This is a genomic window from Epilithonimonas pallida (genome assembly GCF_900182975.1).
GTDB lineage: Bacteria > Bacteroidota > Bacteroidia > Flavobacteriales > Weeksellaceae > Epilithonimonas > Epilithonimonas pallida.
In genome coordinates this window covers 115,344-172,823 of sequence record NZ_FXUO01000008.1, presented here as the reverse complement: position 1 = coordinate 172,823, position 57,480 = coordinate 115,344, and the positions used below count along the sequence as shown (strand labels likewise).

The 57,480-nt window shown below is 35.5% G+C and carries 60 protein-coding genes (2 of these 60 running past the window's edge); 25 read left to right on the top strand and 35 right to left on the bottom strand.

Going from position 1 to position 57,480, the window contains the following annotated elements; translation table 11 throughout:
• From QOL71_RS15345 to greA, 4 genes are all read right to left on the bottom strand, one after another.
• Window positions 1-246, bottom strand: the 5' portion of a protein-coding gene (locus QOL71_RS15345; protein WP_283417774.1) for a T9SS type A sorting domain-containing protein. It extends 1,785 nt beyond the left edge of the window; 246 of the gene's 2,031 nt are visible here — the first part of the coding sequence; it begins with the start codon at window positions 244-246; its stop codon lies off the left edge, out of view.
• 85 nt (window positions 247-331) lie between these two features.
• Window positions 332-1,510 (bottom strand): ATP-dependent Clp protease ATP-binding subunit ClpX, encoded by a 1,179-nt coding sequence (clpX, locus tag QOL71_RS15340; protein WP_283417773.1) that lies wholly within the window; start codon window positions 1,508-1,510, stop codon window positions 332-334.
• Window positions 1,511-1,556: 46 nt separating this feature from the next.
• A complete protein-coding gene (locus QOL71_RS15335) occupies window positions 1,557-1,946 on the bottom strand; it encodes an HIT family protein (protein ID WP_283417772.1) in 390 nt (129 codons plus the stop codon).
• A 60-nt stretch (window positions 1,947-2,006) separates the two neighbouring features.
• The gene (gene greA / locus QOL71_RS15330) at window positions 2,007-2,474 is read right to left on the bottom strand and encodes a transcription elongation factor GreA (RefSeq protein WP_283417771.1); all 468 of its coding nucleotides are present in this window, start codon (window positions 2,472-2,474) and stop codon (window positions 2,007-2,009) included.
• Window positions 2,475-2,573: 99 nt separating this feature from the next.
• On the opposite strand from greA, the gene QOL71_RS15325 reads away from it, so the two are divergent.
• Window positions 2,574-3,032, top strand: a complete 459-nt coding sequence (locus QOL71_RS15325; protein WP_283417770.1) for a hypothetical protein — start codon at window positions 2,574-2,576, stop codon at window positions 3,030-3,032.
• 2 nt (window positions 3,033-3,034) lie between these two features.
• The gene (dtd, locus tag QOL71_RS15320; RefSeq protein WP_283417769.1) at window positions 3,035-3,484 is read left to right on the top strand and encodes a D-aminoacyl-tRNA deacylase; all 450 of its coding nucleotides are present in this window, start codon (window positions 3,035-3,037) and stop codon (window positions 3,482-3,484) included.
• Window positions 3,485-3,509: 25 nt separating this feature from the next.
• Here the strand turns inward: dtd and QOL71_RS15315 are convergent, their stop codons facing one another.
• The 5 genes from QOL71_RS15315 to QOL71_RS15295 all read right to left on the bottom strand — a co-directional run bounded on the left by QOL71_RS15315 (window position 3,510) and on the right by QOL71_RS15295 (window position 7,996).
• Window positions 3,510-4,241: an SIMPL domain-containing protein gene (locus tag QOL71_RS15315; protein ID WP_283417768.1), complete on the bottom strand. Its 732-nt coding sequence runs from the start codon at window positions 4,239-4,241 to the stop codon at window positions 3,510-3,512.
• Window positions 4,242-4,363: 122 nt separating this feature from the next.
• The gene (gene folB / locus QOL71_RS15310; protein WP_283417767.1) at window positions 4,364-4,729 is read right to left on the bottom strand and encodes a dihydroneopterin aldolase; all 366 of its coding nucleotides are present in this window, start codon (window positions 4,727-4,729) and stop codon (window positions 4,364-4,366) included.
• Between the two features lie 428 nt (window positions 4,730-5,157).
• Window positions 5,158-6,174: a quinolinate synthase NadA gene (gene nadA, locus QOL71_RS15305; RefSeq protein ID WP_283417766.1), complete on the bottom strand. Its 1,017-nt coding sequence runs from the start codon at window positions 6,172-6,174 to the stop codon at window positions 5,158-5,160.
• An 18-nt stretch (window positions 6,175-6,192) separates the two neighbouring features.
• Window positions 6,193-6,759 (bottom strand): guanylate kinase, encoded by a 567-nt coding sequence (gene gmk / locus QOL71_RS15300; protein WP_283417765.1) that lies wholly within the window; start codon window positions 6,757-6,759, stop codon window positions 6,193-6,195.
• Window positions 6,760-7,138: 379 nt separating this feature from the next.
• Window positions 7,139-7,996: a YicC/YloC family endoribonuclease gene (locus QOL71_RS15295; RefSeq protein ID WP_283417764.1), complete on the bottom strand. Its 858-nt coding sequence runs from the start codon at window positions 7,994-7,996 to the stop codon at window positions 7,139-7,141.
• Between the two features lie 112 nt (window positions 7,997-8,108).
• Between QOL71_RS15295 and lpxK the strand changes: the two genes are divergently transcribed.
• Both lpxK and QOL71_RS15285 read left to right on the top strand, forming a co-directional pair.
• Window positions 8,109-9,134 (top strand): tetraacyldisaccharide 4'-kinase, encoded by a 1,026-nt coding sequence (gene lpxK, locus QOL71_RS15290; RefSeq protein WP_283417763.1) that lies wholly within the window; start codon window positions 8,109-8,111, stop codon window positions 9,132-9,134.
• A complete protein-coding gene (locus QOL71_RS15285; protein WP_283417762.1) occupies window positions 9,118-9,933 on the top strand; it encodes a purine-nucleoside phosphorylase in 816 nt (271 codons plus the stop codon). The genes lpxK and QOL71_RS15285 overlap by 17 nt, the downstream gene beginning before the upstream one ends.
• Window positions 9,934-9,967: 34 nt before the next feature.
• On the opposite strand, the gene QOL71_RS15280 is transcribed toward QOL71_RS15285, so the two are convergent.
• The 6 genes from QOL71_RS15280 to QOL71_RS15255 are packed head-to-tail and all read right to left on the bottom strand — an operon-like array spanning window position 9,968 to window position 13,703.
• The gene (locus QOL71_RS15280; RefSeq protein ID WP_283417761.1) at window positions 9,968-10,720 is read right to left on the bottom strand and encodes a T9SS type A sorting domain-containing protein; all 753 of its coding nucleotides are present in this window, start codon (window positions 10,718-10,720) and stop codon (window positions 9,968-9,970) included.
• 3 nt (window positions 10,721-10,723) lie between these two features.
• Window positions 10,724-11,242, bottom strand: a complete 519-nt coding sequence (locus QOL71_RS15275; RefSeq protein WP_283417760.1) for an ankyrin repeat domain-containing protein — start codon at window positions 11,240-11,242, stop codon at window positions 10,724-10,726.
• Complete coding sequence (locus QOL71_RS15270; RefSeq protein ID WP_283417759.1) at window positions 11,242-11,784, bottom strand: YceI family protein; 543 nt, start codon at window positions 11,782-11,784, stop codon at window positions 11,242-11,244. The genes QOL71_RS15275 and QOL71_RS15270 overlap by 1 nt, the downstream gene beginning before the upstream one ends.
• Before the next feature lie 19 nt (window positions 11,785-11,803).
• Window positions 11,804-12,163: a c-type cytochrome gene (locus QOL71_RS15265; protein WP_283417758.1), complete on the bottom strand. Its 360-nt coding sequence runs from the start codon at window positions 12,161-12,163 to the stop codon at window positions 11,804-11,806.
• Window positions 12,164-12,172: 9 nt separating this feature from the next.
• Window positions 12,173-13,012: a DUF5777 family beta-barrel protein gene (locus QOL71_RS15260; protein WP_283417757.1), complete on the bottom strand. Its 840-nt coding sequence runs from the start codon at window positions 13,010-13,012 to the stop codon at window positions 12,173-12,175.
• A 55-nt stretch (window positions 13,013-13,067) separates the two neighbouring features.
• A complete protein-coding gene (locus QOL71_RS15255) occupies window positions 13,068-13,703 on the bottom strand; it encodes a Crp/Fnr family transcriptional regulator (protein ID WP_283417756.1) in 636 nt (211 codons plus the stop codon).
• 158 nt (window positions 13,704-13,861) lie between these two features.
• On the opposite strand from QOL71_RS15255, the gene QOL71_RS15250 reads away from it, so the two are divergent.
• The 6 genes from QOL71_RS15250 (at window position 13,862) to QOL71_RS15225 (ending at window position 20,166) form a co-directional block, all read left to right on the top strand.
• Window positions 13,862-14,377, top strand: a complete 516-nt coding sequence (locus tag QOL71_RS15250; RefSeq protein WP_283417755.1) for a TlpA family protein disulfide reductase — start codon at window positions 13,862-13,864, stop codon at window positions 14,375-14,377.
• Between the two features lie 144 nt (window positions 14,378-14,521).
• Window positions 14,522-15,607, top strand: a complete 1,086-nt coding sequence (gene dinB, locus QOL71_RS15245) for a DNA polymerase IV (protein WP_283417754.1) — start codon at window positions 14,522-14,524, stop codon at window positions 15,605-15,607.
• A 191-nt stretch (window positions 15,608-15,798) separates the two neighbouring features.
• A complete protein-coding gene (locus tag QOL71_RS15240) occupies window positions 15,799-17,310 on the top strand; it encodes an alpha-amylase (RefSeq protein ID WP_283417753.1) in 1,512 nt (503 codons plus the stop codon).
• Window positions 17,311-17,342: 32 nt separating this feature from the next.
• On the top strand, window positions 17,343-18,095 hold the full coding sequence (locus tag QOL71_RS15235) for a helix-turn-helix domain-containing protein (protein ID WP_283417752.1): 753 nt from the start codon (window positions 17,343-17,345) through the stop codon (window positions 18,093-18,095).
• Between the two features lie 24 nt (window positions 18,096-18,119).
• Window positions 18,120-19,280, top strand: a complete 1,161-nt coding sequence (locus tag QOL71_RS15230) for an FAD-dependent oxidoreductase (RefSeq protein WP_283417751.1) — start codon at window positions 18,120-18,122, stop codon at window positions 19,278-19,280.
• 55 nt (window positions 19,281-19,335) lie between these two features.
• The gene (locus QOL71_RS15225) at window positions 19,336-20,166 is read left to right on the top strand and encodes a GLPGLI family protein (RefSeq protein WP_283417750.1); all 831 of its coding nucleotides are present in this window, start codon (window positions 19,336-19,338) and stop codon (window positions 20,164-20,166) included.
• A gap of 64 nt (window positions 20,167-20,230) precedes the next feature.
• Here QOL71_RS15225 and QOL71_RS15220 read toward each other — a convergent pair whose 3' ends face one another.
• From QOL71_RS15220 to QOL71_RS15210, 3 genes are all read right to left on the bottom strand, one after another.
• On the bottom strand, window positions 20,231-22,624 hold the full coding sequence (locus QOL71_RS15220; RefSeq protein ID WP_283417749.1) for an aldehyde dehydrogenase family protein: 2,394 nt from the start codon (window positions 22,622-22,624) through the stop codon (window positions 20,231-20,233).
• Between the two features lie 77 nt (window positions 22,625-22,701).
• Window positions 22,702-23,700 (bottom strand): deoxyribose-phosphate aldolase, encoded by a 999-nt coding sequence (gene deoC / locus QOL71_RS15215; protein WP_283417748.1) that lies wholly within the window; start codon window positions 23,698-23,700, stop codon window positions 22,702-22,704.
• 162 nt (window positions 23,701-23,862) lie between these two features.
• Complete coding sequence (locus QOL71_RS15210) at window positions 23,863-24,333, bottom strand: Lrp/AsnC ligand binding domain-containing protein (protein ID WP_283417747.1); 471 nt, start codon at window positions 24,331-24,333, stop codon at window positions 23,863-23,865.
• 411 nt (window positions 24,334-24,744) lie between these two features.
• Between QOL71_RS15210 and QOL71_RS15205 the strand changes: the two genes are divergently transcribed.
• Entirely contained in the window at window positions 24,745-27,558 is a 2,814-nt protein-coding gene (locus QOL71_RS15205; RefSeq protein WP_283417746.1) for an alpha-amylase family glycosyl hydrolase, read from the top strand.
• A gap of 61 nt (window positions 27,559-27,619) precedes the next feature.
• Here QOL71_RS15205 and QOL71_RS15200 read toward each other — a convergent pair whose 3' ends face one another.
• Complete coding sequence (locus QOL71_RS15200) at window positions 27,620-28,150, bottom strand: SRPBCC family protein (protein ID WP_283417745.1); 531 nt, start codon at window positions 28,148-28,150, stop codon at window positions 27,620-27,622.
• Window positions 28,151-28,434: 284 nt separating this feature from the next.
• On the opposite strand from QOL71_RS15200, the gene QOL71_RS15195 reads away from it, so the two are divergent.
• On the top strand, window positions 28,435-30,453 hold the full coding sequence (locus QOL71_RS15195; protein WP_283417744.1) for a M3 family metallopeptidase: 2,019 nt from the start codon (window positions 28,435-28,437) through the stop codon (window positions 30,451-30,453).
• A gap of 117 nt (window positions 30,454-30,570) precedes the next feature.
• Window positions 30,571-30,948, top strand: a complete 378-nt coding sequence (locus QOL71_RS15190; RefSeq protein WP_283417743.1) for a YchJ family protein — start codon at window positions 30,571-30,573, stop codon at window positions 30,946-30,948.
• 75 nt (window positions 30,949-31,023) lie between these two features.
• Here the strand turns inward: QOL71_RS15190 and QOL71_RS15185 are convergent, their stop codons facing one another.
• On the bottom strand, window positions 31,024-31,266 hold the full coding sequence (locus tag QOL71_RS15185) for a VF530 family protein (RefSeq protein WP_283417742.1): 243 nt from the start codon (window positions 31,264-31,266) through the stop codon (window positions 31,024-31,026).
• A gap of 170 nt (window positions 31,267-31,436) precedes the next feature.
• Between QOL71_RS15185 and QOL71_RS15180 the strand changes: the two genes are divergently transcribed.
• The 5 genes from QOL71_RS15180 (at window position 31,437) to QOL71_RS15160 (ending at window position 35,265) form a co-directional block, all read left to right on the top strand.
• Window positions 31,437-32,090, top strand: a complete 654-nt coding sequence (locus QOL71_RS15180; RefSeq protein ID WP_283417741.1) for an SGNH/GDSL hydrolase family protein — start codon at window positions 31,437-31,439, stop codon at window positions 32,088-32,090.
• Entirely contained in the window at window positions 32,090-32,617 is a 528-nt protein-coding gene (locus tag QOL71_RS15175; protein WP_283417740.1) for a YfiT family bacillithiol transferase, read from the top strand. Before QOL71_RS15180 ends, QOL71_RS15175 begins: the two co-directional genes overlap by 1 nt.
• A gap of 113 nt (window positions 32,618-32,730) precedes the next feature.
• Window positions 32,731-33,165: a hypothetical protein gene (locus tag QOL71_RS15170; protein ID WP_283417739.1), complete on the top strand. Its 435-nt coding sequence runs from the start codon at window positions 32,731-32,733 to the stop codon at window positions 33,163-33,165.
• Window positions 33,166-33,209: 44 nt separating this feature from the next.
• Window positions 33,210-34,697: a histidine ammonia-lyase gene (gene hutH / locus QOL71_RS15165; RefSeq protein WP_283417738.1), complete on the top strand. Its 1,488-nt coding sequence runs from the start codon at window positions 33,210-33,212 to the stop codon at window positions 34,695-34,697.
• Between the two features lie 121 nt (window positions 34,698-34,818).
• A complete protein-coding gene (locus QOL71_RS15160; RefSeq protein ID WP_283417737.1) occupies window positions 34,819-35,265 on the top strand; it encodes a GNAT family N-acetyltransferase in 447 nt (148 codons plus the stop codon).
• 130 nt (window positions 35,266-35,395) lie between these two features.
• Here QOL71_RS15160 and QOL71_RS15155 read toward each other — a convergent pair whose 3' ends face one another.
• The 5 genes from QOL71_RS15155 to QOL71_RS15135 all read right to left on the bottom strand — a co-directional run bounded on the left by QOL71_RS15155 (window position 35,396) and on the right by QOL71_RS15135 (window position 39,862).
• Window positions 35,396-36,568 (bottom strand): peptidase associated/transthyretin-like domain-containing protein, encoded by a 1,173-nt coding sequence (locus tag QOL71_RS15155; RefSeq protein ID WP_283417736.1) that lies wholly within the window; start codon window positions 36,566-36,568, stop codon window positions 35,396-35,398.
• Window positions 36,569-36,654: 86 nt separating this feature from the next.
• Entirely contained in the window at window positions 36,655-37,482 is an 828-nt protein-coding gene (ygiD, locus tag QOL71_RS15150; RefSeq protein WP_283417735.1) for a 4,5-DOPA-extradiol-dioxygenase, read from the bottom strand.
• Window positions 37,483-37,836: 354 nt separating this feature from the next.
• Window positions 37,837-38,346 (bottom strand): YceI family protein, encoded by a 510-nt coding sequence (locus QOL71_RS15145; RefSeq protein WP_283417734.1) that lies wholly within the window; start codon window positions 38,344-38,346, stop codon window positions 37,837-37,839.
• 248 nt (window positions 38,347-38,594) lie between these two features.
• Window positions 38,595-39,353: a TIGR03915 family putative DNA repair protein gene (locus QOL71_RS15140; protein ID WP_283417733.1), complete on the bottom strand. Its 759-nt coding sequence runs from the start codon at window positions 39,351-39,353 to the stop codon at window positions 38,595-38,597.
• Between the two features lie 80 nt (window positions 39,354-39,433).
• Entirely contained in the window at window positions 39,434-39,862 is a 429-nt protein-coding gene (locus tag QOL71_RS15135) for a hypothetical protein (RefSeq protein WP_248874528.1), read from the bottom strand.
• 138 nt (window positions 39,863-40,000) lie between these two features.
• Between QOL71_RS15135 and QOL71_RS15130 the strand changes: the two genes are divergently transcribed.
• Window positions 40,001-40,822, top strand: coding sequence for a helix-turn-helix domain-containing protein (locus tag QOL71_RS15130; RefSeq protein WP_283417732.1), 822 nt, complete (start codon window positions 40,001-40,003; stop codon window positions 40,820-40,822).
• A 63-nt stretch (window positions 40,823-40,885) separates the two neighbouring features.
• A complete protein-coding gene (locus tag QOL71_RS15125) occupies window positions 40,886-42,316 on the top strand; it encodes a S41 family peptidase (protein ID WP_283417731.1) in 1,431 nt (476 codons plus the stop codon).
• Here QOL71_RS15125 and QOL71_RS15120 read toward each other — a convergent pair.
• Entirely contained in the window at window positions 42,313-43,569 is a 1,257-nt protein-coding gene (locus QOL71_RS15120) for a putative DNA modification/repair radical SAM protein (protein WP_283417730.1), read from the bottom strand. The genes QOL71_RS15125 and QOL71_RS15120 overlap by 4 nt on opposite strands.
• Before the next feature lie 137 nt (window positions 43,570-43,706).
• On the opposite strand from QOL71_RS15120, the gene QOL71_RS15115 reads away from it, so the two are divergent.
• From QOL71_RS15115 to sucC, 4 genes are all read left to right on the top strand, one after another.
• Window positions 43,707-45,035 carry a hydroxymethylglutaryl-CoA reductase, degradative gene (locus tag QOL71_RS15115; protein WP_283417729.1) on the top strand — a complete coding sequence of 443 codons (1,329 nt, stop codon included), beginning with the start codon at window positions 43,707-43,709 and terminating at the stop codon, window positions 45,033-45,035.
• A 151-nt stretch (window positions 45,036-45,186) separates the two neighbouring features.
• Window positions 45,187-45,573 carry a DUF423 domain-containing protein gene (locus QOL71_RS15110; protein WP_283417728.1) on the top strand — a complete coding sequence of 129 codons (387 nt, stop codon included), beginning with the start codon at window positions 45,187-45,189 and terminating at the stop codon, window positions 45,571-45,573.
• Between the two features lie 10 nt (window positions 45,574-45,583).
• Window positions 45,584-45,844, top strand: coding sequence for a zinc ribbon domain-containing protein (locus tag QOL71_RS15105; RefSeq protein WP_283417727.1), 261 nt, complete (start codon window positions 45,584-45,586; stop codon window positions 45,842-45,844).
• Window positions 45,845-46,062: 218 nt separating this feature from the next.
• Entirely contained in the window at window positions 46,063-47,253 is a 1,191-nt protein-coding gene (gene sucC / locus QOL71_RS15100; RefSeq protein ID WP_283417726.1) for an ADP-forming succinate--CoA ligase subunit beta, read from the top strand.
• 49 nt (window positions 47,254-47,302) lie between these two features.
• Here the strand turns inward: sucC and QOL71_RS15095 are convergent, their stop codons facing one another.
• Window positions 47,303-48,172, bottom strand: coding sequence for a mechanosensitive ion channel family protein (locus QOL71_RS15095; protein ID WP_283417725.1), 870 nt, complete (start codon window positions 48,170-48,172; stop codon window positions 47,303-47,305).
• Between the two features lie 64 nt (window positions 48,173-48,236).
• Entirely contained in the window at window positions 48,237-48,743 is a 507-nt protein-coding gene (locus QOL71_RS15090; RefSeq protein ID WP_283417724.1) for a hypothetical protein, read from the bottom strand.
• Window positions 48,744-48,792: 49 nt separating this feature from the next.
• On the opposite strand from QOL71_RS15090, the gene QOL71_RS15085 reads away from it, so the two are divergent.
• Window positions 48,793-48,984, top strand: a complete 192-nt coding sequence (locus tag QOL71_RS15085; RefSeq protein ID WP_283417723.1) for a hypothetical protein — start codon at window positions 48,793-48,795, stop codon at window positions 48,982-48,984.
• Between the two features lie 49 nt (window positions 48,985-49,033).
• On the opposite strand, the gene QOL71_RS15080 is transcribed toward QOL71_RS15085, so the two are convergent.
• The 7 genes in view from QOL71_RS15080 to QOL71_RS15050 are tightly spaced (at most 58 nt apart) and all read right to left on the bottom strand, a layout consistent with a single transcriptional unit that may run on beyond the window.
• On the bottom strand, window positions 49,034-51,739 hold the full coding sequence (locus QOL71_RS15080; RefSeq protein WP_283417722.1) for a T9SS type A sorting domain-containing protein: 2,706 nt from the start codon (window positions 51,737-51,739) through the stop codon (window positions 49,034-49,036).
• Window positions 51,740-51,759: 20 nt separating this feature from the next.
• The gene (locus QOL71_RS15075) at window positions 51,760-52,908 is read right to left on the bottom strand and encodes a glycosyltransferase family 4 protein (protein WP_283417721.1); all 1,149 of its coding nucleotides are present in this window, start codon (window positions 52,906-52,908) and stop codon (window positions 51,760-51,762) included.
• Window positions 52,909-52,966: 58 nt separating this feature from the next.
• Window positions 52,967-53,932 carry a glycosyltransferase gene (locus QOL71_RS15070; protein ID WP_283417720.1) on the bottom strand — a complete coding sequence of 322 codons (966 nt, stop codon included), beginning with the start codon at window positions 53,930-53,932 and terminating at the stop codon, window positions 52,967-52,969.
• A 4-nt stretch (window positions 53,933-53,936) separates the two neighbouring features.
• A complete protein-coding gene (locus QOL71_RS15065; protein WP_283417719.1) occupies window positions 53,937-54,965 on the bottom strand; it encodes a glycosyltransferase family 2 protein in 1,029 nt (342 codons plus the stop codon).
• Between the two features lie 7 nt (window positions 54,966-54,972).
• Window positions 54,973-56,064 (bottom strand): EpsG family protein, encoded by a 1,092-nt coding sequence (locus QOL71_RS15060; RefSeq protein WP_283417718.1) that lies wholly within the window; start codon window positions 56,062-56,064, stop codon window positions 54,973-54,975.
• A gap of 5 nt (window positions 56,065-56,069) precedes the next feature.
• The gene (locus QOL71_RS15055) at window positions 56,070-57,173 is read right to left on the bottom strand and encodes a glycosyltransferase (RefSeq protein ID WP_283417717.1); all 1,104 of its coding nucleotides are present in this window, start codon (window positions 57,171-57,173) and stop codon (window positions 56,070-56,072) included.
• Window positions 57,173-57,480, bottom strand: partial view of a glycosyltransferase family 2 protein gene (locus QOL71_RS15050; protein ID WP_283417716.1) — the end only. It continues 610 nt past the right edge of the window; 308 of the gene's 918 nt are visible here — the last part of the coding sequence; its start codon lies off the right edge, out of view; it ends in the stop codon at window positions 57,173-57,175. Before QOL71_RS15050 ends, QOL71_RS15055 begins: the two co-directional genes overlap by 1 nt.

Below are 57,480 nucleotides of genomic sequence, written 5' to 3'. Positions count from 1 at the left end.
GTTGAACTTCAAATTAACATTTGATGTAGATGCGATATTAAGCTGATCAGTAGAAGCAGCATTAATCATGATATTTCCGGAATTGTTTACTATAGCTGTACCGGCGGTTTGTAACCCACCACCGTTGTATACCAAAGTTTGACTCTGAACAGTAACTAATGCTGAATTTCCAACATAAGTAAGAACCTGGGAAAAAGCAATACTATTGAATAGTATTAATTTGATAATAAATAATTTTCGTATCATTGTGTGTATATGTGTTTGTGTGTTCTTCTTGCAAAGATATTAATTTTTTAGATATTCGTATAAAATATCTAATTAATTAAAGATTTTATAATATTGAGTCTATTTTTACGTATTGGTTATTTTCAATATCAAACATATAATCTTCCAATACTTTTTCAGTTGTCCCTCGCAGACCTCTTGCTCCAAGTCCTTTATTCATAGTGTCTTCCACGATTTCTTCAATAGCTTGATCTGTAAATTCGAGAGTGACATTATCCATCTTGAACAATTCGGTAAACTGATTAATGATAGAATTTTTAGGTTCTTTCATAATTCTTACAAGCGTCTCTTTTGTCAACTTATCGAGATAAGTAATGATAGGAAATCTCCCTAAAAGTTCAGGTATCAACCCAAAACTCTTCAAATCGATCGCATTGATCTGACTTAAAATGTAATCTTCTTCATTGGTTTTATTGATTTTGTCTGCGGAAAAACCAATGGCTTGCTTGTTAAGTCTTCTTTCAATAATTTCTTTCATCCCGTCAAAAGCACCTCCAGCAATGAACAAAATATTCTGGGTATTAACCTGAATATACTTCTGATCCGGATGTTTACGTCCGCCTTGAGGCGGAACGTTCACAATGCTTCCTTCCAGCAATTTCAACAAACCTTGCTGAACACCTTCTCCCGAAACATCTCTTGTGATACTCGGATTATCAGATTTTCTGGCAATCTTATCAATCTCATCAATAAAAACAATTCCTCTCTCGGCTTTTTCTACATCATAATCAGCAACCATCAACAATCTCGAAAGGATACTTTCCACATCTTCACCCACATAACCTGCTTCTGTAAGGATTGTCGCATCTACAATACAGAATGGAACATTCAGTTGTTTTGCAATCGTTTTTGCCAGCAATGTTTTTCCTGTTCCGGTCTCACCGATCATTATGATGTTGGATTTCTCAATCTCAACTTCACGGTTTTCATCCTGAGCATGTAATAATCTTTTGTAATGATTATAAACCGCTATCGACAATTGTTTTTTTGCCTGATCCTGACCAATCACATATTCATCAAGAAAAGCTTTTATTTCTCTCGGCTTTTTAAGTTCTTCCAGAGATTCCGCCATAGATGCAGAATCCGAAGTTTTATTAACACTATCTTTTACAATGGCATGTGCCTGTTCTATACAGTTTTCACATATAAATCCATTTTGCCCGGAAATCAGTATTTGTACTTCACTCTTTTTCCTTCCGCAAAATGAACATTGATTTGGATTCATAATTTTCTCTAAGTTCTAAATTAAAAAAAGAAGCTCAAGACTTCTTTTATGCTTTTATTATGGATTCCTGAATTTCCTTATACTCTTCGGGTGTAAAAATCAGCCTAGCATTTTTAAAATTAAGGTCGTCCATACTGTTAAGTGGTATCAAATGTATATGAGCATGTGGCACTTCCAAACCGACAACAGCCACTCCTACTCTTTTGCAAGGGATAGCTTTCTTGATTTGCTTTGCAATGTCCTGTGTAAAAGCCCAAAGTTCTTTGTAATCTTCAGAATCTAAATCGAAGATAAGGTCGGTTTCCTTTTTCGGAACAACCAGCGTGTGACCTTTTACCAAAGGCATCGCATCCAGAAAAGCGATGTGTTTTTCGTCCTCGGCAATTTTATAACTAGGAATTTCTCCGTTGATGATTTTAGAAAAAATAGTGCTCATAATTTTTTTAATATTGATTTTAATTTCAGCAATTTTTAAACCAACATCTCTATTTTTATTTTATAAAGAAATTTCTAAAACTTCAAAAGAAAGCTTATTTCCATTAGGCAATACGATATCGGCTGTTTCACCAACAGATTTGCCCAAAAGTCCTTTCGCAATAGGCGTGTTAACAGAGATCTTACCAGATTTCAGATCACTCTCATTATCAGGAACCAAAGTGAATTTTTGCTCCCCTTTTGTCACATTGTTCTTCAATCTTACAGTTGTAAGGATAGATACTTTGCTCAGATCAAGCTGGCTTCCGTCAATGATTTTGGATGTAGAAATAATATCTTTCAATTTAGAGATTCTCATCTCCAACATCCCCTGCGCTTCTTTAGCTGCATCGTATTCTGCATTTTCAGACAGATCCCCTTTATCTCTTGCTTCAGCAATCTGCTGCGTTATTTTTGGTCTTTCGATCGTTTCTAATTGTTCCAGTTCGGCTTTCATTTTGTCCAAACCTTCTTTGGTCACGTAGTTCATAACAATAAAATTTATCGTTTGTATAAAAAAATAATCCGACCTTTGCCGGATACTAATTTGTCTCGAATTGAGTTTACAAATATATAATTTATTTTTGAAATGAAAACCAAAAAAATCGCATCGCTATTCGCATTATTTTTGATTATCAGTGTTTTAAACATTAATAATTCTTGTAGCGAAAGAAATGAAACCGTAAGCTGTTTTCCTAATTCCACGATTGCTGTACAACTTAACCTGACTTTACCGCTTTATTACAAGTTACAAACCGTTGGATCCTGGGTTTACGTGAATGAAGTTGGAGCGGGAACCAGAGGACTGATCGTGGTAAGAACAACAAGTGGATTCAAAGTTTATGATAGAAATGCACCACATATCTGTCCGGATACAGATACAACTCTTGAGGTCAAAAATGACACTTCCATTTATTGTCCGAAAGATGGCTCACAATGGATTCTAATCACGGGACAACCTACGGATAACAGCGTTGCCAAAATAGCACCAAAAACCTACGGATATAATTTTGATTCTAATACTAATATTTTATCAATTTATAATTAAAGATGAGAGTGGTAATCCAACGCGTTTCTGAAGCAAGCGTAAAAGTTGACAACCAAATTGTTGGAGAAATTGGAAAAGGATTGATGCTTCTGATCGGTGTTGATGAAAATGATGAAAACGCAGATGCAGACTGGCTTGTCAAGAAAATTCTTGATGTACGGGTTTTTTCCGATGAAGAAGGAAAAATGAATCATTCTGTGAAAGACATTAATGGCGAAATCCTTTGCATCAGCCAATTCACTCTGATTTCTGATTATAAAAAAGGCAATCGCCCTTCCTATATCAAAGCTGCCAAACCTGATAAAGCCATTCCACTGTTTGAATATTTTAAAGATGAAATAAAAAAATCCGGACTGAAAACCGAAAGCGGCATTTTTGGTGCGGACATGAAAGTGTCATTGATTAATGATGGTCCGGTGACATTAGTTTTTGACAGCAAGACAAAATTATAAAGGAGCAATATTTGCTCCTTTACTTTTAATCGACCTCGTATTCAAGTTTTATGGTAATGCTTGCTTCTTTTTCCTTGGAAGTGGTATTGTAAGTTCCGCCGTAGGAATAATCTTCGTTGGAATTTGGTGCCGTAATCTGAATTACGCCCATTGTTGCTTTTTTCAGATTTCCGAGACTGCTTCCCGCATTTTCAGCAATTTTCTCCGCTCTTTCTTTCGCATCTTTTGTAGCGTTAGCAATCATTTCTTGCTTTACATCAGACAACTTGGTGTAGAAATATTGCGGTGAAGAAGATGTGAACTCTATTCCACGATTGATGATTTCGGTAATGTTTCTGGAAATATTTTCAATTTTTGAAACTTCTTTGGATTGGATAGAAACACTTTGGGTCAAATTATATCCTGAAAATTCTCCCTGCTGATAATTCCCGTTGGAATCCGTATAGCTTCGGAATTGTTTCTGAATATCAACCGCAGAAAAAACCATTTCATTTTGTTTCACACCTTTGGAAAGAAGATAATCAGAGATCACATTTCTGTCAATTGCCAAAGCATCATAAGCCGATTTCAGCTCAAAATTATTCTTGGAAAAGCTTCCTGACCAGGTAATAAGGTCTGATGTAAATTTTTTGGAACCAAGTCCGGTCACAGAAACGGTATTTTCAGATTTGTTTCTATTTTTGATGGCGCTGCCAAGCAATCCAGCAGCAATAATAAAACCTAATGCAGCAATTCCAACTGCAATATAATTCTTCATAAAATTTTGTATTTGAGTTTTTTGCATCAAACTTGATACCAAATTTTAAGATTTCATTAACATTTTTTATCTAATTGAACCCTCTTCAGAGTTTAAAATTCTGAAGGGTTGATTAGCTTTCTTTATTGAAATATCGATTTTTCAAATTCCAGACTCACGCCTTTCATTTCGCCCGGCATTGGCGGAACTGTTTTGGTTAATTTGATTTTGATAAAAGTGATTTGTGGAAACTGGTTTTCGATTTTGTTAATGATTCTTCCAATCACGTGTTCCAAAAGTTCGGAACGGATTGCCATTTCCTGATGGATGATTTCGCTGACCTCAGCATAATTGATGGTATCTTCAAGATTATCCGACTGTGATGCTTTTTCTAAATCTGCGTGTAATTCGGTATTGATGATATAATTATTTCCAATCAAAGCTTCTTCCGGCAAAACACCGTGATAGGCGTAGATTTTTATGTCTTCTAATAGGATTTTTGATTTCATTCTTTAAAAATAGAAAAATATTTTGAACGCAAAGTACACAAAGATTTTTTAGCATTAATTGAAAATATTTTAAGGTTCGCAAAGGCGCTTCGCTCAGCAAAAGAAAGTTATATTTTAAATATAACGTTTGTCATTCCGGAGGAATCTCTTCAGTTTAGATTCTTACAGAATGACAAAGATTCTGGTAAACTCTTATTTATTCTGAAGGTTTCTTTCGTGCAAAGATGCAATAGGGATAGTAGTGGAAATCCTTTTTTGCTTGGACTTCTAGTCTTTTGTATGACAAATGTTGATGCAAAAAAGATTGCAACGGATAGCCCGACCCGAGCGGATGCCTTTCGAGAGCCTCAGAATGACAAGCGTTGGCGAGGGGATTGCCCAAATCATTCTACAAAAAAACCTCATCTGAAAAGACAAGGTTTGTAATTTTATTTGATGCTTTTGGAAAGTTCTAGCATGGCTTCAATCGGTTTGAGTGCTTTGAGACGGATTTCCTCATTCATTATGATTTCCGGAAGTTCATATTTCATACACAGATATAGCTTTTCCAGCGTGTTTCTCTTCATAAAGAAACATTCTGAGCAGTTGCAGCTCTCGTCGAAAACCAAAGCGGGAATCAAAGATTTGTGTGGCGCGCGTTTTCTCATCTCGTGAAGGATGCCTTCTTCAGTCGCAATGATAAACTCTTGGCAATCATCTTGTTCTACATAATTCAAAAGCGCGGACGTTGAACCTATGAAATGTGCCAGTTCTAAAACCGGCGTTTCGCTTTCCGGATGAGCGATTAGTTTTGCATTCGGGTGATCTGCTAACTGCTTTGCGATACGCTCCATAGAAAATGCTTCGTGCACGATGCAGCTCCCGTCCCAAAGAATCATATCACGACCTGTTTTCTTGCTGAGATATCTTCCTAAGTTTTTATCCGGCGCAAAAATAATCGGTCGGTCTTTGGGTAAAGCATTAATGATCTGTTCTGCGTTGGAGCTCGTTACAATAATGTCCGAAGCCGCTTTGGTTTCCGCATTACAGTTGATATAAGTTGCTACCAGTGCATCTGGATATTGCTCACGCATTTTGTTGAGACCTTCCGCCGAACAGCCGTCTGCCAAAGAACAACCTGCCAATGTATCGGGAAGAACCACTTTTTTGGTTGGATTAAGGATTTTCGCCGCTTCCGCCATAAAGTGTACGCCACAAAAAGCGATCATATCCGCATCGGTTTCCTTTGCCTGTCTTGCCAATTGTAAAGAATCGCCAAGGAAATCAGCGATATCCTGAATCGGACCCGGCTGATAATAATGCGCCAGAATAACGGCATTTTTTTCTTTTTTAAGGTCAAGAATGGCTTTCACAAGGTCATCGCCTGTCGGAATCGCAAATTCTTTGAGGTCAAGAAACCCTTTTACGGGCATATTATTGATTGCAATGTCTAATGTATTTTCCATTACGTGTTTTTCAAATTTTTATTCGTTGATAAAGTTATTAATAATTTTCTCGACTTCCACTTTTGCCTCGTTCAAATCTGTATTAACAATAATTTTATCGAAATGTTTTTGATAAGTCATTTCCTCGCCTGCTTTTTCCACTCGGGTTTTGATGGTTTCTGCGCAGTCGGTATTTCTTTTTATCAATCTCTGTTCCAACTCGGCGATGCTTGGTGGCATTACGAAAATCGATAATGCTTTGTCACCGAAAATCTCTTTTAGTCGGATTCCGCCTTTAACATCAACATCAAAAATCACGATTTTTCCTTCTTTCCAGATTCTTTCTACTTCGGATTTCAGCGTGCCGTAATATTTGTCGGTATAAACTTCCTCGAATTCTACAAATTCATCTTTGGATATTTTGGTCCTGAATTCTTCCGGTGTCAAGAAGTAATAATCTACTGCGTGTTTTTCTTCACCGCGCGGTTGTCTTGTGGTGGCAGAAATTGAAAAGCTTAATTGAGGAACTACTGAAAGTCCGTGTTTGACCAACGTTGTTTTTCCACTTCCAGACGGCGCGGAGAATATGATGACTTTTTCTTTCAAAATTTGATTTTTAAAATTCTATGTTAAATTGTTTTCTGATAATAAGAAATCGAAAACAATAAAAAATATGTCGCTCCTACGGAGCTTTATCGTTTAAATTAAACTTTTTTCTACAAACATTTCGCTTCTACGAAGCTATTCTAATTCAACTTTTCCTGAAACAAATTCGTTCCAGTATTGCTGTTCTATTTGATCTTCCGGCGACAAATTTTCTATTAATTTACCTGATTGTCCAACAGGCGAATAAAAATACCAATGCCAAGTCGGGCTATATTTTATGAATAAATGATTCCCTCCAAATTCATCATTTTTATAAATTCCAAAAAAGAATCTGAAAATTACCAAAACTATGATAAAAGTAAAAGCTTCTCTTTCAATTCTACAAAATATTCAGCGTTTGCTCTTTTATTTTTTCGAGGTCATCTTTCATCTCGACCACCAATTTCTGAATCTCAGAATGATTGGCTTTTGAACCTAAAGTATTAATTTCTCTTCCCATTTCCTGCGCAATGAAACCCAATTTTTTCCCATTAAAATCTTCGTTCCTCATCACTTCGAGATAATATTTGATGTGCTGGGAAAGACGAACTTTTTCTTCAGAAATATCCAATTTTTCAACAAAATAAACCATCTCCTGGTAATATCTTGTCTCATCAATATTCTCAAAATTCTTAAGCGCAGCCTGATATCTGTCTTTGATCGGCTGGATCCTTTCTTCTTCGTATTGAGCAACCTGATTGAGATTATATTCTATGTTCTGAACGATTTTTTCTATTTCGACAGCCAGATTATTTCCTTCCGTTTGTCTGAACTCAATAAATTTAGAAATAGAATTCTCTACAGTTTCCAAAAGAGTTTTCCACTCGTTCTCTTCCAAATCGGAGTTTTTTGTAGACAAAGCATCCGGCATTCTGACCGCCATTTTCAGCAATTCGAACTCAGGCGCATCAGAACCAACCTCTCTCAACTGATTCATATAATTTTTGACAACATCCTGATTGATTTTGACATCATTATTATCCTCAAGACTTTCGCAGTTGATGTAACAATCTACTTTCCCTCTGAGGATTTTATCATTCAGTAATTTTCTGATATCAAATTCTTTTTCTTTGTATCTCAACGGAATTTTAACATTCAGGTCAAAGTTCTTGCTATTCAAAGATTTGATATCGATTGTAATTTTTTTTCCTTCATAAACAGTCTCAGCGCGGCCGAAACCTGTCATAGATAATATCATACGATTCTATATAAGAATGCAAAGATAATTAATTTTGATTCTCCGGATTCAATTTCCTTTTTGAATTAAAAACACAATCAGAATTCGAAGTATTTCCTTATTTTTGCCTCCTATGAAAAGATGGTATCTCTACCCTTTTTCCTTGGGTTATCATCTCGGCACTTCTGTTAGAAACCGGATGTATGATTGGGGAATTTTTTCTTCTTCGAAATTCAGAACACCAATAATTGGTGTCGGAAACCTGTCGGTTGGAGGCAGTGGAAAATCACCGATGGTAATGTATCTGGCAGATTATCTTTCACGTTCGTTCCGGACCGGAGTCCTGTCAAGAGGTTATGGCAGGATTACAAAAGGTTATAAAATCGTGAATTACGAAAGTAATTACAAATTGGTTGGTGATGAGCCAATGCAATTGTTCGAGCGATTCCGAAACCGTTTTGTAATCGGTGTATGTGAGGACCGTGTTTTTGGTGCAAAAAAAATAATTTCCGATATGGATCTGGACGTGTTGATTTTGGATGACAGCTACCAGCATCGCGCCATAAAACCCGGGATGAACCTTTTATTAACGGATTATAACGATCCTTTTTTCAAAGATTTTGTACTGCCGGCTGGTGACCTTCGCGAGAGCAGAAGAGGAAAAAGCCGTGCCGACATCATTATGGTAACGAAATGTCCCGATGATCTGACGGAAGAAAAGAAGCAATACTATATCTCAAGAATACGACCGCAACATTACCAGAAAGTATTTTTCTCATCCATTGCCTACGACGAGAATATCCTCGGAATCAATAAAATGATGCCTGTTAAAAATCTGGATTATTATGATGTTCTACTGATTACAGGAATTGCAAATCCTTCCCAGCTTTTGAAAGAGATGTCAAAATACAATCAAAAAGTTAAACATCTCCAGTTCAAGGATCATCACAACTTTACCGACGATGACATCAAAAAAATCACTGCAGAATACAAAAAACTGGGCGAATACAAGGTTATTCTAACCACTGAAAAAGATTATGTCCGCCTAAAAACTTTTGATTATCTTAGGGACAAAATCTATTACTGGCCTATCAACGTAGAGATTGACAAGCGAGAAGACTTTAACAAAATCATTCAGAATTATGTTAGAAAAGTTTAAAGAAACTGCGGAATTCATCAAGAATATCATCTCAGAAGTACCTGATTTTGCAATTGTTCTCGGTTCCGGACTTAGTAAACTCCAGTATGAGGTAGAAGCGATTCATACTTTAGACTACAAAGACATTCCCAATTTCCCTCAAACTACAGTTGTGGGTCACGGTGGAAAATTGATCTACGGAATTCTCGAGGGTAAAAAAGTTTTGATGATGAGCGGACGTTTTCATTATTATGAGGGTCATTCTATCGAAACTGTTACTTTTCCTTTCAGAGTTTTCCATTTGTTAGGAATCAAAAATTTGATTCTCTCCAATGCTGCCGGTGGTGTAAATCCCAATTTCAAAGTAGCTGATGTAATGATTCTGACAGACCATATCAATATGATGCCGGAACATCCGTTGAGAGGAAGAAATATTGACGAATTAGGGCCTCGTTTCGTGGATATGAGCGAACCTTACAATCGTAAGATGATTGCGATTGCTAAATCGATTGCTAAACAAGAAAACATTGACCTAAAAGAAGGTGTCTATGTCGCTTTGACAGGACCAACTTTTGAAACACCAGCAGAATACGGAATGGTAAGAGCCATTGGTGGTGATGCCGTTGGTATGAGTACCGTTCCGGAAGTTATTGTTGCAAAACATCAGGGAATGGATTGTTTCTGTCTTTCGATTATTACTGATTTAGGCGGTCCTGAAATTTCGTTTGCAGTGTCTCACGAAGAAGTTTTAGAAGCTGCCAACAAAGCTATGCCCAGCGTCATTAAGGTCGTAAAAGGACTCATAAAAAATTACAATTAAATATAAAAAACCTCAGAAATTCTGAGGTTTTTTGTTAATTCTTGATTATTTTCTCGTAACTCTTCGAACCGTCTGATTTTTCAAATTCGATGAAATAAACACCTTTTGTTAATTGTGAAACATCGATTGTTGCAGCAGATTTCTGAGACAGAACTTGCTTCCCTGTAGAATCGTAAATTTTCAGAGAATTCGCTTTGTCAGAGTTGCTGAGATTCAAAACATCTTTTACAGGATTTGGGTAAACACCAATTTTCTTTGCAGAAGAATTAGTCTCATCAACAGCGATCAAAGTTGGTGAAAACGTAAGTGTCGCATAATCTTTATTTCCTGCTCCGTGATAAGCTAAACTCGTAGAAGTTCCTTTACCGTAGAATATCGGAAGAGTACCTGATGAATTGGTGAAAGCAAAATCACCAGCGCCACCCGCAAGTGTCCTTCTGACAACCAGAGTTCTTGTGCCGGAAGCTACTGTATTGGAAAGTTCTGTCCAGTTTTGCGCAGCATCTGCAGACGGTGTTACTCCAACTCCATTGAAAGTGTAATCTCTATTTGCAGAACTGTTATAAATAAATCCGTCGGCTCCAGCTTTCATCCCTTCATCACTAAAACCAATTCCCAACCAGCTGGTACTGCTTCCTGTGAGTGTCATTGTAACATTTGTAGCATCAACATCAATTTTAACACTCATTGCAGTTGTCGGTAAACTTACAGTCCCCGTAGAATACTGTGAAAAAAGCATCCCGCTAACCAATAGCGGTATGCCTAAAAGTAGATTTTTTTTTGCCATAAATTATAGTTTTAGAAGATTGATCATTTCATTATTATTAGATTTCACAGCATATTCAAATGCTGAGATTCCCAACGAATCTTTTAAAGTCCTGTCCGCTTTATTTTGCAAAAGGATTTTTACAAGTTCGAGATTTCCTCTTTTCACAGCCCACAAAAGAGGCGTATTTCCAAAAGAGTCCTGAATATTAGGGTCAGCATTTTTGGACAGCATTTTTTCTACAAGCTCTTTATTATAATTGATACATAATGAAGACAGCGCTGTTCCTTCGGGACTTACATAATTCAAATCTTTGACATTGTCAATCAGATATTTTGCGACTTCTGTATTACCTCTGTAGCAAGCTAAAATCAAGGGCGTGAAGCCTCTTTCATTTTTAGAATTAATGATATCCGGATTTTGACTCACTAAGGTTTTCATTTCGTCAAGAGTCCCATTTCGGGCAATATCAAAAACGTTTTTGGTTTGAGAAAAACCTAATCCAAAAATCATTAATGCAATTATTGTAAAATATTGTTTCATTATTTCTGGAGTAAAAAGTTATAATTGACATTAACATTTTCCGCCACTTTTGCTGCCACCATTTTTGGAATTTTCACTTTATAATCTGCAGTTTTAACAACAAATTTTCCCTGAACAATTACTTTATCATCTTTCAGATAAACATTAGCGGTTGATTGAACAGAGTTGTCAACACCATGAAAATTCAATGTTCCGGAAATGGTATAAGCTTTTGGTTTTGAGGACAGATCGTTTTTATTAAAATTCAGGATTTTACCTTTGAAACTTGTCTTTGGATACTTCGCAGATTCAGCATAATTTTCATTAAAATGTTCTTGCATCAGACTGACTTTAAAATTAAATCCATTAACCATTGCAAGCGAGGCAATATCTCCGGTATCAGCATTCAGGATTGCTGTCGAATTGTTATTCTCAGCATAAACGTCCTCAAATAACGGAACCGAAGCTTCGAAAGTAATCTTACCTGTCTTGGTGGAATATTTTTGGGCAAAAGCAAAATTCGTTACTAGAATTAAGCTTGTTAAAAAAACTAAAGCTTTCATTTTTTCTTTTTTATATTAATTAGTTTTCAGGCAAACCGTCTGCTTTCCATTTGATAATCATATTGATATTATCCTGAGAAAGTGAACCGCCCTGGGGCATTTTCAAAGGATCTCCATTGGCTCTTTGGATCCTGTCCAGGATATTGTCAATAGAATTTTTTACTGCTGTATAATCCGTCAAAGGGAAATAGGGATTAGAACCTGTTGCGGAATGACAAATCACACAATTATTATCCATTATTGCCTTCACATTTTTGTTGTAAGTAACGGTTTCTGTAATTGGTTTTACATCAGAGATCTCTTCATAAGTTTTTGTATCGCAACTCATTAATACTAGAAATCCCAAAACCGGAACGAATAATTTTATTGTATTTTTCATAATCAGCATTTAAAAAACTCTGTAAAGATTAAATCCAAAGAAGAAATGTCCTTTTCCCCAATCACCTGTCGCATTGCTTATATAACCTGTTTCCGTGTTAGCCTGGGAATTACTGAAGACCAGCTGAAAAACGTGTCCGCCCGTATCAATGTCCATTCCCACAGATAAAGGATTTTTATAGAAATTCTTATTCTCGAAGTTGTAGAAATATTCCGCATTGACAGAAACCCGTTTCGATATCTTGTATCTTCCTCCCAGACCTGTCGAGAAGAGATTTTTGGCATCAATCGTTGGCTCGATCAGATTTCTGTGAATATAAGTTGGCGTTAACTGCAAAGTCAGATTTTCCGTGAATCTTCTGGAAATTAATAATTGAGATAAGTAGGCAAATCTGTCTGTGAATTCGAGTTTTGGGTAATCATCTTTTTTAAGTTCCGAATTGATATCCAGAACATTGTAGCCGACAATATCAAACAGTGACTCTTTTTCCTGTTTGAAGAGTCTGTATTTTGCACCAAACTCATAAGTTTTTTGGTAAGTATGTCTGGAAGCGCTCAAAGCAAGCCAATCTCTTAATCCATAGATTATGCCTAATTTCGTAGTCGCATTGTCAAGTCCGAAGAAATTTTTGAAACCATCACTTACATCTCCAAACCTGTGGGAGATATCAAGATAGAATTCTTTTCTTGCAGGTAATTTTGTAGATTGTGCCGTGACAACCTGCAATGCTTTGAAACTGGGAGAATAAGGCTCTTCCGTTTTGACAGTATCGATTTCTTTTAACAGATCGTCCTGTGCGTAAGAGAAAATCAGAATGAATAAAGAGATAAATGATAGAAGTTTTGACATATAACCTTTTTATTCAAAATTATGACCTCTTCACAAAAAAAAACGGTGACTAAAGTCACCGCTTTTCAATTATTTCTATTCCTGATGGGCTTTGTGTAATCAATCCTTCTTTTTCAAATTTTTTCAGAATACGGCTGACCACCTCTCTTGCAGTACCCAATTCGTCAGCAATCTTCTTGTGGGAAACCTTTACGGCATCAGTTCCACTTCTTCTGATCCTTTCGTGGAGATATTCCAACACCCTGTGATCCAGCTTTTGGAAAACAATTTTATTGATAGTTTCCATCATGAATTTATATCTTGAATCATACTCCAGGAAGAATATTTGATTCAGTTGAGGATAGATTTGAAGCCAAGTAAGGAATTGCGGAACAGGAAGCAGCAGAATATCAGATTTTTCTTCCGAGATAGCATATATTCGGCTCACCTTATCTGTAAAAATTGTGGAAAACGTCATGATGCAACTCTCTCCTGGAGATATGTAATAGTAAACGAGCTCTTTCCCGTCATTCAAATTATACACCTTGACCGAACCTTTTATAAGTATGGGAATAAATTTTACCTTATCACCTTCAGCAATCAATTCCTGTTTAGCACTAACAGAAGTAAAAATCCCATACTCCTTGAGTTCCTGATAAAAACCGTTATCAAAATTTTCAAACTTACTTTTAATGAAATCCGAATTGACCATTAATTATTTTTATTCAAAATTAAATATATTTTAACAATATCAGTTAAATTCAAAAATATTTTTACAATACCTTACGGATTAAATATTTCATCATCAAGTCTTATAAACATTATATTTCGGTATTATTCATTAACTTCGTTCATCTAAAAAATTAAAAAATGAAGAGGATATTAGTTTACATCTTACTATTTGTATTCCAATTTGGGTTTTCTCAGGAAGTTCCAAAAGTTCTGAAAACCAAATTTTCCAAAGAAGCTTTAGCACAAAAATTACAGGACAAAAATGGCAAAGAGATATCGATCAAGGATATTCTTCAACAGCACAAAGGAAAGGTTTTGGTTCTTGATTTCTGGGCAGGCTGGTGCAAAGATTGTCTGAAAGCATTTCCAAAAGCCAAAGAATTAGAAGCTCAAAATCCAGATATCGATTTTGTTTTCCTTTCGTTAGAACGTTCAAAAGAAGGTTTTGATAAAAGCCTTGATAAATTCGAGATGAATGACAAAGAAAACTATTGGTTTGCTTCCGGCTGGAAAAACAATTTCAATAATTATGTAGATCTCAACTGGATCCCGAGATATATTGTGGTGGATCAAAAATCGAATATCGCCAAATATTATGCGATTTCTCCGGAAGACCCGGAACTCCAATCCACCATAGATAGGCTTACAAAATAACAATTGACATTCCCGAATATTTTTCGGGATTTTTTTTGTCTAAATTTGTAATAACTACAAAAGGTGCAAAAACTTACTTTTAAATTTAAAATAATCAAAATATTCTTTTGTGTCTTTTGTGGTAAAATATTATTCTAAATTCCAATGCAATCGCAACGCAAAATCATTCACGTAGATATGGACGCATTTTATGCTTCTGTGGAGCAACTCGACAATCCTGGTTTGCGTGGAAAAGCTATTGCTGTTGGCGGGGGACATCGTGGTGTGGTCGCAGCCGCAAGTTATGAAGCCAGGAAATTTGGGGTGCGTTCTGCGATGCCGAGTAAAACTGCCAAAGAAAAATGTCCGCATCTCATTTTTGTGAAACCCAGATTCCAGCGTTATAAAGAAATCTCCAACAAAATCCGGAACATCTTCCACGAATATACGGATTTGGTTGAACCACTTTCTTTGGATGAAGCTTACCTTGATGTTACTGAAAATAAAAAAGGAATCGAATCTGCCAACGACATTGCCAGAGAAATCCGAAAACGCATTTTCGAAGAAACTGGACTGACCGCTTCTGCAGGGATTTCTATTAATAAATTTTTAGCCAAAGTCGCATCTGATATCAATAAACCGAATGGTCAGAAAACCATTCATCCCACAAAAATTAATGAATTTCTGGATAATCTTCCTATTGAAAAATTTTACGGTGTCGGAAAAGTGACGGCCAACAAAATGCACACGCTACACATCTTCAAAGGTGCTGATCTGAAAGCTAAAACCCTTGAACAACTTGAAGGTCTTTTCGGGAAATCCGGACGGTATTATTATAATGTAGTTAGAGGAATCCACAATGGAGAAGTCAAACCCAACCGAATTCAAAAAAGTGTTGCTGTTGAAAGAACGTTTTGGGATGACATCAATGAAGATGATGAAATTGATGAAAAACTGAAATCCCTGAGCCAGGAACTGGAAGAACGTCTCGGAAGAAAAGAAATCCAGGGAAAAACCCTGACACTTAAAATCAAATACAAGGATTTTTCACTTTATACAAGAAGTAAGACTCAGGATTTGTATTTTGAAAATGCAGATAAATTCTATAAAACCGCTAAACAACTTTGGGAGCTGAGACCTTTTGACAAAGCGATTCGTTTGCTTGGGCTATCACTTTCCAATCTTAATACAGAAGAAAAAAAGCAGGTTTCCGTTCAGCTAAAAATTCCATTTATGGAGTTTGATGATTAGGCAACTAATAAAAAGTTCATTTTATGTTAAGTTTGGATATATGACAAATCTTTAACATAGCGAAGCGCGCCCCGACTTGAGTGGAGCTCTTTTTCTTTTTTTGCTAAAAAAGAAAAAAGCGGGAACGGAGGCGGATAAAGGCGCCCAAATCTTAATCCAGAAAATTTCTCTTGGCTTGATATTTTCATAACATGAAACATCAAATCAAACAATCTGAAAAAATCTACAATCTTATGAACGGGACTATGATTCAGTTTTTCCATTGGTATACCGATGGTGATTCTTTCCTTTGGAAACATACCAAAGATTCTGCACAATATCTTTCAGACTTAGGAATTACAGCAATTTGGCTTCCGCCGGCTTATAAGGCGATCAATGGCGGATTCGGTGTCGGATATGGACCTTATGATCTTTTTGATTTGGGAGAATTTGATCAGAAAGGAACCGTTGCTACAAAATACGGAACGAAAGACGACTACCTGGAAGCCATCAAATCTTTGAAAGAAAAAAATATCCAGGTCATAGTTGATGTAGTTCTGAACCACAAAGCAGGCGGTGATGAACTGGAGAAATTCCAGGTCGTGAAAGTAGATTACAATGACCGCAACAAAGTAATCTCCGATGTAATGGAAATTGAATCCTATACCAAATTTACTTTTCCGGGCAGGCAGAAAAAATATTCGGATTTTGAATGGAATTTCACATGCTTTACAGGTGTTGATTATGCTGAAGGACAGGAAGACGGTATTTTCAGAATCATCAATGATTATGGTGATAACTGGGATGATATCCTGGATAATGAAATGGGCAACTATGATTTCCTCATGTATAATGATATCGAACACCGTAACCCTTTTGTACGAGAAGAACTGAATCACTGGGCAAAGTGGTATCATGAGCAAACTGATTTTGATGGCGTAAGATTAGATGCCGTTAAGCATATCTCTCCTGACTTTTACAAAGAATGGCTTACGCTTTTACGTTCCAATACCGGTAAAGACATCTTTGCAGTCGGAGAATATTGGGCGCCTGGAGAATTACCACTTTTGGAAGCCTACATAGATTCTACAGAAGGCTGTATGAGCTTATTCGATTCTTCTTTGCATCATAACCTGCATAATGCGTCTAAAAATCCGGATTATGATTTGAGAGAAATTTTCAATGAAACGTTGGTAGCTTCTCATCCGGACAAAGCAGTAACCGTTGTAGATAATCACGACACACAGCCGCTTCAGGCTTTGGAAGCACCCGTTGAAACCTGGTTCAAACCGATCGCCTATGCTTTGATTTTGTTGAGAAAAGATGGCTATCCTTGTGTTTTTTATCCGGATCTGTACGGCACAAGTTACAAAGACCACGGAAAAGATGGCAATGAATATGAAATCTTCCTGGACAAAGTGGATGCGATTGAAGAACTCATCAGAGCCCGAAAAGATTTTGCTTATGGTGAGCAAAGGGATTATTTTGACGACCCACATTGCATCGGCTGGACTCGTGAAGGTGATGATGAACATCCGAGTTGTGCGGTTGTTTTGAGTAACAAAGATGCGAATCAAAAATCGATGGAGATAGGAAAACGGTATGCAGGAAAAACGTTTTATGATTTTACCGGGCATTTGCAAGACAAAGTCACGATTGATGAAAATGGTTGGGCCAATTTTCTTTGTCCTGCCGGGAATGTGAGTGTTTGGGTTGCGGAGTGATTTTGAATCTGAAATATTTCTATATTTGAAAAATGTCTACCGAATTACAATACAAACTCATCAAGTCAGACCAGTTGCTGACTGATTTTGTTTATTGTTATTCATCATTAGAAAATTTGTCAGGATTTAATGAAGGTGTGATTATTCCGAATGGGAAAATTGATTTGCTATTTTGTAAAACAACCGGCAATCAATTCCAGATTATTTTAATGGGTTTGGAAACGAAGCCCAAACCAATGCCCAAAAGAAAAATTGACACTTTTTTCGCTATCAGTTTTAATCCGTTAGCTTTGGAATATATTCTTCATCAATCCATTTCGGAATTGGTAGATAGCGGAAAAGAATTACCTGACAATTTCTGGGACTTTAGTATTAGTGATTTAGATAATTTTGAATTGTTTTGTAAAAAAGCCAACCAGAAAATCCAATCACTTTTACCGAAAGAAATTGACGAGAGGAAAAGGAAATTATTCAATTTAATTTTTGAAACCGACGGAGAAATCAGCGTCAAAGAACTCGCTGAAAAAATAGTCTGGAACGAACGACAAATCAATCGCTACTTTAATAAGCAATTGGGAATCTCGTTAAAATATTATTGTAAAATATTACGTTTTCAGGCGTCGCTTCATCATATCAAAGACGGTAATCTTTTTCCTCAGCTCAATTTTGCCGACCAATCTCATTTCATCAAAGAAATCAAAAAACTTTCAGGCGTTTCACCAAAAGAATTGTTCAAAAATCAAAACGACCGATTTTTACAATTTTTGGTTTATCACACCCAATAACTTTGCAGCATAAAATTTAAAATTATGCTAATTAATAATCAATCAATTGCCATTGTTGGCGGCGGTCCCGGTGGATTGACTTTGGCCCGTCTTTTACAATTGAAAGGTGCTGATGTGAAAGTTTATGAAAGAGACTTCGATAAAAATGCACGTGTTCAAGGTTCGCCTTTGGATTTGCACGACGATTCAGGTTTAGCCGCAATCAGAAAAGCGGAATTGCTGGAAGAATTCAAACAAAATTTTCTTCCCGGCGCCGATAAAAAAATGATAATGAACGAGCAGGCAAAAATATTCTTCAGTGATCACGAAACTAAAGTTGAGGAAAACTTCGGTCACAAACATTTCCGTCCGGAGATTGACCGTGGAACTCTAAGACAAATATTATTGGAATCTTTACAGCCAGAAACCGTTGTTTGGAATAGCCATTTTGTTTCGATGGAAAAAGAAAATAAAGGTTGGAGATTGCATTTCAAAAACGGCTCATCAACTTATGCAGATATTGTTATCGCATCCGATGGCGCGAATTCCAAAATCCGTCCCTACATAACTGATATCAAAGCTTTCTATTCCGGCGTGACAATGCTGGAAGGGAATATCTACAATGCAAAAGAAACTGCACCGAATATCAACACTCTGTTGAAAGGCGGAAAAATAATGGCTTTCGGAAATAAGAAAAATCTGTTGATGGGACAGAAAGGGAGTGGTGATATCGGTTTCTATGCAAGTTTTAAATCCGATGAAAACTGGGCTTCAGCGAATGGATTGGACTATTCTGATAAAACACAAATTCTGGAATGGTTCAAAACCAATTACCCTGAATGGAATCATATCTGGTGTGAATTGTTTGAAAGTGCTGAAACACCTTTCGTTCCAAGACCAATCTATTGCGTTCCGTTTGACCAGACCTGGAAAACTCTTCCAAACCTCACGCTGATTGGAGATGCCGCTCACGTAATGCCTCCTTTTGCAGGTGAAGGCGCAAATATGGCAATGCTGGATGCATTGGATCTGAGCGAATGTCTGACTTCCGGAATGTACAATTCTTTAACGGAAGCCATTTCGGTTTACGAAAAGAATATGCAGAAAAGAGCCTCGATTGCAGCTAAAGAATCTCTTGAAAATGGTGAACTGATGCATTCTGAAAATGCTTTAGCAACAATGCTGGAGTTTTTTAATGGGCATTGAGAAAAACATTTTGTATAAATAATTATATTTGATTTGAAATGAATCAACAATAGTTATGAAAACAATAATGTTATTTTGTCTGCTTATCGGAAGTTTTTTCCAGGCTCAAACACACAGATATATTTATGAATTACAATTAAAAATGGATTCTACTGAAAATGAGTATCAAAAATTCTATATGATATTGGATATTAATAAAAACGAAACCAAATTTTATGGAAGAAATCTTTTGATTGCCGATTCCTTAAATAAAAAATTTGGAAACATGGATAATAAACACGTCGATATGACGGGACAGATCGTCAAGAGAAAAAACGGCTCTTCCGAAAACGAAAATTTCATTAATATCAAATTTGATTATTATTCTTATAAAACTACCGATATCATTAATTGGAAAATTGAAAATGAGACCAAGAAATATAATGATTATAATCTTCAGAAAGCAACAGCTGATTTTGGAGGGCGGCATTGGATTGCCTGGTTCAACAAGGATATTCCTTTTAATGAAGGACCTTATAAATTTCGAGGATTACCGGGTTTGATTTTTGAGATTCAGGATGATAAAAATAACTTTATCTATAAGCTTGTTAAAAATCAAAGCTTTCCCGACAATTTCGCAACAGATGATTTTCTGGAATCGAATTTTGGAAACAAAGCTGTTGTTATCAATGAAAAACAGAAGAAAAAGTTACTAATGGATTTTTACAATGATCCTTTTTCTTTTGAAAGAACCAATTTGAAAAGCAGTCCAAACCTGAATATTAATATCGGAGGAAAGCAAATCAGCAATATCGAAGAACTGAATGCACAGGTAAAAAATCTGCAGGCCATTATAAGAAAATACAACAATCCTGTTGAGGTTGATAAGGCTATAAAGTATAAGTAATTACTATACAAACCTCCCGAAATTTCTCGGGAGGTTGTTTTATATATTAAAATTTAAATTCTTCTTAGGCGCCGTAAGGAATCCAGATATTTTTAATTTCTGTAGCGTGACGCAAGAATTCTTCACCTTCGCCCTGAGCGTTATCCAACCAATTTCTATATTTTCCGAAATTTAGCCAGGTGCGTTTCATACTGTCTGCAGCCAAAAACTCGATGTCTTTGCAGCCTTCTTTCGTTCCGAAATACCAGATTCCGTCGATATTATAATGCTTCGCCATTTCTTTTGCCAACTCATCTTTGTGGCCGGTAACGATATTTACTGTTCCGCCAGGAACATCGGATGTTTCCAGAATCTGATAAAAATCCGTTGCCGAGAAAGGATGTTTTTCAGAAGGAATCACAACTACATTATTTCCCATTGCAATTGCAGGAATTACCGTTGAAATGAATCCAAGCAAAGGATTTTCGTCCGGGCAAACAATTCCCATCACACCTACGGCTTCCGGCATTGCCAGCGTCACCATTCTCTGAACGGTTGAATGCGCCTGCCCATCATATTTATCTGCAAAAGCCGCGTAAGTATAAATTCTTTCAATCGATTTTTCCACTTCTTCCTCAGCAGATTCCAGAGATTGATTGGTCATTTCCATAATTCTCTCCGCAAATTCTTCCGAACGGATGGCCAGATTTTCAGCAATATAATATAAAACCTGCGCTCTTGCATGGCCTGTCATTCCTGCCCATGATTTTTCTGCATGAGCCGCTTCTACCGCATTCCGGATATCTTTTCTGTTTCCTTCGGAAACTTCGCCGATATATTCGCCAAAAGCGTTTGTGACATTTAAACTGTAACCGCCGTCAGGACGGGCTTGTTTTCCGCCGATATATAATTTGGAAGTTCTGTCAATATCTTCCAGAATAGATTTTAATTTTTTCTCCGATTTTGTTTTTACTGCTTTTGGCACAATTGGTTTGGAAGAAAATTCATCTTCGATCTTCAGCTTAACATATTCGTATAAGCCTTCTTTTCCGCCTTCTCTTCCAAATCCCGACTCGCGATAACCGCCAAATCCGGCAGAAGCATCCATTTGATTGGTACAATTAATCCAGACCATACCAGCTTTGATCTTCGGAGCCACATCCAATGCCAGATTGATATTTTCCGTCCATACACTTGCTGCTAAACCATATCTCGAATTGTTCGCCAAAGCTACAGCTTCGTTATGAGAACGGAAAGTCATTGCTACAAGAACAGGCCCGAAAATCTCTTCCTGGGCAATTGTTGCTGAAGTGGAAACATCGGTAAATAAAGTTGGCGGATAGAAGAATCCGTTTTTAGGAACTGCATTTTTTGCCTGATAGATTTCACAGCCTTCACTGATACCGAGTTTCACCAGTTTATCAATGGTTTTGAATTGTGCTTCATCCACAATGGCACCCATATCAATTGCTTTGTCCATTGGATTTCCGACACGAAGGTTTGACATCCTGTCTTTTAGTTTTGCATAGAATTTTTCAGCAATGCTTTCTTGAACCAATAATCTTGAACCGGCGCAACAAACCTGACCTTGATTAAACCAAATCGCATCCACAATGCCTTCGATCGCAGAATCGATGTCCGCATCTTCAAAAACGATGAACGGTGATTTCCCTCCTAATTCCAGAGAGATTTTTTTACCGCTTCCGGCAATTTCTCTTCTGATGATTTTCCCAACATTCGTAGAACCTGTAAATGCCACCTTGTTGACATCTTTATGATTGACCAAAGCTGTTCCTGCAACTGTTCCTTTTCCTGTAACGATATTGAAAACACCCTTCGGAAGTCCGACTTTCTCACAGATTTCCGCAAATAGCAATGCCGTTAAAGAAGTATATTCAGCCGGTTTCAGAACAACTGTATTTCCCATTGCCAAAGCTGGAGCTACTTTCCAGGCGAGCATCATCAATGGAAAATTCCAAGGAATGATTTGCCCGATAACACCAACTTCTTTGTAATCCCTCAGTTCGGTATCCCTCAGTTTCGCCCAACCTGCGTGGTGATAAAAATGTCTTACGACGATTGGGATATCAATATCTCTTGTTTCGCGGATTGGTTTTCCATTATCTAAAGTTTCCAAAACTGCAAACAATCTGGAATGTTTCTGGATTTGTCTCGCGATTGCGTACAGATATTTTGCACGTTCGAAACCGCTAAGAGCAGCCCATTTTGGTAAAGCTTCTTTTGCCGCTTTTACCGCTTTGTCCACATCCTTTTCATCAGCTTCTGCAAATTTTGCAAGCAGCTCTTTGTTGGCAGGATTGTGAGACTCCATATATTGTTTGGAACTTGGCTTTGTCCATTCTCCGTTAATGAATAAATCGAAAGTTCTGTTGTGAGATTCCAGATAATCAACAGCCGGAGCTGCACTTTCCGGAGCGGGACCGTAAACCATGGTGTCGAATATTTCTTTTATTTCCATCTGTTATATGATTGATGAATGATAGTTGATGATTGATTTCAAAATCCTGAACCCAAAATTTTGAATATTGATTGTGATTAGGCCATCGGATGTCTAAATCCTGCAGAATAACTTCCGGTAACATAATGTTCTAACTGCCTTTCAATATCTCCAAGCAATGAACTTGCTCCGAAACGGAAGAGTTCCGGATTCAGCCATTCGTCGCCCAATTCTTCTTTTATTAGAATGAGATAATCTAAAGCCTGTTTTGCTTTCTGAATACCACCAGCCGGTTTATACCCCACTTTAACACCTGTCAATTGATAATAATCCCTGATACAACGGATCATGACCAGGCTCACAGCCAATGTTGCATTCACAGATTCTTTGCCTGTAGAAGTTTTGATGAAGTCGGAACCGGCCATCATCGCCACCCAGCTTGCTTTAGCCACTTTGGTATATGTCGGGATTTCTCCGGTTGCCAGTATGGTTTTCATATGTGCATCACCGCAAGCCTGCCTGCAAAGTTTCACTTCATCGTACAGTTCCTTCCATTTGCTTTCCAAAACCAGGTCTCTGGAAATCACAATATCGATTTCCGTAGCTCCGGCAGCAACGGATCTTTTGATTTCGGCAATTTTTTCTTCGATTGAATTCTTACCTGCAGGAAAACCTGTAGAAACCGCAGCAATAGGAATATCGCTGCCTTCCAGAGCTTCTTTTGCGTAAGAAATCAAATTGTGATAAACACAAACTGCTCCTGTCGTCAAATTAGTATTTGCCATTCCAAGCTTTTCCAGTATATCGTGACGAACGGGATTTCTTGCCTTTTCACAAAGACGAAGAACATTACCACGCGTGTCATCTCCGGCTAGTGTTGTCAAATCTATCATGGTGATCGCTTTTAAAAGCCAGGCCGCCTGATATTCTTTTTTAACGCTTCTTCTTCCCGGAAGTGAGTTTACACGTCGGTCAATTGCACTTCTATTGATGTTGATTTCATCAAAATACTTCTCATTATAAGGGATACCCTCGTTTCTTTCCAAAGTATGGGAAGATCTATTTTGGATTCCGTTTTTTTCCAGAACTTTTGTCATAGAAATTGATTTTAAATTAAATCTCAATACGAAACTGAGAGAGTGGTAAATTTAATAATTATCTACAAATGTTTTATATCTATTAAAATTATTTTTGAACTATTCCAAAAACAAAAAACACATCCCGTAGAATGTGTTATTGTATATTTTTAATTTCCTGAGTTACACTTTCAGCTGCCTGTTGATGCTTTGTTCCAGAGAGATAAAGGTTTCTGTTCTGGTAACACCTTTCAGCTTCTGGATCTTGTTAAGAATCTGCATCAGATGGTCATTGTCTTTACAAAGCACTTTTAAAAATATGGTGTAATTCCCCGTGGTGTAATGGGCTTCTACAACTTCATTTACCAAGTTCAGATTTTTGATTGCATCTTGATAATGGCTTGGCTGCTCCAAGAAAACGCCGATATAAGAAACGACTTTATAGCCTATTTTTCTTGGATTAAGGAACGAAATAGAGTTTTCTATAACACCTGCCTGTTCTAATTTTTTGATTCTTTGATGAACTGCCGTGGTAGAAATCCCAACATGTTTGGAGATATGTGCAAGAGAAGTTTTAGCATTATCCATTAACATATAAATAATCTCTTTATCAACTCCGTCTAGATGGTAACCTGATTCGGATGCACTCTTCATAATATTTAGTTATTGATTTTTGTTGCAATTTAAAACAAACATTTAATTAATCAAAATAACATATTGATTTAAAATCAAATATATCACATATCAGAATTATGATTAATGAAAAATAAAATGTTTATTATTTTTTACTTGGTCGTAAATTTATAGAAATTTATGTGAACTATAAAAATATATTACATATTATTTTACAAAATAACACAAATATCAGTTAAGAGAATCAATCTCAATTAGAACCATACCGTTAATTTTCAGTTAAAATAAAATTAACAAAACAATTATACCAGCTATTAAAATAAATAATTTAACCCCTGTAAATCAATTAATTAATTATAAAAATATCATAAAATCAAAAATACATGTTGTATTCTGAAAAAAGTCTATATTTATGAACTTATATATAGACTTATGAAAATTTTTTACAATCTGATTGCATTTTTCATTGCAATCTCAACATTTGCGCAGCAACAGACCGTGACCTATTCGATCAGTCCTGCTGCTTTTAATGAAGATGAATCGATTACCATTACTTTTAATGGAAGTAGCATCAACGAATCTACGTGGGGTGTTTCAAACAATGCTTTGTATCTCTGGTCCTGGTCATATGATATTAATGACGCCAATAGCCAGGATTGTCCTACCAATGGGACTTGGGCTTCATCCAATGAGGCAAACAGATTGACTTATAATTCCGGTAATGATACTTACACCATTACCTTTGTTCCAAAAACATTTTACAACAGAACTGGTCTTGGAAGAATCGGTTTTCTTTTGAAAACTAAAACAGGTAACGGGCAATCTCAGGACATCTACTCCGAAGTCGGGAAATTCCAATTTGCAACGACTACACCCAAGAATGGATCTGTGAATTTCATTGCTTCCGGAAACAATTACCCTATTTCTTACAGCACATCTTTACCTGCAAATTTTGTAGTGAAGGCTAATGGAAACACCATATATACGGCAAACAATGTTTCATCTATGTTTACTGCGTATAATATTACAACTGATAATCAAATTGAATTAACTGCAACAAGCGTTGCGGATGGTACTGTTTTGACATCCAAATTTTCTATATCACCAACTCCAACTGTGCAAACTGCAGCAATACCTTCATACATGAGACAAGGTATCAGCTATGATCCTAATGATCCTACAAAAGTTGGATTGGCTTTATACGCGCCTTTCAAAAGTTATGTGCATGTCATCGGAAGTTTTAATAATTGGCAGGTTTCTTCCAATTATCTGATGAAAAGAGATGCAACTAATTCCAATCTTTATTGGTTAGAAATTACAGGACTGACACCACAGCAGATTTATACTTTCCAGTACAGAGCAAGTGACGGCGTAAAAGTTGCCGATCCATATTCAACATTAGTTTTGTCTCCTGATGATGATCCTTGGATTTCTGCCAACACGTATCCGGGACTACCTGCTTATCCCGCAGGACAGCAATACGATGTATCTGTGATCCAAACAGCAAAACCAGCATATAACTGGACTGTAACTAATTTCCAAAAACCTGCAAAACAAAATCTTATTGTTTACGAAGCCCTGGTAAGAGATTTCACCGCTGAGCAAAACTGGCAGTCTATGATTAACAAAATCCCTTACATCAAAGGATTGAATGTTAATGCCATAGAGTTAATGCCGGTAATGGAATTTGACGGAAATAATTCCTGGGGATATAACCCGGGATTCCATTTAGCTTTGGACAAAGCTTACGGAACACCTGAGAAATTTAAGGAATTCATTGACAAATGCCACCAAAATGGTATAGCAGTAATTCTGGACGTTGCCCTAAATCATGCTACCGGGAGATCTCCATTAGAAAGACTTTGGTCCACAAGTACAACAGGAGGATATGGTGATGTCGCATCCAATAACCCTTATTTCAATCAGATTGCTAAGCATGCCTATAGCGTATTCTATGATTTCAACCATTCAAAAGCTGAAACAAGATATTATGTAAACAGAGTTCTTGAGCAATGGATATCAGAATATAAAATTGACGGATTCCGTTGGGACCTTACAAAAGGATTCACTCAAAACTGTACACCTTCGGATGAAGCTTGTACCGGCGCTTATCAACAAGACAGAGTTGATGTATTGAAATTATATTCAGATTATCAATGGTCTTATGATCCAACATCATATGTTATTTTTGAGCATTTGGGAACAGATGCAGAAGAGCAACAATGGGCAAACTACCGTGTTAATGAAGGAAAGGGTGTAATGATGTGGGACAACCTAACAGGACCTTTTGGTCAAAACACCATGGGTTACGATTCTAATAGCAACTTCAACAGAATCGATTTTGAAAATCATGGATTCTCAGAAAGAAGAAATGTCGCTTATGGAGAAAGTCATGATGAAGAGCGTTTGATGTATAAAAATCTTACTTACGGTAATGGCAGTGTAAAAACATTAGCAACTGCTCTTGAGAGACAAAAAGCATTTGGTGCCGTTTTTTTTACAGTTCCCGGTCCTAAGATGCTTTGGCAATTTGGAGAGTTGGGTTACGAATTCAGTATCAACAGATGTGAGAACGGAACCATTAGCAACGATTGCAGAACTTCTCCAAAACCTGTAGCCTTTACTTTAGGCTATGATACAGACGCCAGCAGAAAAGCAATCTACGACACTTGGTCAAAAATCTTAGCAATCCGATTATCAAGCCAGGTTTTTGACACAACAACCTTCACAGTAGAATCAGGAAATCTTTTACCTAGAATCTATGTTTGGAATGATGCCTTGCCTGCAAGTTCTTTGAAAAACGTAGTGGTAGTTGCTAACTTTACAACAACAGCTCAAACTGTAACACCTAATTTCCCTTATGCCGGAAACTGGTACAATCTAATGGACAATTCTTCTATGAATGCCAATGGCTCTACAACAGTAGTTCTTCAACCGGGAGAATTTAGGATCTATGGAAATCAAACCGCTTTGGCAACGGACGAAACGAAGATTGATGCGAATAAAACATCATTGCAAATCGTTCAGAATCCTGCAACAGACGGATTATTGAAAATCAGATACAACAAAGCTAAAAACGGGCAAATCAACATCTATGACCTTAATGGTAAAATGGTAAAATCTTTCGGACTAAAATCCGCTAAAGGAGACGAAACATTCTCTGTAAACGGCATCGGAACAGGAAATTACTTAGTACAACTAAAGTCTGATGAAGGTTTGGCAGTTTCTAAGTTAATCATCAAATAAGACAAAATAAATTTTCAAATCAAATGAAAACGCCTCAGCTAGCCGAGGCGTTTTTTGTTTTTTATTTTTCAGAAAGTGCTTTTAGTTTTCCAAGACCTTCCGAGAACGACTTGTTCATCTGCCAGGTCATTAGCGGTTTCATTGGTTTGAAAAGTGTTTCAATTTCATAATCAATTGTCCAGGTTACTTTAGTTCCGGAACCTTCAGAAGCCAAAAGCAAATCCGAAGTCGCATTATCATCCATTGGTTTGATAAAATGCATTTTTGTGGCGACTTTTTCGTTTGGGACAATTGCTGTGATCTCCTGTTCGCCTTCACCAACATCATCATTTCCTTTCCAATGGTAGCCATCGCCCACTTCACCAGGCTTTCCTTTGTAAGTTACTGTCAAATTCGGATCCATTTTCATCCAGGGATTCCAAGTGTTGAAAGCTTTCATAGAATTCACATTTTGCCACACTTTCTCTTTCGGCGCATTGATAACGAGAGATTGTTCGTTATGGCATTTACTGTCAAAAAACAACATTGCAATCACGCAATAAACAATGATTATTGCCACGATGACACTAATAATTTTTAGAAATTTCTTCATAATAAGTTAGTTTTAAGTTTAAAACAAATCTAAAAAGAATTTGAACACAAAAACTTTTTCTAGGATAATATTTATTGGGGCGCCTTTATCCGCCTTCCACTCCCGCTATTTTTTTATTGCAAAGAAAGTTAGTCCGACAATAGAAATTTCGGACATTGCAATAAAAAAATGAGCTCCGTTCAAGTCGGGGCGCAATTTTGTCATACTTTCAACTTTAGGTACTAAATTTGTCAATTACGACACACACAAAATCATTTATAATTTATCATTAATAATTCATCTTTATGAATCCACTTTTAGAAAAATTCAACACCAAGTACACCTCATCGCCTTTCGAGGAAATCAAAGAAGAACATTATCTGCCAGCTTTCCAGGAATTAGTCAAAACTTCTGAAAAAGAAATTGATGAAATAACAAATAATTCAGAAGAGCCGACTTTCGAAAATACAATTGAAGCAATGGCTTTTTCAGGAGAACAATTGGACAGAGTTTCCAATATTTTCTTTAATATCAATTCTGCTGAAACCAATGATGAGATTCAGAAAATCGCTCAGGAAGTTTCGCCACTTTTGACAGAATTCTCTTCCAAAATCTCTCAAAATGAAAAACTGTTTGAAAGAATCAAAAACGTTTACGACCAGAAAAACGCTTTAACTTTAAACGAAGAACAGGAAATGTTACTCAACGAAACTTACAAAGGTTTTGTAAGAAGCGGTGCATTGCTCAATAAAGAAGATAAAAAGAAACTGGAGAAAATCAATATGGATTTGTCTATCAAGTCGCTTCAATTTGGACAAAATGCTTTAGCTTCAACCAACGCTTACTTTAAACACATTACAGATAAAGACGAACTGAAAGGAATTCCGGAAGCGATTCTTCAGCAATACGAAGAAGATGCAAAGGAAAAAGATTTGGAAGGTTATGTGATTACTTTGCAATACCCAAGCTATCTTCCGGCAATGACTTACGCTGAAAATCGTGAATTGAGAAAAGAATTAGCTTTAGCAAACGGAAAAAAATCCTTTGACGGTGGCGAATTTGACAATCAGAATTTGATTAAAGAAATTGTAAAACTTCGTCAGGAAAAAGCAGAATTGCTTGGTTATAAAAATTATGCTGATTTTGTTCTTGAGGAAAGAATGGCACAATCGCCGGCAAAAGTTTTTGAATTTTTGAATGAACTTCTTGAAAAAGCAACACCTTACGCTCAAAAAGAAATCGAAGAATTAAAATCTTTGGCAAAAGCTGATGGAATCGATGACATCCAAAGCTACGACCACACTTTCTACGCAGAAAAATTAAGAAAACAAAAATTTGATATTGATGATGAAGAACTGAAACCTTATTTTCAATTGGAAAAAGTTCAGGAAGCCGTTTTTGTATTAGCCGGAAAATTATTCGGATTAGAGTTTAAAGAAATTACCGATGTTCAGAAATATCATCAGGATGTGAAAACTTACGAAATCACAGAAAACGGAAATTATAAAGCTCTACTCTACGCTGATTATCACCCGAGAAAAGGGAAACGTGCCGGCGCCTGGATGACGAGTTATAAAAATCAATACAAACAAAATGGAGAAAATTCCCGTCCGCATATTTCGGTCGTTTGCAACTTTACAAAACCGACCAAAGACACCCCAAGTTTGCTGACTTTTCAGGAAGTAACCACCTTGTTCCACGAGTTCGGACACGCACTTCATGGTGTTTTAGCAGACACGCAATACCCGAATCTTTCAGGAACTTCGGTTAAATGGGATTTTGTAGAATTGCCTTCCCAATTTCTGGAAAACTATTGCTATGAACCAGAATTCTTAAAAACCTTCGCAAAACATTATCAAACCGGAGAAATTCTTCCAACCGAAAAAATCGAGAAGTTATCTCAAAGCAAATCCTTTATGGAAGGTTATCAGACTTTGAGACAGCTTGGATTTGGGTTATTGGATATGGCTTACCATACAGAAGTTGGAGCGTTGGAGAATAAGACTGTGAAAGCGTTTGAAGTGGAGAAAACTGCGGCAACTAATCTTTATCCGAGCAGTCCGGAAACTGCAGCAAGTCCAAGTTTCTCGCATATTTTCCAAGGCGGTTATTCGGCGGGTTATTATTCTTACAAATGGGCTGAGGTTTTGGATGCGGATGCTTTCCAGTATTTCAAAGAAAATGGAATTTTTAATCCTGATATTTCGGCGAAATATAAAGTTCTTCTTTCTTCTGGTGGAACTAAAAATCCAATGGAATTGTACAAAAATTTCCGTGGAAGAGAACCTAAAGTTGAGAGCTTACTGAAAAGAGCTTTTGGATAAGTTTTAGTGTTCGAGAGTTTTAGAATATTAGCATTTAACCCTTTCAGAGTTTTAAATTGACTTGTGTAATCTTCGATTTCTGAAAGGGTTTTTAAATCAATCAATTAAATTTAGAAAATGAATTGTCCTTGCTGTTCCGGAAAGCCCTACGAAGATTGTTGTCAGCCTTATCATCTGAAAGAGAAATTTGCTCCAACAGCAGAAGCTTTGATGCGTTCAAGATTTTCTGCATTTGCTATCCCAAACGGCGACTATCTTTGGGAAACGACTTCTCCGAACAAAAGACAATTCCATAACAAAAAGGATTTGCAGGAATGGGGTGAAATCAATGAATGGACGAAGCTGGAAATTGTCGATAAACCTTCAATTAATAAAGTAGAGTTCAAAGCTTTTTATAATGATGAAGAAGGAAATCCTCAGGTTCATCACGAGTTGTCACAATTCAAAATGATTCAGAATCGCTGGTTTTATGTGACTGGGGAATTTTTGGATTAATTTTATGAAGAGGCTTCGAGAGCCTCAGCCTGACAAATGTAAAAACTCTGTCACACTGAGGTTCTCGAAGTGTTTTTATAAATTTTGTTTTTTCTTTTGTCTCAAAACGTAGAGGTACAAACTCTCCACTTTTGCCCTTGCCCAAGGTGTTTTGCGAAGAAATTTGAGAGAAGAACTGACACTTGGATTTTCGCCGGTGAAACATTTGATGTTGATTTGTTTTCCCAATTCGCCGTAACCTTTGTAATATTCTAGTAATTCTTCCAGAATTGCATCCAATCTTTTTCCGTGCAAAGGGTCTTTCGAAGTGTTTTCCATTTTGTAAAATTATTGATTTTATTATTTCAAAAACCACAAAAGACACATAAGTTTTAGTTTATAAAAAATACTGCTGACTTTCATTTGCTTATTTCATTTGTGACTTTTTGTGGTTAAAAAAGAAATTTCTCTATTGTCATTTCATATATTTGATAATCAAATTTAGAAATATGAAATCTATAGCATTTGCCTTATTATTATTTTCAACAATGTCATACGCTCAAGACTTTGCCAATTTTGGCAGATACCAGAAACAAAACCAAGAAGTTCTTTCTCAAAATATTGCTCCAAATTCTGTCTTGATGGGCGATTCTATCACAGAAGGTTGGTTTGCTACAGACCCGGGATTTTTCACAAAAAATAATTTTGTAGGACGAGGAATCAGCGGACAAGTGACTTCGCAAATGCTTTTGAGATTCCGGGAAGATGTGATCAAACTGAAACCTAAACGTGTGATTATTCTTGCCGGAACTAATGATATTGCAGAAAATCAAGGTCTGATTTCTTTGGATAAAGTGTTCGGAAATATTGTTTCTATGGCAGAATTGGCAAAAGCTAATAACATCAAAGTGATTCTTTGCTCCGTTCTGCCCGCTTACGATTTCCCTTGGAGAAAAGATATGCAGCCTGCTGATAAAGTCATTGCATTGAATAAAATGATAAAAGATTATGCGCAGAGAAATCATATCACTTACGTGGACTACCATTCTGTTTTAAAGGATGAGAAAAATGGTTTGCCTAAAGAAATTGCTGAGGACGGAATCCATCCCAACAAATTAGGTTATGAGAAAATGGAAGCAATCCTGATGAAGAATTTAAAATAATGAACTTAGACGAACTAAAATATCCTGTCGGAAAATTCATCAAACCGGAGTCGATTACTAAAGAAATCATCGATTCTGCTATTTCTGAAATCGAAAACTTTCCGAGTCTTGTTAAAACCGAAATCCAAAATCTCACCGAACAAAATTTACGATTGAGATACAGACCAGAAGGCTGGACCATTGCTCAAGTGGTTCATCATTGCGCCGACAGTCATATCAACAGTTATATGAGATTCAAATTAGCATTGACGGAAAATGTTCCGACCATCAAACCTTATGAGGAAGGTCTTTGGGCAGAGTTGCCGGACAATCAGCTTTCGCCTTTGGTTTCTTTACATCTTTTGGAAGCTTTGCACACAAGATGGGTTTATCTTTTGAAAACTTTGAGTGAAGAAGATTTGAATAAAGAATTCATTCATCCAGAACAATCACAAAAGATTTCGCTCAAAGAAAATATCTTGATTTACGGCTGGCATTGTCAGCATCATTTGGCGCATATAAAGCAAGCAAAGGAGTTGAGGTTTTGATTTAAATCCAATGGAACATTCTTGAGACTAAAAAAAGGAAATATCTATGGCTTATTTTGAGTCTTATTCCATTTATATTTTGGAGTATTCTACTAACTTTATGATTTAATTTTATGAAAAAAATAAAAACTATAAAATCTACACTGATTATTTTTAGTATTATTGTTTTTATTATTTCTTTATTTCAACCAGCATTTTTTATTGATAGAGAAGACTCTGATGCCTATTCGAATTCTCTTTTTCTATTAGCTCTTGGATGGATGAGCTTTTTGGGTGGCGGATTCGTTCCATTCATCATTTGGTTAGCCAATCCTATTTATATAATTTCTATCTTTTTAATAAGTAAATCTTTTAAGTTTGGAATTATCACTAGTTTATGGTCAATATTTCTTGCTATAATTTTCGCCAATTTAAATTCGATTTTAACCAGCGAATCTGGCTCAGATTCAAAAATTACCTATTTAGGCTTAGGCTATTATTTATGGATAAGTAGTTTTGTTATATTGTTTATTTCTTCAGTTATTAATTTAAAGTATTTTAATAAATAATATTCCTCTCGAAAAGTGTATTTTTAGCCAAAATTTTTTCAGTGATGATTTACGGAATAGACCAATTTAAATATCAGGATATTTTAGAGATTTTAAAAAATCCTTCCAAAGCCAAGCTCAATAAAAAATCAAAAGACCAGATCATAAAATCGCAACAGAATGTCAGAAAAATTGTGGAGTCTGACAGAACGGTTTATGGCATCAATACAGGATTTGGACCGCTTTGCGATGTTAAAATTTCAGAAGAAGAAACAGCTCAACTTCAACATAACCTGATTATTTCGCATGCTGTTGGCGTCGGAAAACCGATTCATAAAGACATTTCCAAAATAATGATGATTTCCAAAGTCCACGCTTTGTCGAAAGGTTATTCGGGCGTTTCTTTGGACGTTATCGAGCGATTGATTCTGATGTTGGAACTGGACATTATTCCGGTTGTTCCTGAACAAGGTTCTGTTGGTGCATCCGGAGATTTGGCACCGTTGGCCCATTTAGTTTTACCGCTTTTGGGATTAGGGCAGGTTTGGGAAAATGATAAAACTGTTGAAACGGCTAAAGTTTTGAAAAAACATAAACTTCAACCGTTAAAATTAGGACCTAAAGAAGGTTTGGGATTGATTAATGGAACTCAGTTTATTTTGGCTCATGCAATTACAGGTCTTGCAAAATTCGAATATCTTTTGGATTTAGCTGATTTGACCGCCGCAATGAGTCTTGAAGCTTATCGTGGCTCATCAAGTCCGTTCAAGAAAGAATTGCACGAGATTCGTCCGTTTGATGGAAGCCAAAAAGTGGCAGAAAGAATGCGAAATTTCCTTAAAGATTCAGACAATCTAAAGTCTCACGAATTCTGTGACAGAGTCCAGGATCCTTATTCTATGCGTTGTGTTCCGCAGGTTCACGGCGCCAGCAGAAATGCCTTTGAACATCTGAAGCAAATGGCCGAAACGGAACTGAATTCTGTAACCGACAATCCTATTGTTTTAAGCGCAGAAGAATCAATTTCCGGCGGTAATTTCCACGGACAATTGATGGCTTTGCCTTTGGATTATGCTTCGTTGGCAGCCGCAGAATTAGGAAATATTTCTGACAGAAGAAGCTATCTTTTACTAGAAGGGAAATATGGCTTACCGAAATTGTTAGTAGAAAGCTCTGGTCTTAATTCTGGTTTCATGATTCCGCAATATACCAGCGCAGCATTGGTTACAGAGAACAAAACGCTTTGTTTCCCGGCTTCTGCAGATTCTATACCGACAAGTTTAGGTCAGGAAGACCACGTTTCTATGGGAAGTATTTCCGGTCGAAAATTCAATCAGATTTTAGGAAATCTTGAGAATATTTTAGCGATTGAGCTGATGTTTGCTGCTCAAGGTCTGGAATTCAGACGACCTGCAAAATGTTCTAAAATTGTTGAGAAAAATTATGAGTTAATTCGTTCCGTTGTCCCAAAACTGGAAAACGACCGATTGATTGGCGAAGATATTTTGAAAATTGCAGAGTTGATTAGAAAAAGGGAATTTGTGGTGAATTAAATCTCAGCAGACAAAGTCTTCGACTCTGCTCAGACTGACAATTTTAAAAATAAATGTTAGTAATAAAGATGTCGTGCTGAGCAGAGTCGAAGCATTTTTACTTAATATAATAACATTGCTAATGCAAACCCTCAGAACAACTTCCGAAAACCCAGATTTCCAAAAATTAGTAAAACAATTGGATGCTTATCTTGCCGTTATGGATGGTGATGAACACGACTTCTATCATCAATACAACAAAATCGATTTACTGAAACATTGCATTGTGATTTATGATAATGATGAAGCCGTTGCTTGTGGCGCTATCAAAGAATTGGATTCAAAATCTATGGAAATCAAAAGAATGTTCACGCTTCCCGAAAAACGTGGAAAAGGTTTAGCTTCAGCTATTTTAAAGGAATTAGAAATTTGGTCTAAAGAATTAGGTTATAAAAAAACAGTTCTTGAAACAGGAAAAAGACAAATCGAAGCCGTTGCACTTTACAACAAATGTGGTTACAAAATCATTCCGAATTACGGTCAGTATATTGGTGTTGACAATAGTGTTTGTTTTGAGAAAGAACTATAAATTTTATCGCAAAGGCGCAAAATGGATCTTTTCTCATTCTGCTTTAAGTCGCCAAGAATTAATTTTCGTATTATGTTTTGCGACTTAAAAAGATTACATTGATTCAGTTTTTGTTCCTTTGCGTTATCAATCAATTCCCGAACTGATAATCCAAAGGTAATATTTTAGACACATTCTGCTGGGAAAAACTCTCTTCCAAAATCAGCAAATCCGGTTCCGAACAAATACCTTCCGGAAAAATCTCAAATTCTGCAGCTTCGGGATGAATTAATGACGATTGCGAAACAGCATTGGCCGATTTGATGAAGTCACCTTTCTTGATTTCGTAATAATACTTCTGATAATTGACCATCAGTAAGTCATCAAAATCAAGGAAAAGTTTGCCATCTTTACGTTTCGTGAAATCAGATTCTTTGATTTTCGTCTTTAGAATTGCTAAGACGAATGGAGAATTTTTATTTTTTCGCTGTGAGATTCCTTCCAACTCCGGCGATAGATTTACATTCATCACTTTTTGAGTTCTTACAAAACTGAAATAATCTTCCAGTTTTTGTAATTCAGCTTCAGTTGGATATTTTGGATTTGGGATTCGTTTGGCGTGGTTGACGATAAAACCTTCCTTTTCTAATTCATTATTATAAAGACTTCTGAAAAAATGCATCAAACTACCTTGGTAAGCATTCATCCGGTTGAGAATAACATTTTTCTTATTGCTGGTTTCTTTGAAAAAAGAAGTTCCTAAATAACTATTGGTTTTGTTTTTAAAGTCCGCTTCAAAATTGATGAGATTATATTGAATGTTATAACCCAGATTTTTATTTTCAATAATTAAAGTTTGCGGTGCTTTGACTCTTAGAAACTGATTCTTCTTATCGTAAGAAAACTTAAGCGTTCTTTGATTTTTGATGGTAACTCCTTCTCTATCAAATCCAATAAATTTATCCAGAAAGTAATTGATAAAATCTTTGTAAGCCTTTTCTGTGTAAGGAATAATTACGACTTCTTCTATCTCTTTAACAGGATTGATAATCACTTTGACCGATTTTCCAATAGCTTGATTCAACGGAAAAATGCTCGTTTCATAATTATCTTTCTGAAAAATCAGATTTCCGCTTTTCTGTCCTTGGGCATCTAATTGAAAACTTCCGTCATTGGTAGAAACAGTCGAGAGTTTGGTTCCGTCGAGATAAACATTAACGTTAGAAATTACACTTCCATTTTCAGTTTGAATTTTACCGAAAATAGTTTGAGAATAAACGATTGAAAATCCGAAAAATAAAAAGAGAAAGAAAAGCTTTTTCACAGTTATTGAATTTGACTTCTAATTTAGGAATAAAAAAAGATTTTGCCTCTCGGCAAAACCTTTCTAAAAACACAAATGAGTTGGAATTAACCAATTCTTATAGATGTCATACTCAATGAGCCACCAATTAGCGAGTCATTGAATAATGATAGTTCTTCTGATTTTTCTTTCAGTCCGAGATTATAAATCATTGGCAGAAAATGGTCTGGTGTCGGAACAGCATATTGCAAAAACGAACCTTGTTTTTGATAATCAATGAGTTTCTGAAAATCCCCGTCCAAGAGCCAATTGTTGGTCTTTTCCCTGGCTTCTATCGCCCAATCCCAGCCTGCTCCAATAGTATCGATATTTTTCCAATCAATCAAACGAAGATTATGGACAATGTTTCCGCTTCCGATAATCAGGATTCCTTTCTCACGAAGTCTGGATAATTTTTTTGCCAAATCAAAATGATATTGAGGCGGTTTTGTGTAATCTATACTCAACTGGATAACAGGAATATCCGCATCAGGATAAAGATGTCTGAGAACCGACCAGGCACCGTGGTCTAATCCCCAATTATGGTCTTCTTCCACCAAAACCGGAGCGAGTAGTTCCGTAGTTTCTTTAGCCAATTCGGGACTTCCTTTTGCCGGGTACTGTACGTCGAACAGTTCTTTTGGGAAACCGTAAAAATCGTGAATCGTTTTCGGCATATCCATCGCCGTGACGAAAGTTCCGTTCGTAAACCAATGCGCAGAAATACAAATGATTGCATTGGGTTTCGGGATTTCTTTACTGATATTCCTGAATCCCTGAACAAAAATATTCTCTTCGATAGCGTTCATCGGAGAACCGTGTCCTAAAAACAGAACCGGCATTTTTTCTGTGGTTCGGAAGTTGTCAGATATTTTTGAAAGGTCGTTGAGGTTCATATTTTTTTGTAAAAAGTAAAATGTATTAATGTAAAAAGTATTTTATTTTCTCGCAGATTTGGCTGATTGAGCTGTTCTTTTCACACTTAGGTTGATTGTTTTAAACCACAAAAGTCACATAAGGACAATTAAGTTTTTAAATCTCCGATTTTTTTGGCAAATGTTGTTTTTATATTGAATCTGCAGCCCGGCCTGAGTGGAGCTCTTTTTCTTTTTTATCAAAAAAGAAAAAAGCGGGAACGGAGGACGGATAAAGCTGCCCTAATAATTATTCTCAAAATCAAAAAAAGTATAAACAAAGCGAACTCTGTTTATACTTTAAAAAACTCAAACTATAAATACTATTGTATTCTTTTATTGTTTTACAAACTGCAATTCGCCTGCAATTTTAACTTCTTCGCTCACCATTACTCCGCCTGTTTCCAAAGCCGCGTTCCAAGTTAAACCGAAGTCACTTCTTTTGATTTTTCCTTCGAAAGAGAATCCTGCTTTCGTGTTTCCCCAAGGGTCAGAGTTGATTCCTCCGAAATCTACGTCCAAAGTCACTGGTTTCGTAACGCCGTTAATAGTGAGGTTTCCTGTAACATCACCGTTAAGAGTTGAAGCTTCAAAAGTGATTTTCGGGTTAGCTTCTGCATTGAAGAAATCAGCAGATTTCAAATGCGTATCTCTGTCCGCGTTATTAGTGAAGATAGAATCTGTATCAATGAAAGCTGAAACTTTTGCGTTCGCAAATGTATCGTCTTCTGCATCGATTTCTGCGTTGAAAGTCGTGAATTCACCTTTTACGTTAGAAATCATCAAGTGTTTTACTTTGAAAGTGATCTCGCTATGTGTTGGGTCTAATAACCATTTAGTTGCCATAATTTTTAATATTTTGTTGTTAATTATGATGCAAATTTAGGCCGACCAGGTTTCCCTCACATTGATGTAAGTTAAGAATTTGAATTGTGATAAAAATTTTGGGCAGCCCGTCAGATTTCCCAATGCTTATGCCGACGCAAAATCTGCCGGCCGGGCTATCCACTCCTATCTTTTTCGGACACTCCGCTTCGCTCCGTGTCCAAAAAAGGATATCCGCTACTATCCCTGCTGCGGGCGACGTCTCCGATTCACCATTTCTCGGTCAGATATTTCCAGTAGCGCTTCGGAACATGCTGAATGTGAAGCTTTGTATTTTTCCTTTCTTTAATATTGGTTTTCGTAAAATAGCTTTGCCAGAGCTTCTGGTATTTTTTTTCTTCGTCGTGGAATTTTTCCTGATACTGGTTTAAATCTAATTTTTCATCGGGATAAAAAAAGTCGCAGTTTTCCAAATCGTAGAACAATCCGTAATGTCTTCGCAGGTCATAAATCATCCATTTTTGGTCGGCATATCGGTCTTTGAAATGTTTCCGAATCAATGGCAATACATTAAAATCCGGGTCAATCTTCGCAAAATAAATATCATCCTGCATTTTTTCGAACCTTATAAAAGCGGTCATCCTGTGTCTTTCCCGACTGACGGATTTGCAGATTTTAGCAATTTTCAGAATATCATCGTTGGCAAAATTTTGAAGAATGTTTTCGTTTGGATGTTTGATGGATTGTTTTACGGCAGAAAAAATCAATTGTTCTAATTCTAAATCTTCGGAAAGATAAACTCTAAGCAAATCATTAATTCCAGACTTTCCAATGTTTTTTTCTAATTTATTGAGAACTCTTTCCGATTTTTCCTGTTGGGTAACAACTTCGTGAATCTCCGCAAACATATTTTCCTGCTGGAAATTTTCTCTGTTTCTGATTTCCGCATCCTGATAACGATATTCAAACACTTCGAATATCGCAGTGAAAAGTCCGTCGAAAGTTCCGTCGTAGAGAAGTGTTGTCATTTTTGAGTTGGAGAGTTTGAGAATTTGAGAGTTACAAATTCAAGGTAATATTTGTCATTCCGGAGGAATCTAGATTTATTTTAAATTTTATAACAAACAAGTTTCAATTCATTCTCATCAAGTTCTAAATAAAACTCGCCGACTTCTTTTATTAATGTAAAAATTCTGTCTAAATCTTGATTTGTCTGCGAATCAATAACTTTAGGAAAAATGAGATATTCTATTTCTCGATATTCGAGCCAATCATTAAATGAATTGTTTCCTTCAAAGCCTGTTTGCCAATAATCAAATTCAAAAATACTTCCATTATCTAGATACAATTCTCCAATCTTATCATTCTGAACTTTTTTGAAGAGAATCTTTTTGATTTCATCGGCATTATCAACAATCTGCTCAATCAACTTAATCCATTTTGAGTTAGACATCAATGGTTGTGAGAATTTTGAGATTGCACTATCAATTTCCTTTGTTTTTTGTTCGTCGTAACGTAAAGCTTTTTTTGTTCTCATTTAGTTATTGATTTTGGTAGTTATAATCTGTCAAAAGTCTTTCCAAAGCTTTATCAGAAGCTAAAGTTTATTAAATTTACATTCTGGAACAGTTTTCCAAATTTACGACAGAATATATTTAAAACAGAAAATCATATAATGAATTCAGTAATCATAAAGCCAAAAAATGAGATTCTGAAAAACTATGTTCAGTATTTTCTGTTCTTCGAAAAGACCAATCACGATTTTTTAACGTACACCACTTTTCCCAACAGCAATCTTTGTCTCGCCATTTATAAGGAAAATAAAATTTCTTATGACAATCAAAATAATTTGTGCGAAGTGAACGTTGGAAGAGCTTTTACAAGTCGATTTTATGGTTTTCATAAAAAGCCTTTTCAGGTCAATATTGATTCTTTGCTTAGTCAGATTTGTATTATTTTTCAGCCTTCTGCGTTAAGAGCGTTTACCAAAGAATCTTACGACGAACTGATGTTTTCCGATTCTGTTTTTGATGAAATATTCTCTTCGGATAAAAATATTCTAGAAAAAATATTCGAGATAGATGATTTTTCTAAACGAGCCAATGAACTGGAAATTCTGCTTCTTAAAAAATTAAATGATTCTGTTTCAGATACAATGAAAGAAGCCTTGATGCTCATTAATCAAAATAATTCGATTAGTATCAATGAACTATCCAAAAGTCTTAAAATCAGTGAAGCAACATTGTTCCGACTTTTCAAAAATAATCTGGGACAAAATCCAAAATCTTACCTTAAAACATTACGATTTCGAAATGTGTTGAATGACCTTTCTCAATCCAAAAATTCTTTGACGACGGTTGCTTATCAGAATCTGTTTTATGACCAAGCGCACTTCATCAAAGATTTCAAAATGTTTTCAGGCTTTTCACCAAAAAAATTAGTGGAGAAAATCTCAGTTAATCAAAAAGATTTGACCTGGATTTACAATAAAGATTAAAATTGAATGATTTTTACAATTTTTGAAACTCAGAAATGATTTCTTTTGCTGAAAATTTTATCAATGAAAACCAAAGTCTTTTTATTTTTCACACTTTCTTTATTTTTCGGTTTCGCTAATGCACAAAATAAATGCAACTGTACTGAGACTTTGCAAAAAATAATTTCAAAAATTGAGACTGAATATCCCGGCTTTGATGTCAAAACCAAAGACAATTTATTATACAATAATGTAAAAGAAAATGCACTAAAAGCTTCCGCTGAATCTAAATCTGACGATAATTGTCTGGAAGTACTGAAAAACTATACAGGATTCTTCAAGGACAGGCATATTTGGGTTCTTCCAAATGGAAATTCAGCACCACAAATTGCTAATCATATTTCCTCAAAAAACATATCGAAAGCTCTTAATATTAATCTTGAAAAATTCAGAAACAAGGTTCAAAATCAGAAAAACAGCTTCGAAGGAATTTGGAAAGATGACAGTTATGAGATTGGAATCAAAAGACTAAATGAAAAAGAATTTGTTGGCTTCATCATAAAAGCAGACCCAAAATTTTGGAAACCAAATGAAGTAAAATTCAGATTATTCGTAGATGGAACTTATGAATATTATATGCAAGACCATTCCTCGCAAAAAGGGACTTACAAAATGATAGACAATAGTCTTTTGTATTTCGACGATATCAGGTCTGCATTTACAAAAAGCTTTCCTCAATCTATTCTAAATGAAGAAGAGATTGAAGATAGGATTAACGAAATCAATGGTTTTTACATCAAAAAACTGACTCCCAAAACCACAATCATCAAAATGCAGTATTTCAGTTATATGTTTGTAAATACGATTGAAAAAATGATTGAAAAGAATAAAACTTTATTGGAAAATTCGGAATTTTTAATCATCGATGTGAGAGATAATGGTGGCGGAACAGATAATGCTTATCAGAAAATCCTGCCTTATCTTGTAACCAATCCTATCCGAAATGTAGGTGTAGAATATCTGGCTTCTCCGACATTGATTAGCACTACAGAAAATTATATGCAAGGTCTGAAAAAGGATTCCATAAAAAACAAAAGTGAAATCATTGACTTGGAAAAGAGAATCGAAATCCTAAAAGCGAATCTTGGAAAATATGTAAATCATAATCAAAGCAAAGTCAATATAAGTTCGATTTCTCCTGCTGTTAAAAGTCCTGCTCAGATTGTCGTTTTAGCTAATAATCATACAGGAAGTGCGGCCGAAAATTTTCTTTTAAATGCGAAACAAAGTAAAAAAGTTAAACTTTTGGGCATTCCCTCTTCAGGAGTCTTGGATTATGCGAACGCAATGTTTTTTGATTATGGTTGCAATAATTACAAACTTCTGATGCCGACTTATCGTTCGTTCAGGTTACCCAATTATCCTATTGACAATATTGGAGTTCAGCCTGATGTTTATCTTGATGAAAGCGTTGAAGATTGGGTAAAGTTTGCAGTTGATTATTTGGAAAATTAAAACAGAGTCAACTGCTGAGAAAACTGATTCTGAAATTTTGACTGACTGCCACTGAGAATTAATTTTCTCAAATTCAAATCAGTTAAGTGTTTCAGAAACGGATTTCCATATGTAAAATCAATAAAATATTTAGCACGGTTGACCGCTGCTCCGAGTTTTTTAAGGTGGTCAATTGTCAAAACCTGAAATTGTCTTGCGCTTAAAATTTTCTGTGCTGTTTTTACTCCAATTCCCGGAATCCTTAGAATCATTTTATAATCAGCGGTTTGAAGATTAACAGGAAATTGGTCGAGATGCCGCAACGCCCAACTTAATTTTGGGTCAACTTCTAAATCTAAAAAAGGCATATTGAAATCTAAAATTTCATCCGCTTTGAAGCCATAAAATCGCATCAGCCAATCTGATTGATACAAACGGTTTTCTCTCAAAACAGGAACTTCGGCCGTAATAGCAGGTAAGCGATTGTCGACAGTTACAGGAATATAACCTGAGTAATAAACCCGTTTCATTCCGTAGTTTTTATAAAAATGATCAGCCACTTTGATGATTTGTAAGTCATTTTCGTTGGTTGCGCCCACAATCATTTGAGTTGATTGCCCGGCTGGAGCAAATTTCGGGGTGCTTCTGATGATCTTCTTCTCATCTTTATATTGTTGAATTCCTTTCTGAACAATCCGCATCGGCTGAAGCATATCTTCGCGATTTTTATCAGGAGCCAATAATTTCAATCCTGATTCAGTTGGAATTTCTAAGTTTACGGAAAGTCTATCAGCGTAAAGTGCGGCTTCATTCATCAAATCGTCACTCGCTCCGGGAATTGATTTCAAATGAATATAGCCGTTGAAATTATGTTCGGTTCTCAGCTTTTTTGCCACCCGAATCAGGCGTTCCATTGTCGTGTCCGCATCTTTGAAAATTCCGGAACTCAGAAATAAGCCTTCAATATAATTCCTACGATAAAAACTGATGGTCAAATCAACCACTTCCTCAACTGTAAAAGCAGCACGTTTGATGTCATTCGACTTTCTGGAAACGCAATAGATGCAATCGTAAATGCAATAATTGGTCAGAAGAATTTTGAGAAGTGAGACACATCGTCCGTCTTCCGTATAAGTATGACAAATTCCGCTTGCTGAGCTGTCACCCAAACCACCATTATTTTTTCTTTTTCCACCACTGGAAGAACACGAGACATCATACTTGGCAGCATCTGCAAGTATTTCGAGCTTTTCTTTGATGCGGTCGAAATTCATATTATTTTATGTTTGATACATTGTTTGTTATTAGCAAAATTAAGTCAGAAATTGAGAAAAATCAGAACTTTTAAAGCAAACTTATCCACATATTTCCAAAGCAAAATTAGTATATTTACGGACAATAAATGTATGCTATGAATCATAAACCGATAGAAGGTTTTTCTAAATTAACCAAGCAGGGAAAAATAGACTGGCTCGTAAATGAGTATCTTGAAGGAAACGAAGAATATCAAAATATATTAAATCAATATTGGAACGAAAATGCTGATTTGCAGAAACTTCACGATGAATTTTCTGAAAATACCATTTCCAATTTCTACATGCCTTACGGAATTGCTCCGAACTTTTTAATTGACGGAAAGTTATTCGCTCTTCCAATGGCTGTTGAAGAAAGTTCGGTTGTTGCAGCGGCTTCCAAAGCAGCAAAATTCTGGATCGATAAAGGTGGTTTTAAAACAACGATCATTAACAACGAAAAATTAGGTCATACCCACTTTATTTTTAATGTTGAGCCTCATAAACTGCTTCATTTTTTCAACTTTAATTTAAAGAAGAAACTAATTGAGGCTACCAACGACATTACTGCGAATATGAGAAATCGGGGTGGCGGAATCTTAGATATAAAATTAGTCGACAAAACTTCCGAAATGCCGAATTATTATCAGTTGAAAGCAAGTTTTGATACGGTAGATTCGATGGGCGCTAATTTCATTAATTCCTGTCTGGAACAGTTCGGGAAAACATTGAAACAGGAAGTTGCGATTAGTGAAGATTTTTCACAGGAAGAGAAGAATTCTTTACAGATTGTGATGAATATCCTTTCGAACTTTACACCGGATTGTATCGTAAGAGCTGAGGTTTCTTGCAAGATAGAAGATTTAAAAGATGACAGCGGAATTCCCAATGAAGAGTTTGCCTGGAAATTCAAGCAGGCAGTAACCATTGCTGAGATTGAGCCTTTCCGTGCTACCACTCACAATAAAGGAATTATGAACGGAGTAGATGCTGTTGTAATTGCTACAGGGAACGATTTTAGAGCAACAGAAGCTTGTGCGCACGCTTATGCGGCAAGAAACGGAAAATATTCTTCTTTAACACATTGTACAATCGACAATGGAATTTTCAGATTCTGGATTGATCTTCCGATTTCTGTTGGTGTTGTAGGTGGTTTAACGAATCTTCATCCGTTGGTTAAATTCTCTTTAGCATTGCTTGGAAAACCTTCTGCGCAGGAATTGATGAGTATTTTAGCGGTTTCAGGGTTGGCTCAGAATTTTGGAGCACTGCGTTCTTTAATCACCACCGGAATTCAGAAAGGTCATATGAAAATGCACTTATTGAATATCTTAAACCAGTTAGGCGCGACAGAAGAAGAAAAGCAGCATTTTGTGACGTATTTCAAAGATAAAACGGTGAGTCATCATGAAGTGATCAATGAGTTTAACAGAATGAGAGGTCAGTAATGTTCGGAATTATTGTGGCGGCTTTTATGCTGGTTTTCGGAATTTTTCTGAAACTGACGAAAAATCCGGGCTTTGCTCAAAATAAAAAATTCGCGTGGATTTTCATTGCTATTGGAGCAATATCATTAATATTCAAGATTTTAAATTATAAATGAAAACAATTACGTTGATCTTTGGTGCTGCTTACGGAACGCTTTCTGTAATTTTGGGCGCTTTCGGAGCGCACGCTTTAAAGAAAATATTGTCTGTGGAAAGACTGGAAAGTTTTGAAACAGGGGTAAGATATCAAATGTATGCTGCATTTTTCCTATTAATTGTAGGCTACATTTTAAAGTTTGAGACCAAAACAGAAAACTGGATTTCCTGGCTGATGATTTTCGGGACGATGCTGTTTTCTTTCAGTATCTATGGATTAAGCATGCAGGATTATTTGGGAGCCAACCTCAAGTTTTTAGGACCGATCACTCCGCTTGGAGGATTATTAATGATTCTAAGCTGGGGAATGTTGATTTTTTATTTTGCGAAGACAAAGTTTTAATCTGAAATACATGTTTTTCATTTTTGGAATCAAAACCAAATTGGTAGGGCAACAACAGCGTAAAGTCCTGAAAAGTGGTTTTATGATGAACGCAATCGTATCGGTTTATAAAAATTATTTTGAGTTGTTTTTCATCCCGATATTTCCATTCAGTAAAAAGTACAGTATCTATATTCCACATTCCGACGAGTATTTTGAAACCAATTATTTCTCATCAGAAATGCCGAAAGAATATCTGGATATTTGTAAGGAAGTTGGCAAAACATACTGACGAGGCAGCAACCATATGAATAATGATTGTAAGATCCGGAATAAACTCTCCAAATCATAATAATGATAGCGACTTTACCGGCTATAAAAACTACTGACAAGTGTCACACTCAGATTATTTTGAAAACTGATTTCAATCAGACAATTATATAATGTAATTCGTCACTTTTTCTTAAATTTGTCAATCTTATAAAATTTAAAAATTAATCAAAACATATTATGAATCTTCACGAGTATCAATCAAAAGAGATTTTAGCAAAATACGGGGTTAATATCCAACGTGGTTTTGTTGCAAACAACGTAGATGAGGCAGTTGCTGCTGCTGAAAAACTAACTGCTGAAACCGGTGCACAAGGTTGGGTTGTAAAAGCTCAGATCCACGCTGGCGGACGTGGTAAAGGTGGCGGTGTTAAGTTCTCTCCGAATATGGACAAACTTAAAGAAAATGCCGGCAACATTATCGGAATGCAGTTGGTAACTCCACAAACTTCTGCTGAAGGTAAAAAAGTAAACTCTGTTTTGATAGCTGAAGATGTATATTATCCTGGAGAATCTGAAACTAAAGAATTTTATGTTTCTATTCTTCTGGACAGAGCTCTTGGAAAAAATACAGTAGTATATTCGACCGAAGGTGGTATGGATATCGAGCATGTTGCTGAAGTAACTCCGCACCTGATCCACAAAGAAGTGATTGATGCAGCTTATGGTCTTCAGCCTTTCCAGGCTAGAAAAATCGCTTTCAATCTAGGTCTTTCGGGTAATGCTTTTAAGGAATTTACAAAATTCATCACGTCATTATATAATGCGTATATAGGAATTGATGCTTCTCTTTTTGAGATCAATCCTGTTTTGAAAACTTCTGATGACAAAATCATTGCTGTAGATGCAAAAGTAACTCTGGATGACAACTCGTTGTTCCGTCATAAAGATCTTGCTGCCCTAAGAGATACAAGAGAAGAGGATCCATTGGATGTTGAAGCTGGTGAAGCCGGTCTTAACTTCGTGAAGTTAGACGGGAATGTTGCTTGTATGGTAAATGGGGCTGGTCTTGCAATGGCAACGATGGATATCATCAAATTATCCGGTGGAAATCCTGCTAACTTCCTGGATGTTGGTGGAACTGCTGATGCACAAAGAGTTCAGACTGCTTTCGGAATCATCCTTAGAGATCCGAACGTAAAAGCTATCCTAATCAACATCTTCGGCGGAATCGTAAGATGTGACAGAGTTGCTCAGGGTGTTGTTGACGCTTACAATGCTATGGGAAGTCTTCCTGTTCCGTTGATCGTTAGATTACAGGGAACTAATGCTGTTGAAGCTAAACAATTAATTGATGAAGCCGGATTACCGATCCATTCCGCAATCACTCTTGAAGAAGCGGCAAATAAAGTAAAAGAAGTTTTAGCTTAAGACTAAGATTTTAAAATAAAAAAGCCGATCCAATGGATCGGCTTTTTTATTATTGTTGCGTTGTTTTATTTTCAGAAAGATTCTCAGTATTAGTAATATTTATGCTTGTTGGGGTTACAAGACTAATACCTTCTTCTGCAAGTCTTTCATTGATTTTCATAATTGCCTGGCTCTTCAGCTGTCCAAAGTCGGCACCTATTTCCAGCCAAAAATTAACCTGCATTGTAAACATTCCCTGCTTTGCAGATGTGAAAATAACATTAACTGAATCGGTTTTGTCTACATGCTCCAAAGATTTTATCTCATCAAGAACAGCCTGCTTGGCCTTGGTAATATCTTCACCAATAGGGATCTCAAAATCCATGATGATTCTTCGCTGAGGAGAAGCCGTAATGTTAAAGAATGGCGCATTAAAAATAACCTGATTGGGTATATAAACTTTTTTACCATCGTCAGTAATCAGTTTTGTGGTCAATAATCCAATATCCTGAACTGTTCCAGAATTCCCTCCAATTGTCACATAGTCACCAATTTTAAACGATTTATCAATACCAACCAGCATTCCGGAAAACATACTTGATACCAAATCCTTCAATGCAACCCCGGCAATTACCCCAGCAACACCCAAACTTCCTAAGAACTTGAGAAAAAACCCACTGAATCCCATAATCTCCAAAGCTATAAAGGTCCCCATGAGAATGATTAAGAATTTGAACACCGTAATCAGTGTAACTACAGAATCATTTTTGGTTTTTGGAAAAAGGTTGTGAAATAATTTTACAGACCAGCGACTGAGATATGTACTTGTAGTAAGGAAAAATAAAAATACTAAAATCCCAACAACCAATCTTGGCGTTAATTCAGCAAAACTAATATACCATCTTTGCAATACTGCATAAACTGTATGTAAATATTCCATAATCGTTTCTTTTAATAAAAAAACCGACCTAAAGCCGGTTATATTTATCTATCAAATATAGTTATTATTTCATTTCATTAGCAATTCTCTTAGCATGAGAAGTAGGCAAATAAATACTAAATCCTACATTGAAAGTAATTGCTGAATTAAGTCCTTCGTTTCCAAAGCCTGCTTGTCCTACATACTTCACAAGACCTTCTACACCTATATTTGGAGTAATAAAATAAGAATAACCAGGACCAACCCCAAAATCCAATCCGGTAGTAGAATTGCCATTTTCTACAGATGCGCCACCGACACCTACATTACCCTCAAAAAACCAACGTCCATGGTTAAGAAGATTATCAACACCTGCCTCACCCGGAGATATAAAATAACGTCCCAAAGCACCTACCCCATAATCAAATCTTGATGGTGAACCACTTGTTGTCTTACTAAATCCTAAATTAACATAACCACCTAATGCAACATTATCTTTTATAAAATATGCCGCTTTTGGTTGTAAAGCAATGTTATAACCACCTCCTGTATTAAGACCGAAGTTACTTGAAATTAAGCTACTTCCAACCATCCAATTACCTTCTTGTATCTGAGCATTTGCAGTCGAGAATAATCCTCCTATGGCTACAATTGCTCCAAAAAATATTTTTTTCATATGTTTAAATTTTTCGTTTAAAATTATATTTTTAACATTTTACAAACGCTATGCCATTCAGGAAAAAGCCTTTGTAAAACAGTCAGAAATATGTGGTTTTGAAAATTTAATAAGAAATAAAATATTTAAAAATAAAATCATTTCATCATTAAAATAAAAAAGCCAATCTTTTCAGATCGGCTTCAGTTTATAATTTGAAATTGTTATTATAGAATAACCTTCTTGGTTGTAGTACCTTTTTCAGAGGTTATCTTTAAGATATAAACACCTTTTACAAAGCCTACGGTACTTAATTTAACTTCTTTCGATTTGTTTCCTGACAGTGAAGCAATCAGCTTACCTGAAGCATCGAACACATCTACCGCAGTAATATTCTCTTTGGTATCAATAACGATCAATTCTGATTCATCCTTGATTACACTAACAGTTCCAACATTTTTGCCGGCAGTTTCGAAGGAGGATAAATCCTGATAAATGATTTCAAATCTGGTTTCATCAATTCCTTTGCTCGCTGCAAACCTGTATGAGCCTTGTTCTGTTAGATTAACAATCTGGTTCAGTTTCTTATCTTTTAAATAAACAGCCTGTCCACTATTGAATAATCCTTCTTTCTCTCCTAATGTAATGGTGTAATCTCCTGTTTCATAATATTTGGTTCCAAGAGTTACAATGTCATTAGTATTCAACGGATATCTTCTGCCTTGTATCGCTAACTTGGCGGAACCATTAATAGAATAAAAAGCATCTGAACCCAGAACTATAAGATCCGCATCATACAATCTTTCGTATCCGTCTGTTGCTCCAGGAACATAAGAAACTAATATTGTATTATTGATATTCGAAGGGGATTTCAGATTCAACCAAAATCTGTCTTTAGAAGCTTTCTGATCTTGTTGCTTATTAAAGAAGATACTTGACGGACTATAACTTCTCATTGAGTTATTGAATTGCAGCGGCTGATTATTTGATCCCGCCATACTTTGAACTAAGAATCCTTGTCCAACTTTTATATATTGTGTTGGGATTGGTGAAGATACTCCGTCCTGAAATGTTGATGGCACTCCACCACTTCTGTTGTAGATAGCATAATTGGATCCTGCATAATCAGACCCTTGTTGTCCCGGGATATATTGCTGATTTGTCCAGAAGAAAGCTGTTCCATATATCAATGAACTATTTGCATCATAAAGCGCATCAAAATCCAGATTAGATGGATAAGGGTTCCCCACCAAGTTAAATCCGTGATCGGCATTGGTCCACTTTAGGTTCTGATAAGCTAAGTTTCCATTGTTAGGTAAGCCTGTAAAAGTAAATGTGTAAGGCGCCGGACTATTAAAATCTGCATTATAACTATCTTTTCCTCTGATAGCATATCCCTGACCTATTCTAAAAGTATAGGCATCATTAAGTCCTGTTATTACAAAATAATCATTAGATTCATTATAGATATAAAATCTGTTCTTAGGCGTTCCCCCAACAAGACCTCCATCTGAGAATGAGTACAAATTCTGATTAGAAACCGGCGAACTCCAAAAAGTATAATGCATCTTTGCCATATTGGCAACCCTGTTCACCGTAATACTACCCGTATTGGTAAGCTCGGAGCTTTGCATAAGATTAGCATTGCTTTCTACAACAAACTTATCCGGTGTATTATTATTGATATACTGATCTGCAGTAACTACAGTGTTTGGACTAACAGTTAATGAGCCATTATTGGATATCGTAAGATTTTTAGCGATAAAAGAACCATCAGTACTGGTTACATAAGGTTCATATATATATGTATTTTGATTAGCGTTCGGTATTCCATTTGACCAGCTAATTACATTGTCTTTTTCTCTCCATACAGTTTTATTTACCAATACAGATGCTATTCCCACGGTAGTACCATTAGGGCAAACATCGTCTGCTACAGAAGTCAGTGTAAAATTACTATTAACTTCGGGAGAAACTGTTAATGTATATGGTGAACTAGTAATCCCTGTAACTGTTTGAGGGTTGATACCATTTGCAGAATAAGTTATTGACCATGGTGCTGTTCCTGTAAGTGCAACTTGGAGATTTACAGAACCAGGCTCAGTATCAATGGTTCCTCCACCTGTCAATGTTGCTGTCGGTGCCGTTTTTGTAGTAACTGAGATTGTTTTTGTATCTGTAAATGTACCAAAAGAATTAGTATAAGTTCCGACAGCTGTATAGGTTGCATTTTGTGAAGGGTTTGCAGTTACTGATGCTCCTGCAGTTTGGGTAAGATTACCACCTTCTGTGCTAGTCCAGGTATAACTGAATGGAGCTGAACTCTGGGCCGTTAATATAACAGGAGTATTAGGACATACATTTTCACTGTTGGATGACAATACAAAAGAATGGCCTAAAACAAATTTATCTATAAACAGAGGCTTCCCCGACTGATTAATAATTCTCAGCTTAATATTATCACTAAAATCATTAATGTTAACAGTAAATGTATTAACTACAAATGTTGGAGTTGTTGTAATACTTAATTGTTGTACATCTTGCCACGCTCCCTCATTGATGCTTTTTTGAAGAGTAAATTTGGTTAATTCTGTATAGTTTACATTAGCAGCTCTGACAGCAGCCACAATATATACACTTTTTGCTCCTCCTTTAGCAATATTTGGTGTCGTTAACGATCCATAATCTGTAGATGTTGATGAGGATGGCAATCTTAGTTCAACAAATCCTGGCAAGGTTATCCCATTACCTGCAGTTGGATAAACAGCGGCTTTCGTCATATTCCAGACTCCGGCAGTGGTTGTCTGACTATAATTCCCATATTCATACCTGAATGTCCATTTATTAAATTCTTCCGCAATCTGTGCATTTGTGACATTACTAAAAAATAGAATAAGTAATCCCAAATATCTAAAAAATATATTTTTTACCATAACCATAATTTTGAGCAAAGTTAGTAATTATTTAATTTTTTCATATAAAGTTCTTTTATTTCTTCCCATACAAGTTTATTGCCAAATTTTTGCACACTTATACGGGAATTTTTTATCAATTTTTCAAGAAAAGCCGGATTTTTATAAATCTCACACATCGCTTCTAGTAATTGTAGTTCATTTTTAACATCAACAATCATCCCATTAATGTGTTTATTAATTATTTCATTACTACCACTTATATCGGTGACAATAGCAGGAACGTTCATTGCTAATGATTGCAATACCACATTCGGAAATCCTTCTCTATAACTAGGAAAAACAAATATATCAGAAATTGCAAAATAAGGTCGAACATCTTTTTGAAATCCCACAGAAATTATATTTGAATTTTCTTCAATACTTCTTTTTGTTTCAGTCAAAATCGGATCAAGTTCTTCTTCAAAGGGGCCTACCAAAAGTAATTTGATATTATCAACTTCTGAATTAAGTTGGTTAAAAGCCCTCACTAATTCATTTATTCCTTTATCTCTTACTAGACGACCTACAAACAGAAAAACAAAATCATCTTCTTTTATAGACAAAGCTGTCTTTAAAGTTTGTTTTTCTGAATAAGATATTACATCCGGATCAAAAAAATCAAGATCGATCCCATTAACATTACCATTAGCAATAATTTTCAAAGGTTTATCTGTAATATTAAATTTTATAAGATCATTCATAACACCCTTACCTTCTGGAAAAATATCAGTAGCGCAATAACATAAAATCCTATCCATTATTATCAACAGTTTTTGCATTATTCCAGTTTTATATGGAAAAACAAGTCCCGTGAATGTATGTATACGTACGGGAACTCCCGCTAACTTTCCTGCTAACATTGACAAAAGTCCCGCTTTGGGTGTAATTGAATGTATTAGTTCTGGTTTTACCTTTCTGAAATAAGTGTATAGCTTTATAAGAGATACAAGATCTTTAAATGGTGATATTTGACGTTGCATCTCTATTACATGGATATTTACGTCTTCTCGTTTTTGCACTTCCTTTAAATCAATACCGCTTCCGGAAACAGCAGTAATTTCAAAATATCGATTTAAAAATTTTAATTGCCCTTTTAATAATATATTAAGAGAACTCGGAACAGTAGATATTCGAAGAATCTTTGGCATATCATTTATTTCTTATAAAGATAAAATGTTATAATTATTTGTATTGTAAATTATAAAATCAAATTATACGTAAACTTCCAATCAAGTTGAGTATAAATAACATTATAGTACGTGGAAGTGATCCTGTTTTATGATAATAAGGAAACAACCCATTTTCTTTCAGCTGCGTTAATAATTCTTTTTTCTGTAATTTATCCAATCCGTTTCCTTTTAAGATCATCCATAAAATACCTGTTACAAAAAATGCTACTTTTTTCTTAATGGTATTTTCAGAATTGCTGTCAATATAGAATGCTGCAAGATTTTTGATTCTGTTTGTCACTAGAATAGAATCTTTGATAAACTTGAGCAGATAGGCTGAGGTTCTTTTATTTCTGGTTATAGATGAAGCATTTTGTAAATATGCTACCGCAATAAGATCGATTGCCATAACATTAGAAGCTTTTGCAAAAACCTCAACATTAAAAGGAGCGTCTTCAATATAAACCCTTTCAATAAATAAAATATTTTGTCTAATCAGGAATTCTCTGTTATAAATCTTGTTACACGCAGAATTAGCAAAGTTGATTATATTGACATAATGTTCTCCTGTATATATATTATTATTTGTTGTGTTAATAAAAATCTCGTCTATTTGTTTATATTCTTCATCAACTCTGATGGCTCCAAATTCTAATACATCCAGTTGTTTTTCATAGGCTAATTCTAATAAATTACGAAATGTATTCTTCAGAATATAATCATCAGAATCCAAAAAGAAAATATAGTCACCTTCAGCATTTTCCAATCCCGTATTTCTTGCGCCTCCCAGACCTTTATTTTTTTGAGAGATAATTTTTATTATTGAATCCGGATGTCTAGTTTTAATTTCTTTAACCACCGTAATACTATTATCAGGCGATTCGTCATCAACAACTATAATTTCGTATTTATACTTTCCCCAGTTATCGTCGATAATGGACATCATTGCTTTTCCTATATACTTTTCCACATTGTAAACGGGAATGATAAAACTAATGTTCATTATTTTATAAATTTTTAATTTTTTGTATAAACTGAATCCCTTTTGCTAGACTATAAACCCCAAGAACTGATTCTCTTTTTGCGAATCCGTAAAAAAGTTTCCAATGAAGAGGCAGAAGGCTTATTTCGAGTTGATTTATAGCATTTTTGTATAGCGGAGTTGACAATATTATTTTTAAATTTTTAAATTTTTCATTAATTGATTGTTCATTTCCGACTTCTGTTAACGTTAATCCCAGCAAGGAAATTGCTATTCTATTCTTTAATGCTGTGTGAAACTCATTATTCTTTCCTATGATCAAAGTCGACAGGATTTCAAATTTATTGAGCCATTTTTTATACAATCCTATTTTTGATTTACTTGTAAAGGATTGGATATTATCCTTTCGATAATGGTAAAAAGGTTCATCCATGATCAATACTTTGTCACATTGTTCTAAGATTTCAAAATTAAAAAGTCCATCTTCCCAAGTACCTATTTTAGTTACGTCAACAAATTTTTTACCTTTTATTTTGTCGGATTTGTACAATTTTCCCCAAACAGTAACTAATGCATCAAGATTTCCAATATTTTTGATCTCATCTTGAACAGGCCCCAAAATTCTTCTCTGAAGATATGATGCAGAAAAAACACCGTTGATTCCTAATTTTCTGGGAAGACTGATATTCTTGAAGTCTCTGAAATAAGAAAAACAAATAATATCATAATCTATTTGTTTCTTCATAAGAAAGTCTATACAATCGGTTTCTAACCAATCATCACTATCTACAAACAAGATATATTCTCCAGAAGAAATTTCAACGCCCGAACTCCGGCTATCAGAAAGTCCTTTATTAGACTGATTAATTAATATTATTCTACTATCTAACTTTATATATTTTTCTAAAATCAATTGAGTTTCATCACTTGATCCGTCATTTATACAAATGATTTCTAAATTTTTATAAGTCTGATTAATAATACTCTCTATACACTGTGAGATGTACTTTTCAACATTATAACAAGGTATTATTATACTTACTTTATGATTCATTATAAAATTATCCTTTTAAAAACATGAGATAGGTGAACAAGTAATACAACATCAATATTATCCCAAAAGTTTTATATTGATCTTTCCAAATTTTATATCTGAACATAGGATAAGAGATAATCGGAGCCATCATAAACCAAGACAAATAAGCAAAACGATTACTATAATTAGCGGTTATAACCAATACCCAAAATGCATTGGCTATGGTAAAAATCCCATACAAGTGATTATAAAATCTATCCGAAATTTTCTTTACGAAAATATAATAGTACCCACTAATTATTCCAAACGAACTGTAAAATAAAAAATCCCATCTAAAGCCCGTTGAAGAAAATGATCCTTCAACTTTTTGACCTTCCATGTAACCTGTAGTTCTATCGGAAAACCCTAAGTGATTAAAAAATATTTCTTGCCAGATCTTGCTACCAGCTAATGACAGTGGGATTGCTGCCAACCAGATATAAAGATACATCTTAGGATTTTTATATATCCCAGATAATACAAAGGCCATTACAGGAATAATAAGAGAGCTATGAATCATGAATGCTAATATAAAAAAGCAATACATGAGTATTTTTCTATTATTATAAAAACACAATGCCAATATGAAAACTGATGTTGCAACACCATTTCGTATCCCATTTGTACCATATGCCCAAAAGGAAAAGGATCCTATCAGCATGAAAAATGAATAAAACCAGTATCTTCCGAAGTAGATTTTCGAAAAAAAGTAACAGGGCAATATGTAAATCAGAGCAACAATAAAAAAGAAAAACTCAACCGACATTATCTTTGAACAGAAAAGCATAAAATAGTTGAATGCATAGTCATTGTCTATACTGAGATTGGTTCCTTGTTGCATCATTTCATAGGCCTGAGCATATATCTTCATATCAACAAAGATCCCATCGATAGGACGAAAACCTATATATAAAACTAGGAGTATGGCAATAAAATATCCAAATACATTAAAAAATAAAACACTCCTATTATCTGCAACATCAAATGACATCCCATGCAATAGTATCATAATTGCAATAATCATCAAAGCATGATAATAAAAAGGTCCGTATTGAAGTATTGGGATAAGATCAGACATATAATTTAGTTCAGATTATTATATATTTTTTCTATTATTTTTACAGAGCCATGTATATCAAATCCTGTCTCATAAAATCTCGGTATAATATTATCCTTATTAACAACTTGTGTTCTGATTGTAAGAATTTTCTTTACCCATGTATCAATATCTAATTCAGCAAAGTGGATCAAATTTAATCCTAAATCAACTTCTTTAGAAATATTTTCAGATATCAAAGCCGGTAATCCTGTAGATTGAGATTCTACCAAAACAACCGGAAATCCTTCAAAAAGTGATGGCATTATCATTATATCAGCTCCTGCCATTAATAGTGGTATATCGGTTCTGAGTCCTAACATCAGGACTTGTTCCTGGAGGTTATTGATTTTAATCTCATTCTCAATATTTTCTGAGAGTTCTCCTCTCCCAACAAAAAACATTTTAAAATTAACTCCCTTTTCCTTTAATTTTTTAGCAATCTGGATAGAGAAAGTATGATTTTTAACCTCGAGCATTCTTCCTATCTGTACAATTTTGAGAGTATCTTTTTGTGTACAAAAGTTTTCATTGATATAATCAGAATTTTCTGTTCCAATTTTATAGAATAATTGACTGTCTATTGCATTTGGTAATATCAAAACCTCTTGCAAAGATTTCTTTACAAAAAGACATTTTGCAGCTTCTTCTCCACAGGCAATTTTATAAGTAGAATATGTATCGATTATTTTTTTTGAGAGTGTTTTATATATTTTAGAAATTAAGAAACCTCTTGCCTGATCATCCGTATTGTGAGAATGAGATATTCTAAAGGGCACTTTAGCTCGTTTGGCAGCCAAAATATGAAACGCATTACTGAAAAGAGTATGTGCATGGACTATTTTATATTCTTTATTAGCCTTAAGAAATCTTTCAAGTGACAATAGTCGTTTAAAGGGATTAGCTTCTATTATTGGGATGATTTTCCCGCCTAATGCATTAATTTCATCATCATAATCACCTTTATCATTAGTAAATACAACAAAATCGAATTGGTACTTATCTCTATTAATATTACGATAGAGATTCATAAGCATTGTTTCGGCACCTGCTCTATCCATTTTTCCAATGATGTGTAAAATCCTTTCCATTAACGCAATTTGAGAAATAAATCTGAAATAAAACCAAAACTATATACTTTCAGAAAAAGTAAAATTCTATGATGTATAGACAATTCTTTACAGAAAGGTATTCTCGAGTTAACTTCCTTAAAATCTTTTTTGTTATCTATACTTTTTCTATTGAGATAAGCCAATAACTTATAATAAATCTTCAAAAAACTTAAATCAAATGAAGTATTTTTATTTTCGAATTCTTTTTCTAATTGTAATATCACCTTCTTTATGCTTTGTAAAGAATTTTCTGACAAAGAACTTGTAATAGATCCTGCATGTTGAA

Bases quoted from the DNA above. Each gene is read 5' to 3' on its own strand.
- QOL71_RS15110 (WP_283417728.1), top strand. From the start codon at position 45,187: ATGAAAACAATTACGTTGATCTTTGGTGCTGCTTACGGAACGCTTTCT.
- QOL71_RS15055 (WP_283417717.1), bottom strand. From the start codon at position 57,173: ATGGAAAGGATTTTACACATCATTGGAAAAATGGATAGAGCAGGTGCC.
- QOL71_RS15075 (WP_283417721.1), bottom strand. From the start codon at position 52,908: ATGCCAAAGATTCTTCGAATATCTACTGTTCCGAGTTCTCTTAATATA.
- QOL71_RS15220 (WP_283417749.1), bottom strand. From the start codon at position 22,624: ATGGAAATAAAAGAAATATTCGACACCATGGTTTACGGTCCCGCTCCG.
- QOL71_RS15105 (WP_283417727.1), top strand. From the start codon at position 45,584: ATGTTTTTCATTTTTGGAATCAAAACCAAATTGGTAGGGCAACAACAG.
- QOL71_RS15130 (WP_283417732.1), top strand. From the start codon at position 40,001: ATGAATTCAGTAATCATAAAGCCAAAAAATGAGATTCTGAAAAACTAT.
- QOL71_RS15190 (WP_283417743.1), top strand. From the start codon at position 30,571: ATGAATTGTCCTTGCTGTTCCGGAAAGCCCTACGAAGATTGTTGTCAG.
- QOL71_RS15275 (WP_283417760.1), bottom strand. From the start codon at position 11,242: ATGAAACAATATTTTACAATAATTGCATTAATGATTTTTGGATTAGGT.
- QOL71_RS15315 (WP_283417768.1), bottom strand. From the start codon at position 4,241: ATGAAGAATTATATTGCAGTTGGAATTGCTGCATTAGGTTTTATTATT.
- QOL71_RS15225 (WP_283417750.1), top strand. From the start codon at position 19,336: ATGAAAACAATAATGTTATTTTGTCTGCTTATCGGAAGTTTTTTCCAG.
- QOL71_RS15160 (WP_283417737.1), top strand. From the start codon at position 34,819: ATGCAAACCCTCAGAACAACTTCCGAAAACCCAGATTTCCAAAAATTA.
- ygiD (WP_283417735.1), bottom strand. From the start codon at position 37,482: ATGAACCTCAACGACCTTTCAAAAATATCTGACAACTTCCGAACCACA.
- QOL71_RS15180 (WP_283417741.1), top strand. From the start codon at position 31,437: ATGAAATCTATAGCATTTGCCTTATTATTATTTTCAACAATGTCATAC.
- QOL71_RS15115 (WP_283417729.1), top strand. From the start codon at position 43,707: ATGAATCATAAACCGATAGAAGGTTTTTCTAAATTAACCAAGCAGGGA.
- QOL71_RS15285 (WP_283417762.1), top strand. From the start codon at position 9,118: ATGTTAGAAAAGTTTAAAGAAACTGCGGAATTCATCAAGAATATCATC.
- sucC (WP_283417726.1), top strand. From the start codon at position 46,063: ATGAATCTTCACGAGTATCAATCAAAAGAGATTTTAGCAAAATACGGG.
- QOL71_RS15205 (WP_283417746.1), top strand. From the start codon at position 24,745: ATGAAAATTTTTTACAATCTGATTGCATTTTTCATTGCAATCTCAACA.
- QOL71_RS15195 (WP_283417744.1), top strand. From the start codon at position 28,435: ATGAATCCACTTTTAGAAAAATTCAACACCAAGTACACCTCATCGCCT.
- dinB (WP_283417754.1), top strand. From the start codon at position 14,522: ATGCAATCGCAACGCAAAATCATTCACGTAGATATGGACGCATTTTAT.
- nadA (WP_283417766.1), bottom strand. From the start codon at position 6,174: ATGGAAAATACATTAGACATTGCAATCAATAATATGCCCGTAAAAGGG.
- QOL71_RS15210 (WP_283417747.1), bottom strand. From the start codon at position 24,333: ATGAAGAGTGCATCCGAATCAGGTTACCATCTAGACGGAGTTGATAAA.
- greA (WP_283417771.1), bottom strand. From the start codon at position 2,474: ATGAACTACGTGACCAAAGAAGGTTTGGACAAAATGAAAGCCGAACTG.
- QOL71_RS15060 (WP_283417718.1), bottom strand. From the start codon at position 56,064: ATGTCTGATCTTATCCCAATACTTCAATACGGACCTTTTTATTATCAT.
- QOL71_RS15270 (WP_283417759.1), bottom strand. From the start codon at position 11,784: ATGAAAGCTTTAGTTTTTTTAACAAGCTTAATTCTAGTAACGAATTTT.
- deoC (WP_283417748.1), bottom strand. From the start codon at position 23,700: ATGACAAAAGTTCTGGAAAAAAACGGAATCCAAAATAGATCTTCCCAT.
- QOL71_RS15250 (WP_283417755.1), top strand. From the start codon at position 13,862: ATGAAGAGGATATTAGTTTACATCTTACTATTTGTATTCCAATTTGGG.
- clpX (WP_283417773.1), bottom strand. From the start codon at position 1,510: ATGAATCCAAATCAATGTTCATTTTGCGGAAGGAAAAAGAGTGAAGTA.
- QOL71_RS15240 (WP_283417753.1), top strand. From the start codon at position 15,799: ATGAAACATCAAATCAAACAATCTGAAAAAATCTACAATCTTATGAAC.
- QOL71_RS15070 (WP_283417720.1), bottom strand. From the start codon at position 53,932: ATGAACATTAGTTTTATCATTCCCGTTTACAATGTGGAAAAGTATATA.
- QOL71_RS15125 (WP_283417731.1), top strand. From the start codon at position 40,886: ATGAAAACCAAAGTCTTTTTATTTTTCACACTTTCTTTATTTTTCGGT.
- QOL71_RS15185 (WP_283417742.1), bottom strand. From the start codon at position 31,266: ATGGAAAACACTTCGAAAGACCCTTTGCACGGAAAAAGATTGGATGCA.
- QOL71_RS15140 (WP_283417733.1), bottom strand. From the start codon at position 39,353: ATGACAACACTTCTCTACGACGGAACTTTCGACGGACTTTTCACTGCG.
- QOL71_RS15135 (WP_248874528.1), bottom strand. From the start codon at position 39,862: ATGAGAACAAAAAAAGCTTTACGTTACGACGAACAAAAAACAAAGGAA.
- QOL71_RS15065 (WP_283417719.1), bottom strand. From the start codon at position 54,965: ATGAATCATAAAGTAAGTATAATAATACCTTGTTATAATGTTGAAAAG.
- QOL71_RS15170 (WP_283417739.1), top strand. From the start codon at position 32,731: ATGAAAAAAATAAAAACTATAAAATCTACACTGATTATTTTTAGTATT.
- QOL71_RS15085 (WP_283417723.1), top strand. From the start codon at position 48,793: ATGGCTACAATTGCTCCAAAAAATATTTTTTTCATATGTTTAAATTTT.
- QOL71_RS15145 (WP_283417734.1), bottom strand. From the start codon at position 38,346: ATGGCAACTAAATGGTTATTAGACCCAACACATAGCGAGATCACTTTC.
- QOL71_RS15175 (WP_283417740.1), top strand. From the start codon at position 32,090: ATGAACTTAGACGAACTAAAATATCCTGTCGGAAAATTCATCAAACCG.
- dtd (WP_283417769.1), top strand. From the start codon at position 3,035: ATGAGAGTGGTAATCCAACGCGTTTCTGAAGCAAGCGTAAAAGTTGAC.
- QOL71_RS15260 (WP_283417757.1), bottom strand. From the start codon at position 13,012: ATGTCAAAACTTCTATCATTTATCTCTTTATTCATTCTGATTTTCTCT.
- QOL71_RS15335 (WP_283417772.1), bottom strand. From the start codon at position 1,946: ATGAGCACTATTTTTTCTAAAATCATCAACGGAGAAATTCCTAGTTAT.
- lpxK (WP_283417763.1), top strand. From the start codon at position 8,109: ATGAAAAGATGGTATCTCTACCCTTTTTCCTTGGGTTATCATCTCGGC.
- QOL71_RS15090 (WP_283417724.1), bottom strand. From the start codon at position 48,743: ATGGTTGGAAGTAGCTTAATTTCAAGTAACTTCGGTCTTAATACAGGA.
- QOL71_RS15095 (WP_283417725.1), bottom strand. From the start codon at position 48,172: ATGGAATATTTACATACAGTTTATGCAGTATTGCAAAGATGGTATATT.
- QOL71_RS15325 (WP_283417770.1), top strand. From the start codon at position 2,574: ATGAAAACCAAAAAAATCGCATCGCTATTCGCATTATTTTTGATTATC.
- QOL71_RS15255 (WP_283417756.1), bottom strand. From the start codon at position 13,703: ATGGTCAATTCGGATTTCATTAAAAGTAAGTTTGAAAATTTTGATAAC.
- QOL71_RS15295 (WP_283417764.1), bottom strand. From the start codon at position 7,996: ATGATATTATCTATGACAGGTTTCGGCCGCGCTGAGACTGTTTATGAA.
- hutH (WP_283417738.1), top strand. From the start codon at position 33,210: ATGATTTACGGAATAGACCAATTTAAATATCAGGATATTTTAGAGATT.
- QOL71_RS15080 (WP_283417722.1), bottom strand. From the start codon at position 51,739: ATGGTAAAAAATATATTTTTTAGATATTTGGGATTACTTATTCTATTT.
- QOL71_RS15230 (WP_283417751.1), top strand. From the start codon at position 18,120: ATGCTAATTAATAATCAATCAATTGCCATTGTTGGCGGCGGTCCCGGT.
- QOL71_RS15200 (WP_283417745.1), bottom strand. From the start codon at position 28,150: ATGAAGAAATTTCTAAAAATTATTAGTGTCATCGTGGCAATAATCATT.
- QOL71_RS15265 (WP_283417758.1), bottom strand. From the start codon at position 12,163: ATGAAAAATACAATAAAATTATTCGTTCCGGTTTTGGGATTTCTAGTA.
- folB (WP_283417767.1), bottom strand. From the start codon at position 4,729: ATGAAATCAAAAATCCTATTAGAAGACATAAAAATCTACGCCTATCAC.
- QOL71_RS15120 (WP_283417730.1), bottom strand. From the start codon at position 43,569: ATGAATTTCGACCGCATCAAAGAAAAGCTCGAAATACTTGCAGATGCT.
- QOL71_RS15280 (WP_283417761.1), bottom strand. From the start codon at position 10,720: ATGGCAAAAAAAAATCTACTTTTAGGCATACCGCTATTGGTTAGCGGG.
- QOL71_RS15235 (WP_283417752.1), top strand. From the start codon at position 17,343: ATGTCTACCGAATTACAATACAAACTCATCAAGTCAGACCAGTTGCTG.